At 67.2% G+C, this 55392-nt stretch carries 57 protein-coding genes and 1 pseudogene; 41 read left to right on the top strand and 17 right to left on the bottom strand.

Going from position 1 to position 55392, the window contains the following annotated elements; translation table 11 throughout:
* A partial coding sequence (locus tag BGO47_RS12755; protein WP_292712452.1) for a heavy metal translocating P-type ATPase occupies nt 1–1246 on the top strand: 1246 nt, incomplete at its 5' end.
* A gap of 109 nt (nt 1247–1355) precedes the next feature.
* The gene (locus BGO47_RS12750; protein ID WP_195691663.1) at nt 1356–2081 is read left to right on the top strand and encodes a VIT1/CCC1 transporter family protein; all 726 of its coding nucleotides are present in this window, start codon (nt 1356–1358) and stop codon (nt 2079–2081) included.
* A gap of 23 nt (nt 2082–2104) precedes the next feature.
* Here BGO47_RS12750 and chrA read toward each other — a convergent pair whose 3' ends face one another.
* The 3 genes from chrA to BGO47_RS12735 are packed head-to-tail and all read right to left on the bottom strand — an operon-like array spanning nt 2105 to nt 5430.
* Nucleotides 2105–3322: a chromate efflux transporter gene (gene chrA, locus BGO47_RS12745; RefSeq protein WP_195691662.1), complete on the bottom strand. Its 1218-nt coding sequence runs from the start codon at nt 3320–3322 to the stop codon at nt 2105–2107.
* Between the two features lie 33 nt (nt 3323–3355).
* The gene (locus BGO47_RS12740) at nt 3356–4738 is read right to left on the bottom strand and encodes an FAD-dependent oxidoreductase (RefSeq protein ID WP_195691661.1); all 1383 of its coding nucleotides are present in this window, start codon (nt 4736–4738) and stop codon (nt 3356–3358) included.
* Nucleotides 4735–5430, bottom strand: coding sequence for an aquaporin (locus BGO47_RS12735; protein WP_195691660.1), 696 nt, complete (start codon nt 5428–5430; stop codon nt 4735–4737). The genes BGO47_RS12740 and BGO47_RS12735 overlap by 4 nt, the downstream gene beginning before the upstream one ends.
* A 47-nt stretch (nt 5431–5477) precedes the next feature.
* Between BGO47_RS12735 and BGO47_RS12730 the strand changes: the two genes are divergently transcribed.
* Entirely contained in the window at nt 5478–6155 is a 678-nt protein-coding gene (locus BGO47_RS12730) for a helix-turn-helix domain-containing protein (RefSeq protein WP_195694251.1), read from the top strand.
* Nucleotides 6156–6160: 5 nt separating this feature from the next.
* On the top strand, nt 6161–6820 hold the full coding sequence (locus BGO47_RS12725; RefSeq protein WP_228178110.1) for an arsenate reductase ArsC: 660 nt from the start codon (nt 6161–6163) through the stop codon (nt 6818–6820).
* A gap of 323 nt (nt 6821–7143) precedes the next feature.
* On the opposite strand, the gene BGO47_RS12720 is transcribed toward BGO47_RS12725, so the two are convergent.
* Nucleotides 7144–8193 carry a zeta toxin family protein gene (locus tag BGO47_RS12720; RefSeq protein ID WP_195691658.1) on the bottom strand — a complete coding sequence of 350 codons (1050 nt, stop codon included), beginning with the start codon at nt 8191–8193 and terminating at the stop codon, nt 7144–7146.
* Entirely contained in the window at nt 8190–8507 is a 318-nt protein-coding gene (locus BGO47_RS12715; protein WP_195691657.1) for a hypothetical protein, read from the bottom strand. The genes BGO47_RS12720 and BGO47_RS12715 overlap by 4 nt, the downstream gene beginning before the upstream one ends.
* Before the next feature lie 800 nt (nt 8508–9307).
* Here BGO47_RS12715 and BGO47_RS12710 point away from each other — a divergent pair.
* Nucleotides 9308–10459 carry an AAA family ATPase gene (locus BGO47_RS12710; protein WP_292712450.1) on the top strand — a complete coding sequence of 384 codons (1152 nt, stop codon included), beginning with the start codon at nt 9308–9310 and terminating at the stop codon, nt 10457–10459.
* 21 nt (nt 10460–10480) lie between these two features.
* On the opposite strand, the gene BGO47_RS12705 is transcribed toward BGO47_RS12710, so the two are convergent.
* The 3 genes and pseudogenes from BGO47_RS12705 to BGO47_RS12695 all read right to left on the bottom strand — a co-directional run.
* On the bottom strand, nt 10481–11566 hold the full coding sequence (locus BGO47_RS12705; RefSeq protein ID WP_292712449.1) for a DUF4349 domain-containing protein: 1086 nt from the start codon (nt 11564–11566) through the stop codon (nt 10481–10483).
* Complete coding sequence (locus tag BGO47_RS12700; protein ID WP_292712447.1) at nt 11563–12120, bottom strand: sigma-70 family RNA polymerase sigma factor; 558 nt, start codon at nt 12118–12120, stop codon at nt 11563–11565. Before BGO47_RS12700 ends, BGO47_RS12705 begins: the two co-directional genes overlap by 4 nt.
* A 153-nt stretch (nt 12121–12273) precedes the next feature.
* A pseudogene (locus BGO47_RS12695) lies at nt 12274–12528 on the bottom strand (FtsX-like permease family protein); the annotation flags it as partial.
* A gap of 56 nt (nt 12529–12584) precedes the next feature.
* Here BGO47_RS12695 and BGO47_RS12690 point away from each other — a divergent pair.
* From BGO47_RS12690 to BGO47_RS12645, 10 genes are all read left to right on the top strand, one after another.
* Entirely contained in the window at nt 12585–13496 is a 912-nt protein-coding gene (locus BGO47_RS12690) for a histidine kinase (protein ID WP_292712445.1), read from the top strand.
* A complete protein-coding gene (locus BGO47_RS12685; RefSeq protein WP_292712443.1) occupies nt 13493–14005 on the top strand; it encodes a response regulator transcription factor in 513 nt (170 codons plus the stop codon). Before BGO47_RS12690 ends, BGO47_RS12685 begins: the two co-directional genes overlap by 4 nt.
* 90 nt (nt 14006–14095) lie before the next feature.
* Nucleotides 14096–15757, top strand: a complete 1662-nt coding sequence (locus tag BGO47_RS12680; RefSeq protein WP_292712456.1) for an MDR family MFS transporter — start codon at nt 14096–14098, stop codon at nt 15755–15757.
* Nucleotides 15758–16028: 271 nt separating this feature from the next.
* On the top strand, nt 16029–17132 hold the full coding sequence (locus tag BGO47_RS12675) for a TerC family protein (RefSeq protein ID WP_292712442.1): 1104 nt from the start codon (nt 16029–16031) through the stop codon (nt 17130–17132).
* A gap of 136 nt (nt 17133–17268) precedes the next feature.
* A complete protein-coding gene (gene leuC, locus BGO47_RS12670; RefSeq protein ID WP_292712440.1) occupies nt 17269–18750 on the top strand; it encodes a 3-isopropylmalate dehydratase large subunit in 1482 nt (493 codons plus the stop codon).
* Between the two features lies 1 nt (nt 18751).
* Nucleotides 18752–19348 (top strand): 3-isopropylmalate dehydratase small subunit, encoded by a 597-nt coding sequence (gene leuD, locus BGO47_RS12665; protein ID WP_292712438.1) that lies wholly within the window; start codon nt 18752–18754, stop codon nt 19346–19348.
* Nucleotides 19349–19417: 69 nt separating this feature from the next.
* On the top strand, nt 19418–20785 hold the full coding sequence (murA, locus tag BGO47_RS12660; RefSeq protein WP_292712436.1) for a UDP-N-acetylglucosamine 1-carboxyvinyltransferase: 1368 nt from the start codon (nt 19418–19420) through the stop codon (nt 20783–20785).
* Nucleotide 20786: 1 nt separating this feature from the next.
* Entirely contained in the window at nt 20787–21551 is a 765-nt protein-coding gene (locus BGO47_RS12655; RefSeq protein WP_292712434.1) for a lysophospholipid acyltransferase family protein, read from the top strand.
* On the top strand, nt 21541–22677 hold the full coding sequence (locus BGO47_RS12650) for an NAD(P)H-dependent glycerol-3-phosphate dehydrogenase (RefSeq protein WP_292712432.1): 1137 nt from the start codon (nt 21541–21543) through the stop codon (nt 22675–22677). Before BGO47_RS12655 ends, BGO47_RS12650 begins: the two co-directional genes overlap by 11 nt.
* Nucleotides 22577–23662, top strand: coding sequence for a D-alanine--D-alanine ligase family protein (locus BGO47_RS12645; RefSeq protein WP_292712430.1), 1086 nt, complete (start codon nt 22577–22579; stop codon nt 23660–23662). Before BGO47_RS12650 ends, BGO47_RS12645 begins: the two co-directional genes overlap by 101 nt.
* Nucleotides 23663–23690: 28 nt before the next feature.
* Here BGO47_RS12645 and BGO47_RS12640 read toward each other — a convergent pair whose 3' ends face one another.
* Nucleotides 23691–24191 carry a DUF3515 family protein gene (locus BGO47_RS12640; protein ID WP_292712428.1) on the bottom strand — a complete coding sequence of 167 codons (501 nt, stop codon included), beginning with the start codon at nt 24189–24191 and terminating at the stop codon, nt 23691–23693.
* Nucleotides 24192–24224: 33 nt separating this feature from the next.
* Between BGO47_RS12640 and thiL the strand changes: the two genes are divergently transcribed.
* Nucleotides 24225–25208, top strand: coding sequence for a thiamine-phosphate kinase (thiL, locus tag BGO47_RS12635; protein ID WP_292712426.1), 984 nt, complete (start codon nt 24225–24227; stop codon nt 25206–25208).
* Here the strand turns inward: thiL and rsmD are convergent.
* Nucleotides 25178–25783: a 16S rRNA (guanine(966)-N(2))-methyltransferase RsmD gene (gene rsmD, locus BGO47_RS12630; RefSeq protein ID WP_292712424.1), complete on the bottom strand. Its 606-nt coding sequence runs from the start codon at nt 25781–25783 to the stop codon at nt 25178–25180. The two genes, thiL and rsmD, sit on opposite strands and share 31 nt — an antisense overlap.
* An 85-nt stretch (nt 25784–25868) precedes the next feature.
* On the opposite strand from rsmD, the gene BGO47_RS12625 reads away from it, so the two are divergent.
* From BGO47_RS12625 to mutM, 6 genes are all read left to right on the top strand, one after another.
* A complete protein-coding gene (locus BGO47_RS12625) occupies nt 25869–28055 on the top strand; it encodes an ATP-dependent DNA helicase RecG (RefSeq protein WP_292712422.1) in 2187 nt (728 codons plus the stop codon).
* A gap of 25 nt (nt 28056–28080) precedes the next feature.
* Nucleotides 28081–28578, top strand: a complete 498-nt coding sequence (gene coaD, locus BGO47_RS12620) for a pantetheine-phosphate adenylyltransferase (protein ID WP_292712420.1) — start codon at nt 28081–28083, stop codon at nt 28576–28578.
* Between the two features lie 112 nt (nt 28579–28690).
* Nucleotides 28691–29182: a DUF177 domain-containing protein gene (locus BGO47_RS12615; protein ID WP_292712454.1), complete on the top strand. Its 492-nt coding sequence runs from the start codon at nt 28691–28693 to the stop codon at nt 29180–29182.
* Between the two features lie 33 nt (nt 29183–29215).
* Nucleotides 29216–29425, top strand: coding sequence for a 50S ribosomal protein L32 (gene rpmF, locus BGO47_RS12610; protein WP_195691641.1), 210 nt, complete (start codon nt 29216–29218; stop codon nt 29423–29425).
* A gap of 13 nt (nt 29426–29438) precedes the next feature.
* On the top strand, nt 29439–30125 hold the full coding sequence (gene rnc / locus BGO47_RS12605) for a ribonuclease III (RefSeq protein ID WP_292712417.1): 687 nt from the start codon (nt 29439–29441) through the stop codon (nt 30123–30125).
* Between the two features lie 44 nt (nt 30126–30169).
* Complete coding sequence (mutM, locus tag BGO47_RS12600; protein ID WP_292712415.1) at nt 30170–31093, top strand: bifunctional DNA-formamidopyrimidine glycosylase/DNA-(apurinic or apyrimidinic site) lyase; 924 nt, start codon at nt 30170–30172, stop codon at nt 31091–31093.
* On the opposite strand, the gene BGO47_RS12595 is transcribed toward mutM, so the two are convergent.
* Together BGO47_RS12595 and BGO47_RS12590 are read right to left on the bottom strand one after the other, a co-directional pair.
* Nucleotides 31083–32162 carry a GNAT family N-acetyltransferase gene (locus BGO47_RS12595; RefSeq protein ID WP_292712413.1) on the bottom strand — a complete coding sequence of 360 codons (1080 nt, stop codon included), beginning with the start codon at nt 32160–32162 and terminating at the stop codon, nt 31083–31085. The two genes, mutM and BGO47_RS12595, sit on opposite strands and share 11 nt — an antisense overlap.
* A gap of 14 nt (nt 32163–32176) precedes the next feature.
* Entirely contained in the window at nt 32177–32419 is a 243-nt protein-coding gene (locus BGO47_RS12590; protein WP_292712411.1) for a hypothetical protein, read from the bottom strand.
* Nucleotides 32420–32879: 460 nt separating this feature from the next.
* Between BGO47_RS12590 and smc the strand changes: the two genes are divergently transcribed.
* From smc to BGO47_RS12575, 3 genes are read left to right on the top strand one after another with little or no spacing between them, the layout of a single operon-like run.
* Nucleotides 32880–36386 carry a chromosome segregation protein SMC gene (gene smc / locus BGO47_RS12585; RefSeq protein ID WP_292712409.1) on the top strand — a complete coding sequence of 1169 codons (3507 nt, stop codon included), beginning with the start codon at nt 32880–32882 and terminating at the stop codon, nt 36384–36386.
* Nucleotides 36387–36401: 15 nt separating this feature from the next.
* A complete protein-coding gene (gene ftsY / locus BGO47_RS12580; protein ID WP_292712407.1) occupies nt 36402–37274 on the top strand; it encodes a signal recognition particle-docking protein FtsY in 873 nt (290 codons plus the stop codon).
* 56 nt (nt 37275–37330) lie between these two features.
* Nucleotides 37331–37831 carry a DUF2004 domain-containing protein gene (locus BGO47_RS12575; protein ID WP_292712405.1) on the top strand — a complete coding sequence of 167 codons (501 nt, stop codon included), beginning with the start codon at nt 37331–37333 and terminating at the stop codon, nt 37829–37831.
* A 16-nt stretch (nt 37832–37847) separates the two neighbouring features.
* On the opposite strand, the gene lipA is transcribed toward BGO47_RS12575, so the two are convergent.
* Nucleotides 37848–38894, bottom strand: a complete 1047-nt coding sequence (gene lipA / locus BGO47_RS12570; RefSeq protein WP_292712403.1) for a lipoyl synthase — start codon at nt 38892–38894, stop codon at nt 37848–37850.
* A complete protein-coding gene (gene lipB / locus BGO47_RS12565; protein WP_292712401.1) occupies nt 38891–39529 on the bottom strand; it encodes a lipoyl(octanoyl) transferase LipB in 639 nt (212 codons plus the stop codon). The genes lipA and lipB overlap by 4 nt, the downstream gene beginning before the upstream one ends.
* A gap of 78 nt (nt 39530–39607) precedes the next feature.
* Here lipB and BGO47_RS12560 point away from each other — a divergent pair, with 78 nt between their 5' ends.
* The 4 genes from BGO47_RS12560 (at nt 39608) to BGO47_RS12545 (ending at nt 44827) form a co-directional block, all read left to right on the top strand.
* Nucleotides 39608–40168 (top strand): TetR/AcrR family transcriptional regulator, encoded by a 561-nt coding sequence (locus BGO47_RS12560; protein WP_292712399.1) that lies wholly within the window; start codon nt 39608–39610, stop codon nt 40166–40168.
* A gap of 35 nt (nt 40169–40203) precedes the next feature.
* On the top strand, nt 40204–41772 hold the full coding sequence (ffh, locus tag BGO47_RS12555; protein WP_292712397.1) for a signal recognition particle protein: 1569 nt from the start codon (nt 40204–40206) through the stop codon (nt 41770–41772).
* A gap of 98 nt (nt 41773–41870) precedes the next feature.
* Nucleotides 41871–43055, top strand: a complete 1185-nt coding sequence (locus tag BGO47_RS12550) for a hypothetical protein (RefSeq protein ID WP_292712396.1) — start codon at nt 41871–41873, stop codon at nt 43053–43055.
* Complete coding sequence (locus BGO47_RS12545) at nt 43052–44827, top strand: glycosyltransferase (protein WP_292712394.1); 1776 nt, start codon at nt 43052–43054, stop codon at nt 44825–44827. Before BGO47_RS12550 ends, BGO47_RS12545 begins: the two co-directional genes overlap by 4 nt.
* A 10-nt stretch (nt 44828–44837) precedes the next feature.
* Here BGO47_RS12545 and BGO47_RS12540 read toward each other — a convergent pair whose 3' ends face one another.
* Complete coding sequence (locus BGO47_RS12540) at nt 44838–45290, bottom strand: methyltransferase (protein WP_292712392.1); 453 nt, start codon at nt 45288–45290, stop codon at nt 44838–44840.
* A 16-nt stretch (nt 45291–45306) separates the two neighbouring features.
* Nucleotides 45307–46467: a glutamate--cysteine ligase gene (locus tag BGO47_RS12535; protein WP_292712390.1), complete on the bottom strand. Its 1161-nt coding sequence runs from the start codon at nt 46465–46467 to the stop codon at nt 45307–45309.
* A 237-nt stretch (nt 46468–46704) separates the two neighbouring features.
* Here BGO47_RS12535 and rpsP point away from each other — a divergent pair, with 237 nt between their 5' ends.
* The 5 genes from rpsP to pyk all read left to right on the top strand — a co-directional run bounded on the left by rpsP (nt 46705) and on the right by pyk (nt 50260).
* Complete coding sequence (gene rpsP / locus BGO47_RS12530; RefSeq protein WP_292712388.1) at nt 46705–47136, top strand: 30S ribosomal protein S16; 432 nt, start codon at nt 46705–46707, stop codon at nt 47134–47136.
* Between the two features lie 4 nt (nt 47137–47140).
* Entirely contained in the window at nt 47141–47371 is a 231-nt protein-coding gene (locus BGO47_RS12525) for an RNA-binding protein (protein ID WP_228178146.1), read from the top strand.
* Between the two features lies 1 nt (nt 47372).
* A complete protein-coding gene (gene rimM / locus BGO47_RS12520) occupies nt 47373–48017 on the top strand; it encodes a ribosome maturation factor RimM (protein ID WP_292712384.1) in 645 nt (214 codons plus the stop codon).
* A 1-nt stretch (nt 48018) separates the two neighbouring features.
* Entirely contained in the window at nt 48019–48711 is a 693-nt protein-coding gene (gene trmD, locus BGO47_RS12515; RefSeq protein WP_292712383.1) for a tRNA (guanosine(37)-N1)-methyltransferase TrmD, read from the top strand.
* A 127-nt stretch (nt 48712–48838) separates the two neighbouring features.
* Entirely contained in the window at nt 48839–50260 is a 1422-nt protein-coding gene (pyk, locus tag BGO47_RS12510; RefSeq protein WP_292712381.1) for a pyruvate kinase, read from the top strand.
* Between the two features lie 20 nt (nt 50261–50280).
* Here the strand turns inward: pyk and map are convergent, their stop codons facing one another.
* Nucleotides 50281–51063 (bottom strand): type I methionyl aminopeptidase, encoded by a 783-nt coding sequence (gene map, locus BGO47_RS12505; RefSeq protein ID WP_292712379.1) that lies wholly within the window; start codon nt 51061–51063, stop codon nt 50281–50283.
* A gap of 113 nt (nt 51064–51176) precedes the next feature.
* On the opposite strand from map, the gene BGO47_RS12500 reads away from it, so the two are divergent.
* The 7 genes from BGO47_RS12500 (at nt 51177) to BGO47_RS12470 (ending at nt 55333) form a co-directional block, all read left to right on the top strand.
* Complete coding sequence (locus BGO47_RS12500) at nt 51177–51668, top strand: MFS transporter permease (RefSeq protein WP_292712377.1); 492 nt, start codon at nt 51177–51179, stop codon at nt 51666–51668.
* Between the two features lie 160 nt (nt 51669–51828).
* Nucleotides 51829–52176, top strand: a complete 348-nt coding sequence (rplS, locus tag BGO47_RS12495; protein ID WP_228178152.1) for a 50S ribosomal protein L19 — start codon at nt 51829–51831, stop codon at nt 52174–52176.
* Nucleotides 52177–52320: 144 nt separating this feature from the next.
* Nucleotides 52321–53088, top strand: coding sequence for a signal peptidase I (gene lepB, locus BGO47_RS12490; RefSeq protein ID WP_292712375.1), 768 nt, complete (start codon nt 52321–52323; stop codon nt 53086–53088).
* Nucleotides 53085–53753, top strand: a complete 669-nt coding sequence (locus BGO47_RS12485; protein ID WP_292712373.1) for a ribonuclease HII — start codon at nt 53085–53087, stop codon at nt 53751–53753. The genes lepB and BGO47_RS12485 overlap by 4 nt, the downstream gene beginning before the upstream one ends.
* Nucleotides 53754–53816: 63 nt before the next feature.
* Nucleotides 53817–54140, top strand: coding sequence for a DUF2469 family protein (locus BGO47_RS12480; RefSeq protein ID WP_195691615.1), 324 nt, complete (start codon nt 53817–53819; stop codon nt 54138–54140).
* A 93-nt stretch (nt 54141–54233) separates the two neighbouring features.
* Nucleotides 54234–54596 carry a YraN family protein gene (locus BGO47_RS12475; protein ID WP_292712370.1) on the top strand — a complete coding sequence of 121 codons (363 nt, stop codon included), beginning with the start codon at nt 54234–54236 and terminating at the stop codon, nt 54594–54596.
* On the top strand, nt 54593–55333 hold the full coding sequence (locus BGO47_RS12470) for a magnesium chelatase domain-containing protein (protein WP_292712368.1): 741 nt from the start codon (nt 54593–54595) through the stop codon (nt 55331–55333). The genes BGO47_RS12475 and BGO47_RS12470 overlap by 4 nt, the downstream gene beginning before the upstream one ends.
* Nucleotides 55334–55392: the final 59 nt, after the last annotated feature.

The following is a 55392-nucleotide window of genomic DNA, read 5'->3' as shown; positions in this document are numbered from 1 at the left end:
TGCCGCGGAGGACTCGCGTGCGCCCGTCGTGCGGCTCGCGGATCGGTTTGCGATCCCCTTCACGGCCGTCTCGCTCGCCCTGGCCGGCATAGCGTGGGCGGTATCGGGCGATCCGACGCGCTTCGCTGAGGTGCTGGTGCTAGCGACGCCGTGCCCGCTGCTGATCGCTGCACCGGTCGCGTTCCTCGGCGGGCTCTCGCGGGCCGCGAAGGCCGGCGTGATCATGAAGGGCGGAGGTGTCGTAGAACAGCTCGCCCGAGTGCAGTCCGCGGCCTTCGACAAGACCGGAACGCTGACGCAGGGCCAGCCGACCCTCGTTGACGTTCGCCCTGTCGGCGGCTTCGAGGCGGGCGAACTGCTGCAGCTCGCCGCGTCTGCTGAACAGTACTCGTCGCATGTGCTCGCAGACAGCATCCGCCGGGCCGCGGTCGAGCGCGGCATCGACCTTCTCGCGGCCGAGGAGGCCAGTGAGGTCGCCACGAATGGTGTGACCGCGGTGATCGGGGGGCGAACGGTCGTCGTGGGGAAGCCCTCCTACGTCGCGTCAGTGGCGGCCGACACGGTGCGCGCAGACCTGACGACGGGCGAGGCCGCGGCCTACGTCGCCATCGACGGCCGGTTCGCCGGCGTCCTCGTGCTCGCCGACGATCCCCGCCCGGAGTCCGTCGCGGTGGTGTCGTGGCTGCGCGCGAACGGTGTCGAACGGATCGTCATGCTCACGGGAGACACTCGTGCGACAGCCGAATCGATCGCGCGGCAGACCGGGATCGACGAGGTGCATGCCGAGCTCCTTCCGCCAGAGAAGGTTCATCTCGCGGCCGACCTGCATCCACGACCCGTGATGATGGTCGGCGACGGGGTGAACGACGCCCCGGTGCTGGCCGCCTCCGACATCGGCGTTGCGATGGGCGCGAAAGGCGCGACCGCGGCCGGCGATGCCGCTGACGTGGTGATCCTTGTCGACTCGCTCAGCAAGGTGGTCGACGCCGTGTCGATCGGGCGGCACACGCTTCGCGTCGCGCTGACGGCGATATGGCTCGGCATCGGTCTCAGCGTGGTCCTCATGGTCATCGCCATGACGGGCGCCATCCCCGCCGTCGCCGGCGCTCTCACGCAGGAGCTCGTGGACCTCGCCACGATCCTCTACGCGCTCCGCGCGCTGGGCGGCCCGCCGAGCGGACTCCCCGCTGCCGCACCGCCGCCGTCACGCCGATCCGACACGGAGTCCGACTCGCACCGCGTGTGACGCTCTGAAACCCGAGCACCACGACTGGAATCTGCGGGCGAAGAGCCGAGGTGCAGGGTTGCCTCTCCTTCCTGGCGGCAGGAGAACTACCGAACTACCGTGAGGAGCCGTGACGACGCAATCCCCTCCATACCGGCATTCCGGCGAGCCTCACGCAACGGGGCTCGCGCAGCGACTCAACTGGCTGCGCGCAGGAGTGCTGGGAGCGAACGACGGGATCGTGTCCACGGCGGCGGTCGTCGTCGGTGTCGCCGGAGCGACAGCGGAGGTCACGCCAGTGTTGCTGGCGGGGGCCGCGGCCCTGGTCGGCGGGGCTATCTCAATGGCGCTCGGCGAGTACGTCTCGGTGTCCAGCCAGCGGGACAGCGAGCGGGCTCTCATCCAGAAGGAGCGGCGCGAGCTGGAGGAGGATCCCGAGGTCGAGCTCGAGGAGCTGGTCGGGCTCTACGAGGAGCAGGGCCTCACCCCCGGAACCGCCCGCCTGGTGGCGACGGAGCTGACCGAGCGCGACGCGCTCAAGGCCCACCTGGCGCTCGAGCTGAACATCGACCAGGAGGACGTCGTCAGCCCCTGGCACGCCGCCTTCGCCTCGCTGATCGCGTTCACGATCGGCGCCGTGCTGCCGCTGCTGACGATCCTGCTGCTGCCGCACCCGGCGCGCATCGTGTGGACCTTCGTTGCCGTGCTCCTCGCCCTGGCGGTCACCGGATACGTCGCGGCCTGGATCGGCGGCTCTCATCGGTGGCGGGCCGTGGTGCGCCTGGTGATCGGCGGTGCGCTCGCCCTGGGAGCGACCTTCCTGGTCGGCTCCCTGTTCGGCACGGTCGTCGGCTGAGGCGGCGCGGACTCACCCCTTGCTCACAGTACGGCCCAGCCGATGAGGCCCGCGGCGATGACGACCGCCCACGCCGGCGCCTTCCACGAGGTCAGGGCGACGAACCCGGCGGCGGCGATCCCGAGGGCCGCGACCGATGTGACCCCTTCGGTGAACACCGGCGTGTAGAGCGCTGCGGCGAGGATCCCCACCACGCCGGCGTTCACGCCCATGAGCGCCCGCTGCGCGAGTGGAGCGCGACGCAGCCGGTCCCAGAACGGCAGCACCCCGACCACGAGCAGTGTCGCGGGGAGGAAGATCGCGACCAGCGCGATCGCGGCGCCGAGCAGCCCGGACGGCGGGCTGGTAGTCGCGGCGCCGAGGTAGGCGGCGAAGGTGAACAAGGGACCGGGGACCGCCTGCGCGGCACCGTAGCCGGCGAGGAACACGTCGTGGTCGACGAGGCCGGTCTGCACGGTCCCGGCCTCCAGCAGCGGCAGCACGACGTGACCGCCGCCGAACACGAGTGCCCCAGCCCGGTAGAACACGTCGAATAAGCGTACCGCCCCGTTCTCAGTGGCGGACACGAGCAGGGGGAGGCCCGCGAGCAGGATCACGAAAAAGGCCAGGCTCCCGATCGCGGCCCAGCGAGGCACCCGCACGACGAATGGCTCCGACTCCGATGCCGTGGCGGCCTGCGGGCGCAGCCACACCAGCCCGACGACTCCCGCGGCGGCGATCACGGCGACCTGTGCGAACGCGCTCGGGACGAGCAGGACGACGATCATGCCCGCCACGGCGATCGTGGCCCGCTTCGCGTCCGGGGTGAGGGTTCTCGCCATGCCCAGCACGGCGTGGGCGACGACCGCGACCGCGGCGGCCTTCACCCCGTGAATCCATCCGGCGCCGGACAGGTCACCGAGCGCCGTGACCCCGTAGGCGAACGCGACCAGCAGGATCGCCGACGGCAGGGTGAACGCCGCCCACGCCGCCAGCAGCCCGCCGAACCCTGCGCGCTGCAGCCCGATCGCCATGCCGACCTGACTGGATGCGGGGCCGGGCAGGAACTGGCACAGCGCCACCAGGTCCGCGTAGGCGCGGTCGCCCAGCCACTTGCGCCGCTCCACGAACGCCTCGCGGAAGTACCCCAGGTGCGCGACCGGGCCGCCGAAGGAGGTCAGTCCCAGGCGCAGGAACACGAGGAACACCTCTCCGACCGTGCCGGGGTGGCGGCGCCCGCCGGTCGAGGGGGAAAGGCTCATCGCGCTCAGTCTGCCCCAGTCACTTGACGCTCACTAGACCAGCACCCTGGCATTCGCGGCCGACCACGCCTGCGCCGCGAGCTGCACGGCATCCCACGGAGAGCCGAGCGGCGGGGTGTAGGAGAGGTCGAGGTCATCGAACTGCCCGATGGTCAACCCGGCATAGAGGGCGGTGGCGAAGGTGTCGACCCGCTTGGCGACCTCGGTGCCGCGCCGCCCGACGAGCTGCGCGCCGAGCAGACGCCCGTCGCCGGTGTCCCCGGTGATGCGGAAGTGGATCGGGTGGGCACCGGGGTAGTACCGCTTGTGGTCGTCCGCGGCCGCGGTGATCGTTGCTGCCGCGTAGCCGGCGGCGATCGCCTCGTGGTCGCGCAGGCCGGTTCGGGCGGCGACGAGGTCGAAGACCTTGACGACCTGGGTGCCGACCGACCCCGCGAAGGCTCGGTCGCCGCCGAGAGCATTCTCTCCTGCGATGCGGCCCTGCTTGTGCGAGGTCGTCCCCAGCGGCAGATAGGTCGCGCCGAGGAGGCGGTGATGCGTGATGATGCCGTCGCCGGCGGCCCAGACGTGCGGGAGCCCGGTGCGCATGTGCTCATCGACCACGACGGCGCGGCCCGCGCCGAGGCTCGCTCCGGCCTGCTCGAGCAGCTCGGTGTTCGGCCGCACCCCGACGACCACGAGCACGAGGTCCGCGGTCTGTGCGAAGGGCTGCCCGTCGCGGGTGCCGGTGACGGTGAGCCCGACCGGGGTCTTCTCGATCCCGGTCACGGTCGAGCCGGTGACGACCTCGACGCCATGCGTCGTGAGTTCGTCGCGGACGAGGGCGCCGAGCTCGGGGTCGAGGGTGGAGAGCACTTCGGGTCCGCGCTGGAGCTGGGTGACCTGCATCCCGCGGGTGATGAAGGCTTCGGCCATCTCCAGGCCGACGTAGCCGGCGCCGACGATGATCGCAGACTGCGGCTGCCGGGTAGTGAGGTCGTGGTCGAGGGCGAAAGTGTCACCCATCGAATGAATGACATGCACCCCGTCCTCCGGGGTCAGCGCATCGAGGCCGGCGATGCCGGCGTGGGACGGGAGCGCGCCGGTGCCGACGATCAGCTCGTCGTAGGCCAGATCCTCGAAGATGCCGTCCGGGGTGCGGACAGTGAGCCGCTGCCCGGCGACGTCGATGCCCGTGGCGAAAGTGTTGAGCCGCAGCCGCATCCCGGTGGCCTCCAAGTCAGCGCTCGTGCGGTGCGCGAGCGACTGCCACGGGGCGACCTCGCCAGTGAAGTAGTAGGGGATGCCGCAGATGGAGAAGTTCGGGTACTCGTCCGCCACCACCACCGTCACGTCGGTGGTCGGGTCGAGTTCGCGGGCACGGAGCGCGGCGGAGATACCGGCGTCGGAGCCGCCGATGGCGATCAGATGGGTCATGGCTGGGCCTTTCGATTCGGGAACAGCAGGAACACAAGCCCGACGCCGACGACCGCGCCGACGACCTGGGCGGCGAGGAACCACAGCGCGGAGGTCGGGGCGATGCCGGCGAAGGTGTCGGTGAAGATCCGGCCGATGGTCACGGCGGGGTTGGCGAACGAGGTGGACGAGGTGAACCAGTACGCGGCGCCGATGTAGGCACCGACCGCCGGGGCGACCAGCGCCGCGCGGCCGGTGCGAGCCAGGGCGAAGATCGTGAGGATCAGCCCGGCGGTGGCGACGACCTCGCCGAGCACCTGCCCCGGTGCCGCCCGGTCGGTCACCGACAGCGCGGCCGGCACGGCGAACATGAGGTTCGCCAGCAGCGCCCCACCGATGCCGCCGACGATCTGAGCGCCAGCGTAGACGGCGATCTCGCCGCCGCCGTGCCGTGCGCCGAGGGCGCGGTCGGCGAGGGTGACGACCGGGTTCAGGTGCGCGCCGGAGACGGGCTGGAAGATCAGGATGAGGACGGTCAGGCCGAGCGCGGTGGCGATCGAGTTCTCCAGGAGCTGCAAGCCCACATCGCCGGGCGAGAGACGCGAGGCGGCGATGCCGGAACCGACCACGACCGTCACCAGCAGGCCGGCGCCCAGCAGCTCAGCGGCAGCACGCCGCCACAGCGGGACGGCCTCGGTCGTGGTGGTGTTCATCGCTGCCCATCTTGACGAATCCGGTTCGCTCAGTCAAACTTGAGGTAATGAACATTGAGGAAACTTGCCTTGCGGGTCGGGTCGCGCGGTATGCGGCGCTGGCCGATCCTGTGCGGCTGCGGATCGTGGACCTGCTCACCCTGGGCGATGTCGCCCCGGTCGAGCTGCAAGGCGAGCTGGGTGTCTCATCGAGCCTGCTCGCCCATCACCTGAACCAGCTCGAACAGGCAGGGCTGATCGTGCGGACGCGGTCGGAGGCCGACCGGCGCCGCACCTACCTCCACCTCGCGCCCGGCGCGCTCGACGGCCTCACCCCTTCCCCGATGCTCGGGGTGCGGCGGGTGGTGTTCGTCTGCACCGGCAACTCGGCCCGATCCCAGCTCGCCGCTGCGCTCTGGCACGGCAGCAGCGATATCCCGGTGGCCTCGGCCGGCACGCACCCGGCCGCGCAGATCGAGCCGGGCGCGATCGCCGCCGCGGACCGACACGGCCTCACCCTGCGAGCCCGCGCCCCGCGCGCGCTGGACGACGTGCTCGGCGCGGACGATTTCGTGGTGACCGTGTGCGACACCGCGCACGAAGAACTCGGCGACGCCGGCTGCGTGCACTGGTCGGTGCCGGACCCGGTGCGCGACGGGACGGACGCCGCCTTCGACGCGGCGTTCGAGGACATCGCCGCCCGCATCCAGAGCCTCGCGCCCCGGCTGACCACGACGAAGGGATGACGACGATGCCAGACGAGCACGAGCGCCACGCGACGATCACCATCGACCAGGAAGCGGGCCTCGCCACCAGCGCCGAGCGCCTGACGCGGGAGTTCGAGGGCACCTTCGGGCGGGAGACGATCGACCGTTTCCTGCACGCCTCCTACACCGACCTCGCCGCCCGTGCGACGGTGCCGACCTATCTGCCGCTGCTGACCGAGAAGTTCGCCCGGCAGCGGCTGCGCGCGCTCGCCAAGGTCGACGGGATGCACCTGACGGGCACGCCGACCGTGCTGTTCCTGTGCGTCCACAACGCCGGCCGCTCGCAGATGGCCCTCGGCTTCTTCCAGCACCACGCCGGCGACCGGGCGATCGGCTGGTCCGGCGGCTCCGAGCCCGGCGAGCAGATCAACCCGGTCGCCGTTCAGGTCATGGCCGAACGGGGCATCGACATCGCCGGCGAGTTCCCCAAGCCCTGGACCGACGAGATCGTGCGGGCGGCGGACGCGGTGATCACGATGGGCTGCGGCGACGCCTGCCCGATCTTCCCCGGCAAGCGGTACGAGGAATGGACGCTACCCGATCCCGCGGGCTGGACCCCGGACGGGATGCGGCCGGTGCGCGACGAGATCGAGCGCCGCGTGCTGAACCTGCTGGCCGAACTCGGCGTCCCCTCCCGCGCCTGACAGTCGACTTCCACAAGCACCGGACCCGCTCCCTGCCAGTCGCGGGGTCGGGGCGGAGGCCGCAATGCCCGAACCGGCTTGTGACATCCGGCGCGATCGCGCAGACTCGGGTATCGGGTTTGGCGGCGTCTCGGCAGGCTCGTTCTCATGTGCTACCGACCGCGTAGGTCCGTGAATCCTGAGGGAGTTGTCCACGCGGCCACCCGGCGACTCGCCCGTGTTTTACGGGCCAGAACGTGCTTTCGTGATCCGGCGGGGACAGGGGTGTCGAACAGTTCTACTCCCACGTCGTCGTCGTGAGTGGGGGAACGATAGGCGTCTTCTCAGCGTCCGATGCTCGGTGGTTCGTTACCGGGCGCGTCACGCGACGGAGCTGGACGATAGGGCGGGAGTGAGCGCCGAAGGGTCTGCCCGATCCGTCCGACGATCCCCGGCGGCTCGGGCACGGCGACCTTCAGTGCGATCCGGCGGTGGGTCTGCTGCTCTTCCAGCGCCCGCACGTCGGCACTGGGGTCGGAGGCGGCCAGCTCGATCATGCGGGCGGCGTCGTCTTGCAGCCGCCGGTAGGCCGACGCGGTCCTCGGACTGAGGTAGCCGCGCCGGGCGTGAGCGGCGCCGAATACGGCGCCGTAGTCCGCGAGCCAGGCAACGGCCTCGACCGGGGTGAGCTCTCGGGTCTGCTCGCTGCGCAGCACCTCGGCCGCGTGGGGCTCGTGCTCCCATGCGCCGGATTCGGTGCGGCGGTTGTCGTAGAGGCGGCGGTCGCGGGTGTAGACCTGGATGCGGGCGACGGCGGGCAGGGCCTCCAGCGCGGCCACGACCTCGGGTGAGCCGGCCAGCGCCGTCTCGTGCGCCTCGGGCGGGGTCCAGCGGCCGACCTCGCCGCGCCGGGCGCGCAGGAACCGTTCTTCCGCGGCCAGGCGCGACACCGGGGCGGGCATGGCGACGGCGACGACCTCGACCCGGTAACCGGCCTCCGCGAACCGGGCCGCGGTGTCGATGACCATCGCTGGATCGCGGAAGGTGCCTTCCAGCAGCACCGGGTAGCCGTGCTCGATCGCATGGTCCAGGGCGAGGCGGATGAGCCCGCTGGAGGTTGGCGCGGTCGCGGCCGGCATCGCCAGCGGGTCGTTCACCGCGAGATCCCGGTAGCCGGGGTGGTAGGCGCGCAGGTCATCCCCGGTGATGGACACCAGCTCGGGGTGCTCCGCGAGGATCGCCGCCTGCGCCCTCGTCTTGCCCGCGGCGGGCTGGCCGCCGAGCAGTACCAGGAGCCGGTCGCCGGTCGGGACCGGCGGGAAGATCGCCTGCCGCGCGGTGGCGTCGAACACCTGCCGCAGCCGCGCCTCGTCGGAGGCGACGGGTTCGGTCACGCGATCCGGCGGCTCGCCTGGCCGGTCAGGGCGTCGATCTCATCGAGCCATGCCTGCTGCTGGGCGATCAGCCCGAGCCGGTCGTCGGGGTCCAGCGCCGTGCGCTGCTGGTTCACCAGGCGCACCCGCGCGGCCCAATACTCGCGCTCGCGCTCGTCGGTCGTGGCGAGCTGCCGTTCGATCAGGACGGAGGCCAGGGTGGTCGCGCCCTGGGCGGTCATGTCGTAGAGGGCCACATCGCTCACGCGGGGCTCGTCGTCGTACCAGGCGCGCAGGGACTCGGCCGGGATCGCGCTCGGAATCGTCACGCTCATGGGATCACCTCTGCTTCGTCGTTGCTCATTCTACCTCCCCGGTCCGCTCCCGCCCCGGACCCGCTCCCTGCTGTTCGCGGGTCGGGACGGAGGGTGCAACATCCGAGCGCAGCGACGTGGTGTTGCGGCATCCGCCACGACCCCGCAAGCTGGTAGAGCGGGTCAGGCGCGGGAACGTGAGTTCGCTACTCGGCACACTCGGCAGGCGCGCAGAGGCACCAGGATTACCCGCCTCTGGAGGGGCGCAAACGTGGCAACATTTTGGCAACGAACGCTGACGACAGGACTTTCCGCGACGCACTCGACGCACGCGGAACCCCAGTAAACACAGGGCAGAACCGGGTCGGGCACGCAGTTCCGGGGGAGCCTATTCCCCTCTCACGGCGGTAACGCGGGTTCGAATCCCGCTGGGGTCACCAACACACGAAAGCCCGGTCTCGTACCGGGCTTTCGTGTGTTCGGGATGCCTGTTGTTGTCTCGCAACTTATCCGGGTTGGGCCCACGCCGCCGGAGGCTCCGCGAGGCGCGCAGCGGCTCGCGGAGTGGCGGCGGGGAGAATCCCGCTGGGGTCACCAACGCACGAAAGCCCGGTCTCGTACCGGGCTTTCGTGCGTTCGGACCGCCGACCCGCGCGGCGGAGACGCTGCGGGGTAGCCCACGAATGTAGGCGAAATCGCAGGCGTAGGACGTTTGAGCGCTCAAGCGTCCTACGCCCAGGATTCCTCCTACCTCGGGTAGGTCAGGCGAAGCATCCGGGTGCTGCCGAAAGGTGTCCGAGCACCGACGTAGGCTGGCGGCTGTGCTGACCACACTGGCGATCGACGGCTACCGCTCCATCCGGAGTCTGGTCCTGCCGCTCTCGCCGCTGACAGTTGTGACCGGCGCGAACGGGAGCGGAAAGTCGAGCCTGTATCGGTCGTTGCGACTTCTGGGAGCTGCGGCCAGGGAAGGCGCCATCCGTGCCCTTGCCGCTGAAGGTGGCTTTCCCGGAACGTTATGGGCGGGACCCGAGTCCGGCGCGCCGACGAGCGGTCCCGTGCAGGGCACGGTGCGGAAAGGACCGATCGCGCTGCGGCTGGGTTACGGGTCGGATGCCGCGGGTTTCGGTTACGCGATGGATCTTGGCATCCCGATCCCGGCCCCGACGATGTTCGGCGCAGACCCCGAGATCAAGGCAGAGGCCGTCTGGGGTGGGCCTGTTCTTCGTAACGGCTCCCTCATCTGCGAGCGACGCGGCGCGATCTACCGCATCCGTACCGACGCCGGTTGGCACATGGTGCAGCGACCACTCGCTCCGTGGGAGAGCATGTTGGCGGAGTTCGGCGACATCGAGGCCGCACCCGAAGTCTTGGGGCTTCGCTCCGGCCTACGCGACTGGCGTTTCTATGACGCGGTCCGTACCGACGCGGATGCTCCCGCTCGGCGGCCCGCTATCGGGACACGCACCCCGATCCTGGCATCCGACGGGAGCGACCTCGCCTCCGCGCTGCAGACCATCCGGGAGCAGGGGGATGCCGATGCGCTCGACGCAGCGATTGAGCTCGCACTTCCCGGCAGTCGCCTGTCGATCACTGACCACGCGGGGCGTTTCGAGCTCTCGCTGCGACAGCCGGGGATGCTGCGGCCCCTGTCTGCGCCCGAGCTGTCGGACGGGACGCTGCGCTACCTCGTGTGGGTCGCAGCACTCATGAGCACGAGGCCCGCGAGCCTCATCGCCGTCAACGAACCGGAGACCAGCCTGCATCCCAGCATCCTCGAGCCACTTGCGGCGATGCTCGTGGATGCGGCAGCCCGTTCCCAGATCATCGTGGTCTCCCACTCGAAGCCGCTCGTTGACGCGCTGGCCAACTCTGGCGCGACGGTACACACGCTCGAGAAGTCAGGCGGTGAGACGCAGGTTCAGGGTCAGGGCTCGCTTGACGCGCCTGCGTGGGTCTGGCCCACGCGCTGAGTGCTGGCGACCGTCCCGAGCTCACTCCTCAGCGGAGGGGCGGCGCCGCCGGCGCACGAGCACGATGATCCCCCAGACCGCTCCGCCGATGACAGCGACCACCGCAATCCAGGGGATGAGGAAGCCGAGCGCGACGACGATGCCGTTGAGCGTTGCGACCAGGCCGTTCCAGCCGGCGACGAGGCCATCCCAGAAGCCGGCGGGGTTTGCGTCGACCGCCTCGTGGCGCACGGTGAGCGACACGTTCAGCGACGACATCGCGACCTGATCCTCGAGCGATTCGAGCTGCTGCTGGTAGGACTCGAGGGTTGCCTGCCGCTCGGCGAGAGCCGACTCGGCGGCGATCAGGTCCGAAACCGACCCTGCCTGCCCCATCAGCTCGAGCAGGCGGTCGACGGATGCCTGCGCGGCATCCACACGTGCCTGCAGGTCGACCACCTGGTCGGTGACATCGAATCGGTCGATCGAGGATGCGGTCACCTCGCCCACCTGCTCCAGGTCGGCCATCGCGTCGGCAAGCTCATCGGCGGGAATACGCACGGTGATCCACCCGTTCGTGACGGCGACGGTCGGGTCGGCCAGATCGACGGGCATCCCCGTGTAACCGGACCCGATGCTCATCGATTCGACGTACCCGCCGCGCCCGTCGGCGGCGGTCGCGATCTGGTCAGCCGCGGCACGAACGTCGTCGACCACGACGGTGGCGGACGACGAGGCGATGATCGAACGACCGGACTCGCCGATGGCGGAATCCATTGCCTTCCCACCGCCCGAGCCGTCGACGACCGCTCCGTCAGTGAGTGCGATCTCACTTCCCGACATGCCGCCGTCCACGGGCATATCTGCGGGCATGAGGCCCGCCGCTCCGCTCTCATTCGTGCTCAGCCCGCTGAGAACGGTCGGCGCGATGATGGCGGCGACGGCCACGACCGCAGCCGCGGCCGCACCCGCCATCCACACTCGGCCACGAGCCACAGAGCGCCGAACGGATGCCGCGCGCTCACTTTCGATGGTCGTGAAGACCCCATCTTCGATAACAGCGACGCGCTCGTCATCCAGGAGAGGGAGTCGGTCCGCGGTGGAACTCTGGGGATTGTCGGTGTTCATGTGCTCTCCTTGGCAACGGTCCGCAAACGCGTGCGGATGCGGGAGAGACGGTTGCGAACAGCTCCGTGCGGGATGCCGAGCTGCTCGGCCGCGGCACTGTAGGCGTAACCTTCCGCCGCACACAGCCGCAGGATCTCGCGGTCAGTGTCGGAGAGGGTCGCGATCTCGGCAGCGATCAGGCGAAGGTATTCCTCGTCGATCATCTGCTGCTCGACATTCACCGTCGCCGGGATGGTGTCATCTGCCACCGCTCCCGCCTGTTCGCGGTCCCTTCGCTGCGCGCGCATCCGGTTCGCCGACTGGAATCGGCAGATGGTTGCCAGCCACGGCAGCAGCGAGTCCGACGCGAGGTCGAGCTCCGGGAGCTTCCGCCAGGCGACGACGAAGGTCTCCTGCACGACATCCTCGGCATCCGAGGGATCGCCCAGGAGCCGGTGCGCGATCCAATACACGGGCCGAACGTAGGCGCGATACAGCTGTCGGAACGCCTGTTCGCTGCCGCCTGCGGCTCGGGCGACGAGTTCGGCGTCTCCCGTGGTCACTGAATCGGTCATCGGTTCCCCTGTATCGCACCGCGAGTCGGCGCGCCTCATTGTCTCTCACACCGTCAGTGTCGGCATCCGGCGATTCGTCTCACGGGTCTTCGAGATGGGGAAACGACAGGAGGGGCACCCGATCGATGACCGGATGCCCCTCCTGCGCGGTGATTACTCGTACCGCAGCGAATCCACAGGGTCGGCCCGGGCCGCACGGGCGGCCGGAAGCGTTCCGGAGAGGAAGGCGATCGCCATGACGAGGATGATGATCGTTGCGATCGACGCAGGATCGAAGGCGATCAGCGTCAGTCCCGGCAGATCGGCGAGCAGCGATGTCGATAGCGCGCCGCTGACTCCTGTTCCGACGATCATCGCGATGACGGCACCGATCGCGCTGCCGAGGAATCCGAGGAAGGCAGCTTCGAGGCTGAAGAGCGTGAACGGCTGCGGCGCTCGCTGGCACGCTCTCGCCGGGAATCGCGGTGGCTCTGGCTGCCGCCGTGTTCCATGTCGCCGCGCGAGTCAGTAGGCGTCGGGGCTTTACGGTGGGGGCGTGCGCGACAGCCGCTATCGTCCTGCTGGCGTTTCTCGGCTCGGTGGGGAGCATCGTCGATCCCCGCATCTTGCAGTTCGGACTCATCGTCGCGCTCGGCACAGCTGCGGGTGATGGCGCGCGATCTCGACGCGCGTACATCGCGGCGATCCAGGAGCGAGCCGAGCGGGCTGAACGAACGCGGGAAGCCGAAGCCAGCCGTCGGGTGAGCGAGGAGCGTCTGCGGATCGCCCGCGATCTGCACGACGCTGTCGCGCACCAGATCGCGGTGATCAGTCTCAACGCAGGTGTGGCCTCCTCGGCGGTTGATATGCGCCCCGACAAGGCGAAGGAATCTCTGGCCACGATTCGCGCTGCGGCGCGCACCGTTCTTGCCGAGATCGGCGACCTCATGACGATGCTGCGGGCCGACGGCGCGGCTGATTCGACATCCCGACCCCAGGGCGGACTCGACCACCTCGACGAGCTCGTGCACCAGTTCACGGCATCCGGCCTCGAGGTACACACGCGCATCGAGGGCGACCCGGCCCGCGTCTCGGGTGCGGTGAGCCACGTGGCCTATCGCGTGATTCAGGAGGCGCTGACCAACGCGCACAAGCACGGGACCGAGCACCGCGCGCACGTGCTCGTGCACGTCGGTAAGGATGCCGTCGTCGTCACCGTGTCCAACCCGATGGATACCGGCACCGCGCGTGGGCGCGACGCTGCAGGTTCGGGCCTCGGTCTTGTCGGACTCCGGGAACGCGTGGCATCGGTGCGCGGTACCGTCAGCGCGGGCCCAGCAACCGCCGGCTGGAAGGTCGAGGCGCGATTGCCGCTGAGCCGGGAGGATACGCAATGACAGCTGTCGTGGTCGTGGACGACCAATCCCTGATTCGCCAGGCGGTGGTCGACATCTTGGACACCCACGACGACATCACGGTCGTCGGTCAAGCCTCCAACGGGCTCGAGGCCGTCAGACTCGCCAGCACGCTGCATCCGGATGTCATTGTGATGGATATCCGGATGCCTGAGCTCGACGGGATCGCGGCGACCGCCCAGATCTGTTCGGACCCCACACTCGCGCAGACCAAGGTTCTCGTCCTGACGACCTTCGAGGAGGACGAGAACCTCATCTCGGCGCTTCGCGCCGGTGCGAGCGCCTTCGTGGGAAAGGGCGCAGAGCCCGAGGACATTGTGCGGGCGGTGCGCTCGGTTCACGTGGGCGACGCGCTGCTCTCCCCGGCGGCGACGCGGGCGCTCACTGCCAAGACCCATGTGAACCGCATCATGACGAAGGTACAGGCTCACGATCGCGCTCAGCTCGTCATCCTCGCCTACGAGTCCGGGCTGTTGACGCCGGGGGAGTGACTTCGCGTACCGCGATCGCGGTACGCGAAGATGCCGCGGCTGCGGGACGCGCCACAGCGGCATTCGGCGAATGATCGTTGTGTGACGGAAATGACTGTGGCTCTCGACGATTCGGTCGTCGAGGAGGCTTCCGCGGCTACCGACAAGCGCCGCGTTTTGCTCGTGTTCGCTGGCCTGCTCGTGGCCATGCTGCTGTCGTCGCTGGACCAGACCATCTTCTCGACGGCGTTGCCCACGATCGTCGGCGAACTCGACGGTGTGAACCACATGCTGTGGGTGACGACCGGGTACCTGGTGGCCGCGACGATCATGATGCCGATCTATGGCAAGCTCGGCGACCTCATCGGCCGGAAGGGCCTGTTCATCGGCGCTCTGTCGGTGTTCGTTCTCGGATCGATTGTCGGCGGTGCCGCACAGGACATGACCTGGCTCATCATCGGTCGCACCGTGCAGGGGATCGGCGGCGGTGGGCTCATGATCCTCTCGCAGGCGATCATCGCCGACGTGGTGCCCGTCCGCGAGCGCTCGAAGTACATGGGCGTCATGGGCGCTGTCTTCGGTATCTCCTCTATCGCCGGGCCGCTGCTGGGCGGATGGTTCACCGAGAGTGTCGGGTGGCGGTGGGCGTTTTGGATCAACGTCCCGCTGGGTCTGATCGCGATTGCGCTCGCAGCGGTATTCCTGAAGCTCCCGCGGCATTCTGTGAGGGTCAGATTCGATGTGTGGGGCACGCTCACGATGGCTGTCGCGGTGACCTCGATCATTCTGGTCGCCTCGTGGGGCGGCACCGAGTACGACTGGAACTCGCCGACCATCCTGTGGCTGATCGCTACCGCCGTCATCTTCGCGGCACTGTTCGTGCTGGCCGAATACAAGGCTGCCGAGCCGATCATCCCGCTTTCGCTGTTCCGCTCCCGTAACTTCGTGCTCGCGACCTCGGCCGGGCTGTTCATCGGTGTTGCCATGTTCGGAACACTCGCCTACCTGCCGACCTATCTGCAGATGGTGACCGGCGTCAACGCCACGGTCTCGGGCTTCATGATGCTGCCGATGATCGCGGGCCTCATGGCGAGCGCGATTACAACCGGCTTCCTTGCCTCCAAGACCGGGCGCTACAAGTGGATGCCGATCGCGAGCATGATCGTGATTGCGGTCGGGCTCTGGCTTCTGTCCACGCTGACCGTCGACACGCCGCTATGGGTGCTGATGTCGTACCTGTTCGTCATCGGTGCGGGAATCGGTCTGTCGATGCAGATCCTCATCCTCGTGGTGCAGAACTCCTTCCCCGACTCCCAAGTGGGAACAGCGACAGCCTCGAACAACTTCTTCCGCGAGATCGGCGCGTCGCTGGGCGGCGCCGTCGTGGGCGCAATCTTCACCTCGCGCCTGACCGAACTGCTCACGGAGCGGATGACCGCAGGTACGGGAACGGGAGATGCGAACTCCTTTACGCCTGCAGCAGTCAATGCGCTGCCCGATCAGGTCCGCGAGGTCATCGTCGGTGCGTACAACGACGCTCTCACCCCGGTGTTCGCGATGTTGATCCCGATGGTCCTAGCGGGTCTTGTCATCGTGGCCTTCATCAAGGAGGTTCCGCTGCGCTCGACCCTCGAGACAGGCACCCAAGAACCTGAGGGCGCAGATTCCGCGCTCCAAGAGGTACCGCCGGCCGCGGCCGACGGAGCCAGCGGGACGGAAGGGCTGCTCCCCGCCGCCTCCCCGAGAGGGAGCGCGTCCGGCGTCCCAGACTGACGGTCAGCGCCCGCCAGCGGGACCGTCAGCGCAGTGGTGCGGCATCCATTCGGATGCTGCACCACTGTCGTTTCGACCGTGCAGCTTCGCCGCCGCGGTTTTGTGCGCGCCTATTGGATCGCTGGGGCACCGCTATCCTGGGGGAGCGAGAGGGAGTATCCCGATCTTGCGCGTTCGTCATCACGGGCCGGCGGCCCCGGGCGCGCACCGCCACGCGGCGGGGGAGAGACTTTCGGTGCACGCACCTGCCCGCTTGCTGTGAAAGGCCCTCGTGGATCTGACCCTCCCGCTCTGGTTCGAGATCGGATCTCTCGTCGTTCTGACGCTGATCTTGCTCGCTGACCTCCTCATCATCCTCAAGCGCCCCCACATTCCGTCGACGCGTGAATCGACGCTCTGGGTGGTCTTCTACGTGACCCTCGCTTTGATCTTCGCGGGGGTGATGTGGCTGATAGCCGGTGGTGAGTACGCCGGACAGTTCGTCGCCGGGTGGCTCACCGAGTACAGCCTGTCGATCGACAACCTGTTCGTCTTCGTCCTGATCATGAGCCAGTTCGCGGTGCCCCGCCGGTATCAGCAGGAAGTGCTGATGGTGGGCATCATCATCGCCCTTATCCTGCGGGGCCTGTTCATCCTCGCCGGTGCCGCGATCATCGAGAACTTCAGTTGGGTCTTCTACATCTTCGGCGCGTTCCTCGTGTGGACCGCGTACCGGCAGGCCTTCCCTGGCGCGGATCATGACGAAGACGTGAAGAAAGAGAACTTCATCGTTCGGCTGGTGCGACGCACTGTCGACATCAGCGACCACTACGACGGCGCGAAGATCCGCACCGTGGTCGATGGCAAGAAGATGTTCACGCCGATGATCATCGTGTTCGTCGCGATCGGCGTGACCGACCTCATCTTCGCGATCGATTCGATCCCCGCGATCTTCGGCATCACCCAGAGCGCCTTCATCGTGTTCACCGCGAACATCTTCGCTCTCATGGGGCTGCGCCAGCTCTACTTCTTGCTCGGCGATCTGCTTGACCGCCTCCGTTACCTGCATTACGGCATCGCGTTCATCCTTGCCTTCATCGGCGTGAAGCTGTTCCTTCACGCGATGCACGTGAACGAGCTCCCGTTCATTAACGGGGGAGAGCCGATCGACTGGGCGCCTGAGATCTCGACGCTCATGTCACTCGGCGTCATCGTGATTTCGATGGTTGTGGCCACTGTCGCGAGCCTCGTGGCATCCTCGCGGGAGCGTCGCGTTGCAGGTCAGGCAGAACCCGCTGGGGCGGCGGATGCGGCATCCGTCGTCGCGCAGGAGAAGGGCACACCCTCGACGGTGGACGCTCCGGCACCGACCGAGAGCCCCGACGAGCGCGCCTGACACCGGTGGTAGTCTGAGCGAATGCGGATCGCTCGCCTCCTTCTTAGCGGCCGCGACGGGTCCTAGTTCTCAGGCCATCCCCGTCGCGGAGTTTCGTCGCGGGCTTGAACCACACTTTCCTGGAACGAAAGAGTTCATGAGCGAATCCATTGACGTCGGCATTCCCGATCACCCCCGTACCTTGGCTGAAAAGGTATGGGACGACCACCTAGTCGTGAAGGGGGAGAACGGCCAGCCCGACCTGATCTACATCGATCTGCACCTGGTGCACGAGGTCACGAGCCCGCAGGCCTTCGATGGTCTGCGAGCCGAGGGGCGCCCGGTGCGCCGTCTTGATCTCACGATCGCGACCGAAGACCACAACACGCCGACGCTCGACATCGACAAGCCGATCGCGGATCTCACCAGCCGCACCCAGATCGAAACCCTGCGTCGTAACGCCGAAGAGTTCGGGGTGCGTCTGCATTCGCTCGGCGACAAGGAACAGGGCATCGTTCACGTCGTCGGCCCGCAGCTCGGCCTCACGATGCCCGGCATCACTGTCGTCTGCGGGGACTCCCACACCTCGACCCATGGCGCTTTCGGTGCCATGGCCTTCGGCATCGGCACGAGCGAGGTCGAGCACGTGCTCGCGACCCAGACGTTGCCGCTCAAGCCCTTCAAGACGATGGCGATTACGGTCGAGGGTGAGCTCAAGCCCGGCGTGACGGCCAAGGACATCATCCTGGCCGTGATCGCGAAGATCGGCACCAACGGAGGCCAGGGCTACGTCCTGGAGTTCCGCGGCTCCGCCATCCGGTCGCTCTCGATGGAGGGTCGGATGACGATCTGCAACATGTCGATCGAGGCCGGCGCCCGCGCAGGAATGGTCGCGCCCGACGAGACCACTTTCGCGTACCTCGAAGGACGCCCTCACGCCCCGAAGGGCCAGGACTGGGAGGATGCCGTCGCCTATTGGCGCACGCTCCCGAGCGACGAGGGGGCCGTCTACGACGCCGAGGTCTTCATCGACGCGAACGAGCTCGAGCCGTTCGTCACGTGGGGGACCAACCCTGGTCAGGGTGTGTCACTCAGTGACAGCGTCCCCTCGCCCGAGTCGTTCAGCGACCCGAACGAGCGTGCCGCCGCGGAGCGCGCCATCGAGTACATGGACCTGGTTCCCGGGACGCCTCTGAAGGAGGTTCCGGTGGATGCCGTGTTCATGGGCTCGTGCACCAACAGCCGCATCGAAGACCTGCGCGCGTTCGCGTCGATCATCAAGGGGCGCACGAAGGCCGAGAACGTGAGGGTCATGGTCGTTCCTGGGTCTGCCCGGGTCCGGCTGGAGGCAGAGGCCGAGGGCTTGGACAAGGTCTTCACCGAGTTCGGCGCAGAGTGGCGGTTCGCCGGGTGCTCGATGTGCCTGGGCATGAACCCCGACCAGCTGGCTCCCGGTGAGCGGTGCGCGTCGACCTCCAACCGGAACTTCGAAGGACGCCAGGGCAAGGGCGGCCGCACCCACCTGGTGTCACCGCTCGTCGCGGCGGCGACCGCAGTGCGAGGGACGCTGTCGAGCCCGAGCGATCTCGACCCGCTCGACACCAGCGATTCGGTCGTCACAAGCGGAGCGGAGGCCTGACATGGACAAGTTCGTCACCCACACCGGTGTCGTGGCCCCGCTGAAGCGCTCGGCCGTCGACACAGACCAGATCATCCCCGCCGTCTACCTCAAGCGCGTCACGAAGACCGGCTTCGAGGATGCGCTGTTCGCCAACTGGCGTCAGGACCCCGAGTTCATCCTGAACCAGCCGACCTTCGCAACCGCCTCGATCCTCGTCGCCGGCCCCGACTTCGGCACCGGATCCAGCCGCGAGCACGCCGTCTGGGCATTGCGTGACTATGGCTTCCGCGTGGTGCTCAGCCCCAAGTTCGCGGATATCTTCCGCGGCAACTCGGGCAAGCAGGGCTTGCTCACCGGCGTCATCAGCGAGAGCGATCTCGAGGCGATCTGGGACGTGATCGATGCCGACCCGGGTGTGCAGATGACCGTGGATCTCGAGGCGCGCACCGCGACGGTCGGCGACCTTCAGGTCGCTTTCGACATCGACGATTACACTAGATGGCGGCTCCTGGAGGGGCTCGACGATATCGGGCTCACACTGCGAAACGAAGAAGCGATCACCCAGTTCGAGTCGCGCCGCGCATCCTGGCGGCCGCGAACCCTCCCCGTTCCGTAGCCGACTACCGAGGCATCAGCAGACCCGATCGGTCTCGCGGTGCCGAGATATAAGTGAGGTCCATCCCGGATGAAGATGCTTCTGAGCGATGAAGCCGCGCAGGCGGCAGGTACCGAACCGGCCGGCGAGGTGCTGCTGGTGCGCGGCGGACGCCCGCTGCGCGGACGGGTGACTGTCACGGGTGCGAAGAATCTCGCGACCAAGGCGATGGTGGCATCCCTGCTCGGCGATTCGCCGAGCACCCTGCGTGATGTGCCGCAGATCAGCGATGTGCGGGTGGTCCGTTCCCTGCTCGAAGTCCACGGGGTGAAGGTCACGGACGGAGCTGAGCCGGGCTCGCTCGTGCTCGATCCGACGGATGCCGTCTCGGCCCACATGGAAGAGATCGACGCTCACGCCGGTGCTTCCCGGATTCCGATCCTGTTCTGCGGCCCGCTGCTGCACCTGCTCGGCGAGGCGTTCATCCCCGACCTCGGCGGATGCCGCATCGGCGACCGTCCGATCAACTTCCACCTGGATGCACTCCGCCAGTTCGGCGCCGTCGTCGAGAAGTTGCCGACCGGCATCCGTCTCTCGGCGCCGGAGGGGCTGCACGGCGCGAACATCGAGCTGCCGTACCCGAGTGTCGGCGCGACCGAACAGGTGTTGTTGACTGCCGTTCGCGCTGCTGGAGTGACCGAGCTTCGGGGTGCGGCAATCGAGCCCGAGATCATGGATCTCATCGCCGTGCTGCAGAAGATGGGCGCGATCATCTCCTACGAGCCCAACCGCGTCATCCTCATCGAGGGTGTCGATGCGCTCACGGGATACGACCACCGCTGCATCTTCGACCGCAACGAAGCAGCGTCCTGGGCGTCCGCAGCACTCGCGACCGACGGTGACATCTTCGTCGAGGGCGCGAAGCAGCAGGAGATGCTGACCTTCTTGAACATCTACCGCAAGGCTGGTGGCTGGTTCGATGTGCGCGAGGACGGCATCCAGTTCCGCCGCGGTGGGCCGCTCAAGCCGGTCATCGTCGAGACGGACGTGCACCCCGGGTTCATGACCGACTGGCAGCAGCCACTCATCGTCGCGCTCACGCAGGCCGAGGGCGAGTCCGTCGTGCACGAAACCGTGTATGAGAACCGGTTCGGGTTCACTGACGCCTTGAACAAGATGGGCGCCAGCATCGTCGTGCACCGCGATGGCCTGGACGCGCCGTACCGTCGCGTTCCACGCCGAGCTCTGGAGCAGGCTGCTGTCGTGACCGGCCCCACGCCGCTCCACGGCGCCGACGTCGTCGTACCTGACCTTCGCGGCGGATACAGCCACCTGATCGCAGCCCTTGCTGCCGACGGCGAGTCAACCGTCCGCGGCGTCGGGATCCTGAGCCGCGGGTACGAGAAGCTCTTCACCAAGCTTTCGGCACTCGGCGCAGATTTCGATATCGTCGGCTGATATGGGCGACCCCAAACCGCGAGCCTCCTCGGAGAAGACGCGGCCCAGTGTCTTCTGGCCGCTGGCAGCGATCGTGGTGCCGTTGCTGGGAATCGTGGCGCGGGTGGACATCGACGACGGCCACAAGCTGCCCCGCGAGGGAGCCTTCGTCCTCGCGCCGAACCACATGAGTGAATTCGACCCGATCATCGTCGCGCGAGCGGTGTGGGGGATGGGACGGGCGCCGCGCTTCATGGCGAAGGAGAGTCTGTTCCGAATTCCTGTCCTCGGTGCGGTCCTTCGTGCCACGGGCATGATCCCGGTTGCGCGGGCGTCGTCCGCAGGCTCTGCCAAGCAGACCATGGCTCAGGCGGAGCATCTCGTGGAAGAGGGTCGCGGGGTGATCGTTTACCCCGAGGGCAGCCTCACCCGCGACCCCGACCTGTGGCCCATGCGGGGCAAGACCGGTGCCGTGCGCTTGGCCCTCGAGGGCGGCATCCCGCTGATCCCTGTCGCCCACTGGGGGGTGCAGCGCATCCTGCCGCGCTACGGCAAGCTGAGCCTGTGGCCGCTGCGCAAGCGCGTGCGCGTTCTCGTGGGAGACCCGCTGGATCTCTCGGCTTTCGTGGGACGCACCCGCGAGGCATCCGCCCTTGTCGCAGCGACCGACCTCTTGATGGCCGAGATTGCTCGCCTTGAGGGCGTGTTGCGCGAACAGGCTCCGCCCGCCGAGCGATGGGATCCGGCATCCCACGGGCAGAAGGAGACCGGGCGCCTTGAGTCGTAAAGCGGATGCCGCGCGTCCCCGGGTGACCGTGGTCGGTGCTGGAAGCTGGGGGACCACGTTCGGCAAGATCCTTGCCGACGGAGGCGCCCAGGTCACGATGTGGGCTCGGCGGCCCGAGCTTGCCGCCGAGATCACGGAGGCCAAGCGCAACAGCCACTACCTCCCGGGCATCAATCTTCCTCGCTCTATGACAGCGACATCCCGGCTGGAAGAGGCGCTCGCGGGAGCAGAGCAGATCTACCTGTCAGTGCCGAGCCAAGCGCTGCGTCAGAATCTCAAGACGATCCGTCCCCTCATCGCCGACGCCGGCGTTCCCGTCGTATCGCTCATGAAGGGTGTCGAGCGCAAGAGCGGCCTGCGGATGAGTCAGGTGATCGAGCAGGAGCTGCGATGCGACCCTGACCTCATCGCTGTCGCATCCGGCCCCAACCTGGCCCTGGAGATCGCGAAAGAACAGCCGACAGCGGCGGTCATCGCATCCAGCAGCCAGGAGACAGCGGATGCCGTGGCCCGGCGCGCCCGCAACTCGTACTTCCGGACGTTCGTGAACACGGATGTCGTGGGAACGGAGTTCGGCGGCGTGCTCAAGAACTTGATCGCGGTGGCGATCGGCATCGTCGACGGCGTCGGGTACGGCGAGAACACGAAGGCTTCGATCATCACGCGCGGCCTTGTCGAGATGACGGACTTCGCCGTCGCTCAGGGCGCGCACCCCGCGACCCTCCAGGGGCTCGCGGGGCTCGGTGATCTGATCGCCACCTGCCAGTCCCCGCTCAGCCGGAACAACACAGCCGGCCGACTTCTCGGTCAGGGCTACAGCTTCCAGGACGTGGTGAAGCAGATGGAGCAGACCGCCGAAGGTCTTGCCTCCGTTGCCCCCGTCCTGGCACTTGCCGCGGAGTCGGGCATCCACATGCCCATCGTCGAGCAGGTGAAGATGGTTCTGGACGGCACGATGAACCCGAAGGACATCGCGCCGCACCTCACAACGGACGACGACGAACCCCAGGGCGAGAGGACGCAGAATGGCACAGGCGACGGTGGCGGTGCTGTTTGGCGGTCGCTCCAGCGAGCACTCGATCAGCTCCGTCACGGCGGGAGGGGTGCTGCGGGCACTCGATCGTGAGCGCTTCCGGGTCATCCCGGTCGGCATCACCCGCGACGGCGTCTTCGTCCTCGAAGAGGACGACCCCGACAAGTTCGCCCTCGATGCCGCGCACCTTCCCGAGGTGAGCGACAACGGCACCCGCGTGCTCTGGCCCGAAGGCGGTGCCGACCGCGTGCTGCGCGTGCGCCGCGCAGACGGCACTGTTGACACGCTCGGCTCGCTCGACGTGGTCCTGCCGATCCTTCACGGAGTCCACGGCGAGGACGGCACAGTCCAGGGCTTTCTCGACACCCTCGGCATCCCGTATGCGGGAGGCGGCGTGTTGGATTCGGCGCTGTGCATGGACAAGCACTTCATGAAGATCGTGCTGCAGGCATCCGGTGTGACAGTCGCGCCGTGGGTCACGATCACGCGCGACTCCTGGGCTTCGGATCCGGATGCCGCGCGGCAGGCTGCCCGCACGCTCGGCGTGCCGAACTTCGTCAAGCCGTCGCGGGCAGGCTCCAGCGTCGGTGTCTCCAAAGTCCACGACTGGGACGAATTCGACGCCGCCGTCGAGCTTGCGCTCGCCGAGGATGACAAGGCGCTCGTTGAGACCGCGATCGTCGGACGCGAGATCGAGGTAGCCGTGCTCGAGACGCCGGGCGCGCCAGCGCGCGCGTCGCTGCCGGGCGAGATCGTGTTGACCACACGCGAGTTCTACGACTTCGAAGGCAAGTATCTCGGCGGTGACGGAGCCGAGGTCGTGTGTCCTGCCGTGCTCACGGATGACGAGATCGCTGCCTTGCAGGCAGCGGCGATCCGCGCCTTCGATGCCGTCGGCGGGCGGGGACTCGCGCGCGTCGACTTCTTCCTTACTCCGGCGGGGATCTACGTCAACGAGTTGAACACCATGCCCGGCTTCACGCCGATCTCGATGTTCCCGAAGTGTTGGATCGCGTCGGGGATGACGTACGCCGAGTTGATCAGCGATCTTCTCGACACCGCTCTGGCGCGCCGGTGACAGCCCCGCGACGATAGTCGTGCCGCGCTCACCCGTCTGTGGGTGAGGGACTGCTGACCTGGTCAGTGCACTCGAGACCGTTCACGGGGAGTGTGTCGACGATGATGTTCCCGAGCGTGTCGAGGACCTCGGCACTTGAGACCGTGTCGCTGTCAAGGTAGACCTCGACGGCAGGATCGGTGCCGAACGATGTGATCCGGTAATACGGAGCGTCGGTGTCGTCGACGATCCAGTCGACACCACTCAGGGTCGAGCACGGGAGGGTAGTCGGGCCGGGAACCGTGACGCCGCAAGATACAAGAATGTTGCTCCTGCCGCCCTCGCCCCAGGCGCCGGTGGACTGTGCATCCGTCCACCGGCGCTCAAAACCATCGAGGGTCTGAGGGAACCGGACTGTCACATCAGCACAGTGCGGGTTGTTCGCATCGGGCGCCGGCTGCATCGACACCGTCGTGCTGCAGGCGGCGAGCGCGAGGAGGCTCGTCGTGCACAGGACCGCCGCGGCGGAGGCGCGGCGGGCGAGTGGCATTGGTCCAATCTACCGCCGCGGTAGCGTGGAGCGATGCAGGATCCCTGGGTCGGTGAGCTCTCGGAGGGCGAGATTCTCTCTGCCATCCTGCGTGAGCTGGGTCCGTCTGCGGCGGAGGTGGGGCCGGGGGATGACGCAGCCGTGCTAGCGGCACCCGATGGGCGTGTCGTCGCGACGGTTGACACGCTCGTGCACGGTCCGGACTTTCGCCTCGCCTGGTCGAGCGGCTTCGACCTCGGGTGGAAGGCCGCGGCGGTCAATCTCGCCGATATCGCGGCGATGGGCGCGCGCCCGACATCGCTTCTGGTCGCCCTCGCGATGCCCGATGCCACTCGCCTGTCTTTCGTCGTCGACCTCGCCCGCGGGCTTCGCGCCGGGTGTGACGAGCTCGCACCGGGTTGCGTCGTGGAGGGCGGTGATCTGACGGTGTCCGACGTGCTCACCGTCGCCGTGACCGCGCTCGGCACCCTCGAGGGTCGCCCTGCGGTGCGTCGATCGGGCGCGCGGGTCGGAGACATCGTCGCCGCTTCCGGGAATCTCGGAGATGCAGCTCGCGGCTTGCGCCTCCTCTTCGACCGCTTCCGGGATGCCGCCGGCAACCCGATCGCAGTAGACCGGGCGGGTCTCACGGCCGAGGAGGCGCGGGAGCTCGACGCGCAGCTTCGGCCTTCACCGCATATCGCCGACGGGGTGAGGGGTGCGATTGCGGGTGCGTCGGCCATGATGGATCTGTCGGACGGCCTCGTCCTTGACGCCGGGCGCATGGCGGCGGCATCCGGTGTCACCCTTGACCTGCACCGGGATGCGCTCGGCCCGCACCCCGACGACGCCCTCTCCGGCGGCGAGGACCACGGCCTCCTGGCGACCTTCCCAACGACGGATGCCGTGCCCGACGGCTTCCGGATCATCGGGGTGGTCCGTGAGCGCGGAGAGGCCCCGGTCCTGGTCGACGGTGCCGGCTATGAGGGTAACGGCGGGTGGGATCCCTATCGCGACTGGGACGCGTCGCTCGGCTGATCGTCCGCGTCAGCGACGCTTGCCACGCACCGGAGCCACCAGACTGCCGTGTCACCGTACCGGCGTTGGCGTTCGAGCATGAGTCCGGTAGGAAGCACAGGCTCGGGGGAACGCGCGGCACGCTCGGTCACGACGATTGCGTCCGGAGCGAGCGAAGGGACGAGCAGCCGGAGCACCTGGGCGAGGTCCTCCTCGCCCAGGTCGTACGGCGGGTCGATGAAGACCAGCGCGTACGGTTCGCGCGCGGCAGCGAGGTAGGCATCCGCTGAGGTTCGATGCACGCGGTATGCGCCGCCGGCAGCGTGCCGCACGCGCTGAGCGTTGCGTTCGATGACGCTCGCCGCCCGAGGAGATTTCTCGACGAGGTCGACGGATGTCGCGCCCCGACTGAGTGCCTCAAGCCCCAGCGCCCCCGACCCGGCATAGAGGTCGAGCACCCGGGCGCCGGCGATGGCGTCGGCGGCGTCGAGCGAACCGAAGATCGACTCGCGGACCCGGTCGCTGGTCGGTCGCGTGCCGCTTCCCGGAACCTCGAGGGTCAGGGAGCCGGCGGCGCCGGCGATGATCCGTGTCACGCGTCCACTGTACAAACCGGCACAGCGCCGCGGCGGGCGCAGCCTCGGCATCCGCGCGTCGGATGCTCTGCCTAAACTCAGGAGCATGGTCGCCCTTACGCTGTCGTCGCGCCTGGATGGCGCGCTTGGCGGCAAGACGGCCAAGGCTCTCGAGCGTGCGTTCGCGATGCGAACGGTGGGTGACCTGCTCGAGCATTACCCCCGTCGCTACGCGCGACGGGGGGAACTCACCCCCATTGCGTCCCTGCCCATCGGTGAACCTGTCACGATCGTCGCGGAGGTCCGCCGGGCCTCCGAGCGGCGGATGCAGAACCGCCGGGGATCTCTGCTCGAGGTCGTGATCAGTGACGGCAACGGGGAACTCACCCTGACCTTCTTCAACCAGTCGTGGCGGATGAAAGAGCTGACACCCGGCAGGCGTGGGGTGTTTGCAGGCAAAGTTGGGGAGTACCGCAGGTCGCTGCAGCTCGCCCACCCCGACTATGAGCTGTTCGACGATGAGGACCGCGCGAGGGCCACGGCCGAAGCCACGGCGAACCTTCCCGTCCCGATCTACCCGGCTACGGCGTCACTGGCGAGCTGGCAGATCGCGAAGTTCGTGGGGATGGTTCTCGACGGGCTCGACGATCTGCCTGAGCCTCTTCCCGAAGATCTGCGGCGGGCTCACGGTCTGCTGTCGTATCGCATGGCTTTCGATCGCATTCACCGGCCCGACTTCCCGGATCAGGTCGAGCCCGCTCGGCAGACCCTGCGCTGGCATGAGGCGCTCGTGCTTCAGACCGCGCTCTTGCAGCAACGCCAGTTCGTCCGGGCGATGTCGGCGACGCCGCGAGAGCCAGGCTCGCTGCTCGAACGATTCGACGCAGCGCTACCGTTCTCTCGCACGCCCGATCAGCTGTCGGTCGGCGATGAGATCTCCCGCGACCTGGTGGGCGAGTGGCCCATGAATCGGCTCGTTCAGGGCGAGGTGGGGTCGGGTAAGACGCTCGTAGCGTTGCGCGCAATGCTGCAAGTAGCCCAGAGCGGCGGACAGTCCGCTCTCATCGCTCCGACCGAGGTTCTCGCTTCACAGCACCTGCGCTCGATCGCGCGGATGCTTGGCCCCGACCTGGCGGTCGAGCTGATGCCGACGCTGCTGACCGGTCAGTTGACGGCGGCCGAGCGGCGTCGGGCGGCGCTGCGCGTCGCATCCGGGCAGTCCCGCATTGTCGTTGGCACGCACGCGCTCCTGAGCGACGCGACCACCTTCGCTGACCTCGGACTGGTCGTTGTTGACGAGCAGCACCGGTTCGGTGTCGACCAGCGTGAGGCGCTGCGAGCGAAAGGGACGACGCCGCACGCGCTCGTGCTCACCGCGACGCCGATTCCCCGGACCGTTGCGATGACGGTCTTCGGTGATCTCGACGTCTCCACGATCCGCTCGATGCCCGCGGGTCGTGCCGGTATCGAGTCATTCGTTGCGCCGATAGCCGACCGCCCCGCGTGGTTCGCGCGCGTGTGGGAGCGCGTGGCCGAAGAGGTAGCCCAGGGTCGTCAGGCCTTCGTGGTGTGCCCGTCAATCGATGCCGCTGCAGCGGGCAAGCCAGCAGCAGACGAGGTAGCCGATGTTCCGGCGGGCGACGCTGCCGAAGCGACGGCAGAGGAATCGTCGCGCAAGACGCGCTGGGGCGTTGTCCAGGTCGCTGAACTGTTGTCGCGGCATCCGGCGTTCGAGAAACTCACGGTCGAGATCCTCCATGGCAAGATGCCCGCGGAACAGAAGGATGCTGTCATGCAGGCCTTCGCCGCGGGGAGCATCGACGTTCTCATCGCAACGACCGTCGTCGAGGTGGGCGTGGATGTTCCCAACGCGTCGACGATGGTGATTCTCGAGGCCGACCGCTTCGGGGTTTCCCAGTTGCACCAGCTGCGCGGCCGGGTCGGCCGGGGCTCTGTGCCCGGACTGTGTCTGCTCGTCACCGAGAGCGAGCAGGGAACGTCAGGGCGTGCGCGCGTGGAGGCTGTGGCGGCGACCCTCGATGGGTTCGCCCTCGCCGAAGTCGATCTCGAACTGCGCGGCGAGGGGGACGTGCTGGGCGCAGCGCAGTCCGGCGCGAGGTCGTCGCTGCGCCTCCTGCGCGTCGTGACGGATGCCGACCTCATCGCCCGCGCCCGGGCGGCTGCTGAAGACATCCTCGCGGCCGATCCGGCGTTGCTGTCTCACCGTCCGCTTTCGGACGAGATCGAACGGCGGGTTGGTCAGCAGGAGCGTGCGGCTCTCGCCAAGAACTGATGCTGACCCCCGATAGGGTGGAGGCATGAACAGTCGGATCGCCGTGGTTCCGGGTTCCTTCGATCCGCCGACGCGGGGTCACCTCGACGTCATCCGCCGTGCGGCGCGACTCTACGACCAGTTGCACGTTGTTGTCGTTCACAACCCGGGCAAAGAGGCGATGCTGCCGCTTGCGCAGCGGCTGTCACTGCTGGAGCAATCCATCGCCGAGGCCGACATCGAGGGCAGCGTTGTCGTTGCCTCCTGGAGTGTGGGGCTGCTCGTGGACTACGCGCGCGATGTCAATGCCGGAGTTCTCGTGAAGGGCATTCGCTCGCAGGCTGATGTCGTCTACGAAGTGCCCATGGCCGTCGTGAACCGCGATCTCGCGGACGTGGAGACCGTCTTCTTGCTGCCCGATCCGTCGCACGCGATGGTGTCGAGCTCGCTTGTGCGACAGGTAGCAGCCCTCGGCGGTGACGTCTCGGCGTACGTACCGCCCGCGGTCGCTCGATTCCTGCACACCGGCGGCCACGACCTCTGAGCCGTCATCGAGCCCGTTCCCTCTCACGCGGGTAGCATGGTCCCCCGTGAGTAGGCAGCACTCCGGACCGTTCGTGGTCCCCGTCCGTGACATCACGCACCGTCCCGGCGAGATGCGAGAGTTCTCCCTCGAGATCCCGGCGCCGCAGAAGTGGGGCGAAGGGTTGGTCTCGGTCGCGGAGGGCGAACCGATCGTTCTTGATGTCCGGGTGGAGAGCGTGCACGAGGGGATCCTCGCCACCGGCGAGGTCGACACCGAGTACACCGGCGTGTGCGGACGGTGCCTCAATGAGGTCGCCGAAGGCGTCCGCGTCGCGTTCCAGGAGCTTTTCGCGTATCCTGGGCAGGAAGAAACTGACTTCGAGGTTCAAGACGACCACGTGGATCTTGAAACTCTGGTCAGGGATGCGGTAGTCCTGTCGCTTCCATTTCAGCCGGTGTGTCAGCCGGATTGCCCCGGCCTTGATCCGGTCACGGGTGAGCGACTGACCGAGAGCACCGGTTCGCCCGCGAGCGAACCCATCGATTCCCGGTGGGCGGCGCTCCAGCGCTACACCACCCAGGACGACACCACAGACCACGGCGACCACGACGCACGCGCGTGAGTGGCTGCCGAGAAGAAAGAGAAGAGCTGAACAATGGCTGGTAACCCCCCGAAGCGCAAGGTCTCGCGTTCGAACACCCGCTCGCGCCGTGCGCAGTGGAAGGCCGATGCGCCCACCCTCGTCAAGACCGTCGAGAACGGCAAGACCGTCTACAGCCGTCCGCACCAGGCGAAGGTCGTCACCGACTCGCAGGGCACCGAGCTGTTCCTCGAATACAAGGGCCGCAAGGTCGCCGACGTCTGAGCGTCGCAGCGACGTGACGACTCGCGAGTCCGCTGAACTCGCGCAGAAGCTCGGGGTCGACATCGACCCCGAGCTTCTCGCGCTGGCACTGACCCACCGGTCCTGGGCCTACGAGAACGGCGGAGTGCCCCACAACGAACGGCTCGAGTTCCTCGGCGACTCCGTGCTCGGCCAGGCCGTGACCGTGCGGCTGTTCCGCGCGCATCCCGAACTCGACGAGGGTTCGCTCGCCAAGCGGCGCGCAGCCGTGGTGTCGACTGTTGCGCTGGCAGAGGTTGCCCGCGGCATTGATCTCGGCGCGTACGTCAAGCTCGGGAGAGGCGAGGAGCAGACCGGAGGCCGGGAGAAGGACTCGATCTTGGCCGACACCATGGAAGCCGTCTTCGGGGCCACCTATCTGTCGGCGGGCCCGGATGTGGCATCCGACCTCGTTCTTCGCCTGATCGAGCCGCTGCTGTCCGATCCAGACCGCTACGGAGCCGCCGTCGATCCCAAGACGGCGCTGCAGGAGCTTGCTGCCCGTCGTAGCGTTGCCCCGCCGGCGTATGAGGTCTCATCGACGGGGCCCGATCATGACCGCCGCTTCACCGCGATCGTGGTCGTCGGTGATCACCGCGCTGAGGGCGTCGGGACCAGCAAGAAGCACGCCGAGATGGCTGCTGCCCTCCGGGCCTGGCGCGACCTCACCGCGCGCACGTGATCTCGCTCCCCGAACGCGATGCCTGAGCACGATGCCCGAGAACGATGCCTGAACTTCCTGAGGTCGAGGTCGTCCGCGCCGGTCTCGCGCCGGCGGTTACGGATGCCGTCATCGAGTCAGCCACCGTCATCGATGGTCGCGCGCTGACGCGGCATCCGCCGGGAGCGTTGGACTTCGAGGCTCGGCTCCTCGGCCGCACCCTGGGGGGCCCGGCAAGACGGGGCAAGTTCCTGTGGATCCCGCTAGCCCCCGGCGCTCCGGGCGCGGTGCCCACCGAAGCTCTGGTCGCGCACCTCGGTATGAGCGGGCAGATGCTGCTGCGGCCTTCCGGGGCGCCTCCAGAGCGGCACGAGCGCGTGCGGCTCGACATCCGGCATCCGGAGCATGGCGATCTCGCGGTGGTGTTCGCTGATCAACGCACGTTCGGTTCGCTCGCGATCGATCCTCTTCAGGACACTGCCGACGCACGTGCGGGCGGATACGGCACTGACGACGCACTCGTCCCGGCTCAGGTCGCGCACATCGCGCGGGATCCTCTGGATCCGGGATTCGACCTTCGGGCCTTTCGCCGCACCCTGGAGCACAAGGCGTCGGCGATCAAGCGCGTGCTGCTTGACCAAACCGTGGTCTCGGGCATCGGAAACATCTACGCCGACGAGTCGTTGTGGGCAGCGCGAATCCACCCCGACACGCGGGCTTCGGACCTGAGTACTCGCGCCGTCTACCGCCTGATCGCCGAAGTGCGGGCCGTGCTGGAGAAAGCTCTCGCGGAGGGCGGCACGAGTTTCGACGCACAGTACGTCAACGTGAACGGGCAGGCCGGCTACTTCGCGCACTCCCTGAACGCGTACGGTCGCACCGGCCAGCCGTGCGCACGGTGCGGTGCCCCGATCGTGAAGGTATCGTTCACGAACCGCTCAAGCCATTTCTGCCCGCACTGCCAACGACCGCCCCGGCTCACAGCGTAAGCGTCTTCTTCCACGCGCCGATGTAGGCGACCGGGCGGAACCCGATCTCTTCGTTCACGGCCAGCATCGGCCGGTTCTCTTCGGCGTTGTAGGTGAGAATCCGCTGCGTGTGCGGCGCGAGATCACGCCACAGAAGAAGCGCAGCGGTCTTGATCAGCATGCCGAGTCGGTGACCGCGGTGCTCGCGAAGCACGAGCGTGTCCTCCTGGTGCGTCACGGGGTGACCGGGGCTCGACGCCAGCTCGGTGAAGGCCACGAGTCGGCCGGACCCGCGATCGCGTGCCGCGACGATGAGCACGTCGCGGCCCCCGTCGATCCAGTGAGTGTCGTGTTCGACAATCCTGGCAGCGTCCCAGCTCTCCTCCGCCATCTCCATTCCCGCGCTCGGTGCGTCCACACTCATCCGCGACTTCATCCGGGCGTAGTCGGTCACGAACTCCGGAGGAGTCGGTGGGTGCCACGAGACGATGTCGTATCCGGCTGCGGCCGCCGATGCCTGCTCATGGAGCTCGCCCACCAACTCGACGCTGGTGGCCGAAATGTCGAGGATGCTCTTGCGTTCGACCTGCTCCAGTGCGTAGCCGTGGCGGAGCGCAAATCGGGCAGCGTGATCGAGGGGAATCCGCCCGAAGCCGGTCGGCGGTGTCACCTGCTGACCGTCTGCCGTTGGATGCTCGATCCACGACTGAATGATGCGGCGGCCGTTCGCTGCGGCGGCTGCCTCCAGGATGCCGAGCGCCGTGCTTCCGATGCCGCGGCTCCACGCGTGGCGGCGGAGTTCGATCTGCGCGTAGGCGACGGTGGCATCGCCATCGTTCGGAAGATCAAGCCCTGCGCGTCCCACGAGCTCGTCGCCGCTCCAGACGCCCCAGATGAGCCGCTGCTCGAACGGGGACGGCTGGTAATGGGGGAGGAGGACGGCGGGTTCGAGTTCCTCGTCGCGATTGCCGCTGATCTCGTCGTAGACGATGTTGCGGACCCTCACCATCTCGAGAAAGTCCGCGGCCTCGGGGGCGTTGAGACTGCTCGGGATGGTGAGGGGCCGGATATCGGCTGTTGCGGTGGTCACGGCGGATCCTTCGATCAGCGGGCGTTCAGGTGCCAAGCAGCCAGGCGCAGGGCGTGAGCCGCACGCTCTTCGCGTGCCCGCTCCTGTTCGTAGCGGAGGCGTGCGACCTCGCGCTGTTCCCGGGAAGCCGCACGACGAAGGTGCTGCGTGAGAACCCAGACGGCGATCCGCAGACTTGCGCGCTCGGCAACCGTCAGATGTCGACGGACCTGGGGGTGGGTGGTGAGAGCCTCGACGGGCTCGAGTGTGGTGTACATGAGAGACCTTTGGTCAGCTGCGGATGCCGGTGTTCTTCCGGCATGCAGCGGGGAGGCATCCGTGGTCTGACGTAACGGTCAGCGCAGATGCGGAGAAGTGAACGGACGGTGGGTCCGTGTGACCGGAACCGATGAGGTCCGGTGGCTCAACCAGCGCGCTTTAGGCGGCGGTGGGAGCGGCGAGCAATCCCGGGGAGGTCAGTCCCATGGGCACGCGCAACGGGGTGTGTCCAAACACTGCAGTGCGAATCATCATGGCTGTCCTCCTCTCGTGACGTGTCGCGATCTGAGACGCTAGCGGGTCGAACCCGTCTTCGTCAAGCAAGCTCCCAGAATTCGTGGTCATCCGGGCGTGTCGCCCGTCCTGGGCCTGGCTCCCTCGGGGAAGCGTCGCAGCAGGGTACCGTAGGTCGACGGTCGGACGTGGGGTCGATACGCCACAGGTCGGGAAGGAACGCGCATGCACCTGAAGAGCGTCACGCTCAAGGGGTTCAAGTCGTTCGCCCAGCCGACCACGTTCGCTTTCGAACCGGGGGTCACCGCAATTGTCGGCCCCAACGGTTCTGGCAAGTCCAACGTCGTCGATGCGCTGGCCTGGGTCATGGGGGAGCAGGGCGCCAAGACCCTGCGCGGCGGAAAGATGGAAGACGTCATCTTCGCCGGTACCTCGACGCGCGGGCCGCTGGGTCGCGCCGAGGTGCAGCTTACGATCGACAACAGCGACGGTGTCTTGCCGATCGAGTACTCCGAGGTCACGATCAGTCGAACGCTGTTCCGCAACGGAGCGAGCGAGTACGCGATCAACGGCGAAGGATGCCGCCTGCTCGACGTGCAAGAGCTCCTGAGTGATTCGGGCCTGGGCCGTGAAATGCACGTCATCGTGGGGCAAGGCCGCCTCGACACGGTCCTGCAGGCTTCACCCGAGGATCGGCGCGGCTTCATCGAAGAAGCCGCCGGCATCCTCAAGCATCGGCGCCGGAAAGAGAAGACGCTTCGCAAGCTCGAGGCGATGGAAGCCAACCTCACACGCCTGAGCGATCTTGCCGGTGAGCTTCGCCGACAGCTCAAGCCTCTGGGGCGTCAGGCCGAGATTGCCCGGGAAGCTGCCACGATCGCCGCCGTTGTGCGTGACGCGAAGGCTCGCCTGATCGCCGATGAACTCGTCGGTCTGCGCGCGGAACTGGCTGACCACATGCGCGCCGAGCACGAGCGCCATGCCGAACGCCTCGTGCTGCAGGACCGCTCGGACCAGCTGCGGATCCGGATCGCGCAGCTCGAGTCGGAACAGCGGTCCGAGGCTGTCGACGGTGCGCGGCGAGTGCTGTTCTCGCTCGAGCGCGTGCAGGAGCGCCTGCGCGGACTGTATTCGCTCGCCGGGCAGCGGCTGACGCTGCTCGGAGAATCGGCCGACGACGACAGTGCGGCAGTTCGTACCGTCACGAGCGCGATGATCGATGACGCGCGGGCTGAGATCGACGAGGTGTCTGCAGGGCTCCTGGAAGCCGAGGATGCGGCATCCGATGCTGCCCGGGATGTCATGCGGGCTCGCGCCGAACTGGATGCGCTGGACGTCGACATCGCTGAGCAGAGCGCGTTGGTTTCGCAGCATGAGATGAAGCTCACCGCGCTGCGGGGATCCGCGGACGCGGCAGAATCTGCACTCGCGGCCATCGACGACGCCCTGGCGCGCCAGCAGCGCGCGCTGGACGCGGCGACGGCCCGCCGTGAGTCCGCAGCAGCCGAACTTGCCGGGGTCGATCCCGAGCTTGTTCCCGAGGGCAGCACAGCGCAGTACGCCGCTGAATACGACGAGGCTGGCCGCCGGGCGACGGATGCCGAGACCCGGGTCTCGGAGTTGCGTGACCGCCTTCACGGCACCGAGCGCGAGATCGAAGCGCTCACAGCCCAGACCACCGCGCTGACGCGTGCGCTGGGCGTCAAGAACGCCTCTGCCGACCTGATCGCCGAGGGCGCACCCGGAGTTCGGAGCCTCGTCGGCGACGCCATCCAGATCACGCCCGGCTACGAGGCTGCCATTGCCGCGGTGCTCGGTCCCCGTGCCGAGGGTGTGCTGGTGGACAGTCTCGAGGATGGCTTCGCGCTCGCCGAGCGCGTGCGTGATGCCGATCGTGGAGTGGTCGATTTCGTCATCGGTGAGGTCGCCGGGACAGGCGACGATCTGTCAGGTCTCGATCCGCTGCGCCCCGCCGCGGATGTCGTCACGGGTCCCGCCGGCGTGCTGGCGCTTCTGGCGCGCGTCCTCATCGCGGATGACCTCGACGCGGTTCGCAGGAGCGCGTCGTCGGTCGTTGCCGACCCTCGCACGATCACCGTTGTCACCCGAGCCGGAGAGGTGTTCACCGGCTCCTCGCTGCGCGCCGGTGCCGGAGCCTCACGATCGCGCCTCGAGCTTCTGGCCGAACGGGATGCCGCTGCCGAGCGTCGCGATGAACTCGTCGTGGTGGCCGACTCCCTACGCGAAGCGCTCGCCGATGCGCGGGCCGCGTCCGAAGAAGCCAAACGGTACACCAGTGCTGCGCTGACACGGTTGCGCGAGCACGATGCGGCAGTGGCCGCGCACGCGGAGCACGTCAACCGCGCCACAGTGCAGCTGGAGGCTGCCAGCGCGGAGTGCGAGCGACTGGAGGCAGGGCTCGCGCAGGCGCAGACCGCGCGGGACGACGCAGCCGCTGCCGCCGCATCGGCGCAGACACAATTGCAGCACGCGCTTGAGGCGCCACGCCCCATCCTGGACGCCTCTGCGCGCGACGGGCTACTCGAGGCGCTCGAGGGAGCACGAGAGCACGAGATGCGGGCGCGACTGGAGGTCGAAACGCTCCGCGAGCGTGTTCGTGCCGGGCAGGCACGTGTGCAGCAGCTCGAGCGCCAGCGTGAACGTGAGGCCGCGGCCGCAGCCGAAGCAGCTCGTCGTGCGGTCATCCGTCGACGCCAACGCCAGGTGGCCGCCGACGTCGCCGCAACCCTGCCTGCCGTGCTCGACTCGGTCGACCGGTCGGTCTCGGCGGCGCGTCTCGAACTCGCCGAGGCAGAGTCTGCGCGCTCAGCCGTGACGTCGGAGTTGTCGGCAGTCCGCGCCGACGAGGCGGCGGTGAGGGAGCGACTGGCGGGACTGACCGAGAGCGTTCATGGGCTCGAGCTGCAGATGCACGAGAAGCGCCTGCACGTCACGAGCATTCTCGACCGGGCACGATCGGAACTGAGTCTTGAGGAAGACATTCTGATTTCCGAATATGGTCCCGATCAGCCGATTCCCGCCGATGAGGGCGAGGAGTCGGTGGCTTTCGACCGCGCGAGTCAGCGCAAGCGACTCCAGGATGCTGAGCGCAAACTCGCCCAATTGGGTCGGGTGAATCCGCTTGCGCTCGAGGAGTTCGCTGCGCTTGAGCAGCGGCATACGTTCCTCACCGAGCAGCTCGCCGACCTCACGAGCACGCGCAAAGACCTCGTGACGATCATCGACGACCTCGACGAGCGGATGCAGACGATCTTCCTCGCGGCATTCGAGGACACACGCATCGCTTTCGACGAGGTCTTCCCCGTCCTGTTCCCCGGGGGGTCTGGAAGCCTGAGCTTGACCGATCCCGACAACCCGTTGACCACGGGAATCGAGGTTGCGGTGCGACCGGTCGGGAAGAAGATCGAACGGCTCTCGCTGCTGTCCGGTGGCGAGCGATCGCTGGCTGCGGTGGCGCTGCTGACGGCGATCTTCAAGGCGAGGCCGAGCCCGTTCTACATCCTCGACGAGGTGGAGGCTGCCCTCGATGACGCGAACCTCGGTCGCCTCCTCGGTGTGTTCGAGCAGCTGCGGGGCAGCAGCCAGCTGATCGTCATCACCCACCAGAAGCGAACGATGGAGATCGCCGATGCGCTGTATGGCGTCTCGATGCGACAGGATGGTGTGTCCGCGGTCGTCGGGCAGCGGATCGCCGATCGCGCAGCCAGCTGACCCTAGGCTGGAGATATGGCCGAATCATCCTGGTCGCTCGGACGAGCGCTTCGCGGCATGTTCGTCAAGCCCACGATCGATGAGACGACGTGGGAGGACCTCGAGACGGCGCTTCTGACTGCCGACTTCGGTCCCGACATCACCGAGCGCATCGTGGATGAGCTTCGCGAGAAGGTCGACCGGTACCGCACCACCGATCCGCGTGACCTGCAGCGGATGCTCAAAGAAACGCTCGAGGAGCACTTCGCGAAGTTCGACACCACGCTCAAGCTCACCGAGCGCCCCGCCGTGGTGCTCGTGGTCGGGGTCAACGGCGTGGGAAAGACCACGACGATCGGCAAGTTTGCGAATTTCTTGCGCCGCTACCAGCGCAGCGTTGTGGTGGGCGCCGCCGACACCTTCCGTGCGGCAGCCGTCGACCAGCTCGCGACGTGGGCTGAGCGCGGAGGCGCGCACATCGTCCGCCCGCAGCACGAGGGGCAAGACCCGGCATCCGTGGCGTATCAGACGATCGAGTACGCGAAGAACACCGGCACCGAGATCGTCCTTGTCGACACAGCAGGGCGCCTGCACACCAAGGGTGGCCTGATGGATGAGCTCGGCAAGATCCGCCGGGTAATCGAGAAGCAGGCGCCGATCAGCGAGGTCCTCCTCGTCCTCGATGCGACAACGGGCCAGAACGGCGTCGTGCAGGCCGAGGCGTTCCTGGAGCACGCCGGCGTCACCGGTCTCGTTCTCACGAAGCTCGACGGCTCAGCAAAGGGCGGCTTCGTGCTCGCCGTGCAGGAGCGCACCGGGATTCCCGTCAAACTCCTCGGGCAGGGCGAAGGAATCGGCGATCTCACCGGGTTCACCCCGCACGTCTTCGCTGCTGCGCTCGTCGATTGACGCCGCGCCGGGCGCTAGGACTATCGGTCTGCCCCTGAGGCTGGTTTCATGGGGATATGGCGATCGAGCACGACTTCTTCGGCCTGCTGGAATCTGGCCCCGACGGTTCGATTTTCTGGTCTGAGAACGTGGAGTTCGCAGATCAGTCGGTCACCGTCGATCTGACTGCGCCCGACCAAGACGACGTCTCGCCGGCCGCGCTCGACGTTGCCGCAAGTCTCATCTCTTCTCTCGAGACGATCGATCGGATCGCTCGCGAGGCGATGGTGTCGCAGCTGAGCGAGCGCACGAGCGAGGTGACCGAGTACATCCTGCAGCAGCAGGAAATACTGGGCGAGGAGTTGGAGTCGTTCCTTGTCGACGTTTCGGGAGACACCCACATCGACGTCATCCGTGCCCTGCAACTGATGAGCATGACGATCCTCGCCGATGAGCACGGCGGATCCGATCCCTTTGCCGTGCTCGAGTACGCACTCGATCCGGACGCCACGGACGACGTGCTCCTCGTGAACATCGCCTCGGACGGCACCGTTCTCTCGGTCACGAGCGCGGACTGACTCGCGACCGCCCGATTCACACGGCTTGAGCGAAGCTCAGGCCCTCCCGCGCGATGTCATCGGCGAGATGGGAGAGGTTCTCGGGGATCTGCCGTCCCTTCGAGAGCATCGACTGTGCCCACAGTCTGCCGGCCCGGTAGGACGAACGCACGAGCGGCCCCGCCAGTACCCCGAGGAATCCGATCCGCTCAGCTTCCTCCTTGAAGGCCACGAACTCGTCGGGCTTGACCCAGCGCGCGACCGGAAGATGGCGCGGGGACGGTCGCAGGTACTGCGTGATCGTGATGATGTCGGTTCCCGCTTCGTGGAGATCGTGAAGGGCCTGCACGACCTCTTCGGGCTCCTCACCCATCCCGAGGATCAGGTTCGACTTGGTGATCAGCCCCGCCACCCGAGCCTGTGTGAGCACGTCGAGCGAGCGCTCGTAGCGGAACGCTGGGCGGATGCGCTTGAAGATCCGCGGCACCGTCTCGACGTTGTGAGCGAAGACCTCCGGGCGCGCCGCGAACACCTCGTCGAGAAGGGTGGGCTCGCCGTTGAAGTCGGTCGCGAGCAGTTCGACACCGGTACCGGGGTTCACGGCGTGAATCTGCCGCACGGTCTCGGCGTTGAGCCAGGCGCCTCCATCGGGAAGATCGTCGCGGGCGACGCACGTGACCGTTGCGTAGCGCAGCTGCATGCGCTGCACGCTCTCGGCAACCCGTCGCGGTTCGTCGGTGTCGTAGGCCGCGGGCTTGCCCGTGTCGATCTGGCAGAAGTCGCAGCGGCGCGTGCACTGGGATCCACCGATGAGGAAGGTCGCCTCGCGGTCTTCCCAGCACTCATAGATGTTCGGGCAGCCAGCCTCTTGGCACACCGTGTGAAGACCCTCGTCTTTCACCAGATGCTGCAGCTGGGTGTACTCCGGGCCCATCTTGGCTTTCGTGCGAATCCACTCGGGCTTGCGCTCGATGGGCGTCTGCGCGTTGCGGATCTCGAGTCGCAGGAGTTTTCTGCCCTCCGGGGCGGTCTGCGCTCCGCTGAGGGCTCCATCGCCGGTCGATCCTGTCCCGCACGCACTCATGCCGCAACCTCCGCATACTCTCGCTCGAACTGTTCGACGACGGTGGCCAGAATGTCTGCCGGGGCCACCGACGCGCCGGTAACCTCGCTCACGGTCGTGACGCCGGCATCCGTGATCCCGCAGGGGATGATCCCGCGGAAACCTGCGAGCGTGTTGTCGCAGTTGATCGCGAAGCCGTGCATCGTCACGCCCTTCTCCACCCGCACCCCGATGGCCGCGACCTTGTCTACGGACAGGGGTCTGCGAACCCAGACACCACTGCGGCCCTCGACCTGGTACCCCTCGACGCCGTGCTGAGAGAGGACGGAGATGAGCAGCCGCTCCAGACGCCTCACGTGAGCGACGACATCGATCGGATCGGCAAGTCGCAGGATCGGATAACCGACGAGCTGCCCTGGGCCGTGCCAGGTGATCTTGCCGCCGCGGTCTACGTCGATCACCGGCGTCCCATCGGTGGGTCGTTCGTGCGCCTGCGTACGCTTGCCCGCCGTGTAGACCGGGTCGTGTTCGAGCAGGATGAGCGTGTCGGGGCGAGAACCTGCGACGACCTCGCGATGGATGCGGCGTTGCATCTCCCAGCCGTCCAGATATGGCACCGTCGCGGGAGACAGACCCGCCACCACGACATCGATCACGAAAGCCTCCGGCGTGTTATTGGACTCCGTCTAACAATACGCCGGATCCTGGCAACACCGAGCGTGTACCCTTCCTCCATGTCGGGAGGACGACCACACGCGGTATCGCGGGAGTTGATCGCTGAAGCGGCGTGCGAACTATTTCTCGAACAGGGATACGAGCGCACGACTGTCGCACACATCGCTCGCCGGGTTGGAGTGAGCCGTTCGAGCTTCTTCAACTACTTCGAGTCGAAGTCCGAAGTCTTCTGGTCGGGCCTGGACGAGAGGATCGGGTTCTTGGACGCGTTCCTCGCCGCTGCGTGCCCGTCATCGCAGCCGGCCGCGGTCGTGGCGGATGCCGTGCGTGAGGCCTTCTCGCGGTTCACCCCCGATGCACTGGCGCTCGCGCTCGTGAACTCGGACGCCATGGGGATCGTTCCCGAGCTCACGCAGGAGATGGCGACGCGCCAGTGGCGCATTGCCGCTGCGATCAGTCCCTACCTGCGCCGCACGGGGGAGGAGGCGCTCGCAGCCGAAGTACATGCAGCTGCCTATGCGGGGGCTGTCATCGCTGCGCTGCGCGCCTGGGCGCTCGCCGGTGCGGGGCGTGAGCGGCTCGACGATCTGCTCGGTCGCGCTCTGGGCGTACTTCGCTGATCCCGCAGGGCACCCTCACGTAGAATCGGACGATCATGGCAACCTTTGGCACGCTCTCGGATCGCCTTACCGAAACCTTCCGCAACCTCCGTACCAAGGGCAAGCTCACGCCCGCGGATGTCGACGGGACCGTCCGTGAGATCCGGCGCGCGCTGCTCGATGCCGACGTCGCACTGCCTGTGGTGAAGGAGTTCACCGCGAAGGTGCGCGAACGCGCGCTCGGTGACGAGGTCAATCGCGCCCTCAACCCTGCCCAGCAGGTTGTGCAGATTGTCAACGAGGAGCTCATCGGCATCCTCGGTGGACAGCAGCGGCGACTGCAGTTCGCCAAGACGGCCCCGACTGTCATCATGCTGGCGGGCCTGCAGGGATCGGGAAAGACGACGTTCGCGGGAAAGCTCGCGAGGATGCTCGAGAAGGATGGGCACACGCCGCTTCTTGTCGCGTGTGACCTCCAGCGCCCGAACGCCGTGAACCAGCTCCAGGTCGTCGCCGAGCGGGCCGGAGCCGCGATCTACGCACCCGAGCCGGGCAACGGCGTCGGAAACCCCGTCAAAGTCGCCAAAGACGGCGTCGAGTACGCGAAGCAGAAGCAGCACGACATCGTGATCATCGACACCGCCGGCCGGCTCGGTGTGGATGCCGAACTCATGAAGCAGGCTGCCGACATCCGGAAGGCGACTGACCCCGACGAGGTGCTCTTCGTCATCGACGCACTGACCGGTCAGGACGCCGTGAACACGGCGAAGGCGTTCCAGGAGGGCGTCGACTTCACGGGGGTCGTGCTTTCGAAGCTCGACGGTGACTCGCGCGGCGGTGCGGCACTGTCCGTTGCATCCGTCACCGGCCGTCCCATCATCTTCGCGTCCACTGGCGAAGGGCTTGATGACGTCGAGCCGTTCCACCCCGACCGGATGGCAAGCCGCATTCTGGACCTCGGCGACATCCTCACCCTCATCGAACAGGCTCAGAGCGCCTTCGACGAGGCCGAGGCGGCCAAGATGGCCGAGAAGCTCGCGACGGAGCAGTTCACGCTCGAAGACTTCCTTGAGCAGATGCAGCAGCTCAAGAAGATGGGCTCGATGAAGAAGATGCTCGGGATGCTCCCGGGCATGGGGCAGATGAAGCAGCAGCTCGACGACTTCGACGAGCGCGAGATCGACCGCACCGAGGCCATCATCCGGTCGATGACCCCGGGGGAGCGGCGCAACCCGAAGATTCTGAACGGATCGCGGCGCCTGCGTATCGCGCGCGGCTCGGGGATGACAGTCACCGATGTCAATCAGCTGGTGCAGCGGTTCGACCAGGCGGCGAAGATGATGAAGACCGTCGCGCGCGGCGGTGTTCCCAACATCCCCGGTATGGGTCCGGTCCCCGGGGGCGGTCGGCCCGGTGCATCGGCTAAGCGCGGCAAGCAATCCAAGGCACAGAAGGCGCGTCAGGGTTCTCGCTCGGGTAATCCCGCAAAGCGTGCCGCCGAGAACGCCGGGCTCACGACGCAGAATGCAACGCCGACCGGCTCGGGCTTCGGACTGGGCGGCGGATCGCAGGCGCCGAGCGAGGCTGATCTTGCCGAGCTCCAGAAGATGCTCGGCAAGAACTGACGCCCGCGCTGACATCGCGGCGTTGACGCCTCGCCACGGGCCGGCGCTTTCGCTACAATCCGCACGTCATCTGTCTTCATCGGCGAGCGGAACCGAGAATGTCCGTGCTCAGCGGCCAGCACCTGTTCGATCGCGATGTGCCGCGCTTCCTGGAGAGTCCCGCAGGTGTCCTGCCGCCCTATCCTCGGCGCACGTGGCTGCGCTGGACAATGCGCGGCATCCTCGCTCTCCCTCTGGTCATCGTCGTCGTGCGCTACGCGCTGCTGGCTCCCGAGCCGTGGCACGACACTGCCAATCAGTCGCTCCTAGCCCGTGTCCGCGACGGCGCAGGTGCAGCGGATTTCGGGCAGCTCCTCACGACCTTCTCGCCGCCGCTGGGCACACTGCCGGCCGTGGTCCTTCCCTCGGAGTTGCTCCTCGCCCTCGCCGGGGCACTGCTCGGAGGCTTCTTCCTTCAGGGCCTTGATCAGGCGATGTTCCGCCGCGGGCTGCACGGCATCATTCGCCTCGTCGTGCTGGTCTCTCTGCTGATCTCGCCGGTCTTCGTGCTGCTCTCTGCAACCGACATCACGATGTTCGGCGCTGTCGTCCTCTTCGGCTTCGGGCTCATCGACATCGTGCGTTTTGAGAATCTCGCCAACACCCAGGCGGGGTTTCGTGCGGGGCTGCTGCTCGGGGCAGCGGCGATGACCGATGTGCGGGCCATTCCTCTCGTCCTCACCGTCGCGATCGTGGGAACTCTGCTCATCCATTCCCGCCCACAGGCGCGCGCTGCCAACGCGGTAATCGTCGCGTTTCCGACTGTTGCCGTCACCGTCGCGCTTGCCCTTGCCGGCGTGATCATCGGCTCCGGCCCGCTGACCTTCCTCCGTACCGACACGACAAGTGCCGCCCGCGCGATCGAGGCGCTGGTCTCGGATCCGCTCAGCGAGCCGCTCGTGCTGTACCTGGCTCCCGTGCTCGTCGTCGCGATCACCGCCGGCGTCTTCGGCTTCGCGCGCTCGGGAGTCATGATGCTGCTGATCGCGGTGGGTGCTCTGGCCGGCGTTCTGGTGGGTTCGCCGCTGATCGCTGCTGCAGCACTCGCCTATCTGCTCGTGCATATTTCGGTCGCCATCCTGCCGACCGAGTCGCCGGCGCAGCACGCGGCGATCGTCGTGATGTGTTCGGTTCTCGTCGGCATCGTCGGGTGGGTTGTCGCCTCGCGACTTCCCGAAGCCCAGGAGTGGTCGGTCGTCTTCACCGGGTTCGGTATCACTTCGCCCAGCGGGGGCAACGGATGACAGACATCGATGTGAGCCTCCTGGATGTCGGGTTTCGCGCGGTCTACGCCCGCGAGGGATGGATTCCGCTCGCGGCCGGCGAGGACGGCACGATTCTGGTCGGCGCGTCCCGCGAGCTGAACCCCACGCAGGAGGAAGCGATCTCAGACGATCTCGGGGCGCCGATCGAAGTCGTGCCGGTAAGTCAGCAGTTCATCGTCGACGCCGTGATCGAGGTGTTCGCGGCAGAGTTCGCTGCCGAGGCGGCAGATGGGCTCGCCAACGCGAATCCGGTGCGTTCGGCGCGCACCGTACTCTCGCGCGGCCAGGTGATCGGTTTCGCGATTGTGGCCAGCGTCGCGGTGCTCGGTGCAGTCCTGCTGACCGGAGTGACACTTGTCGTGATCCTCGCCGCCATCAATCTCTTCTTCCTGGCGAGCGTCCTCTTCAAGTTCGTCGTCGCCTTCCGGGGATCCCGCTACGACCTGGTGAACAAGGTGTCGCGGTTCGAGCTGGCGATGCTCGAGGAGGACGAGCTGCCGTTCTACACCGTGTTGGTGCCGGTCTTTCGCGAAGAGAAGGTCGTCGCCCAGCTCATGACGAATCTCGGGCGTCTGGACTATCCGCGTGACCGCCTCGAGGTGCTGATCCTCGTCGAAGAGGGCGATGACGCGACCCGGGCGGCGATCGCCCGCTCAGCAGTCCCGGAGCACTTCATCGTCGTGCCCATACCTGCCGGAGTGCCACAGACCAAGCCACGCGCGTGCAACGTCGGCCTCGAGCTGGCGCGTGGCGAGTTCCTCGTGATCTTCGATGCCGAAGATGCGCCTGAACCCGACCAGCTGAAGAAGGCGGTCATCGTGTTCTCGCGCACCGACGAATCGACGGCCGTCGTTCAGGCGTCGCTCAACTACTTCAACGCCCGCGAGAACGCCCTCACCCGCCTGTTCACCCTCGAGTACGGGGCATGGTTCGACTACATGCTCATGGGCCTCGAAGACTCGGACCTCCCCATCCCGCTCGGGGGGACATCGAACCACTTCCGGATGACGGCGCTGCGGCGCCTCGGAGGATGGGACCCCTACAACGTCACCGAGGACGCCGACCTCGGCATCCGCGCCAGTGCGCTCGGCTACCGCGTTGGTGTCGTCGATGCCACGACGATGGAGGAGGCGACCTCGCGCATTCCGCAGTTCATCAAACAACGCAGCCGGTGGATCAAGGGATATATGCAGACGGCCCTGGTCCACTCGCGGCAGCCCATAGCGCTGATCCGCCGGATCGGCCTCCGCCGGTTCGCTGCGTTCGCGCTCCTGATCGCCGGCACACCCTTCACGTTCCTGAGCGTGATCCCGTTCGCGATCCTGCTCGTGCTCGCCCTTGCGTTGCCGTTCTACGTCGTTCCGGTCGAGGTTCCGCCGATCGTGATCGTATTGAGCGCCCTGAACTTCCTGCTCGGCTACTCCCTGCTGATCTACATGAACATGATGGGGCCGTACAAGCGGGGGCTTTTCGGACTCGTGCCGTGGGCTCTCCTGAAGCCCCTGTTCTGGATCCTGCACTCGATTGCCGCGTACAAGGCTCTGTGGCAGCTGGTCACCAGGCCGCACTACTGGGAGAAGACCGAGCACGGCACGTCCCGGTTCGCTGCGCCACACGCCGGCCCCGCGGGGCATCCCGATCCGGTGCCGCCCGAGGAGCCATCCGCCGACGAAGAGTCGGAGGTCGAACTCACCCCGGAGGAGCGGGAGGAGCGCAGCGCCGGTGAGCGTCAACGCCGGATGTCGTGGTGATCGCGCGGGCTCACCGGATGCCGCGGCCCCAGAGAATCAGGGGAGTGCGCCTCGCGTACTGCCGATAGTCATCGCCGAACGCCTCGAGGAGGAACCTCTGCTCGACGTGCGCCTTCGTGACAAGGACCGCGGCAAGCAACGCCCACACAAGGAGGAGCTCGACGCGGCCCCGCCACGCGACCCAGCCCAGGGAGCCGACAAGGATGCCGAGGTAGACGGGATTGCGCGTGAACCGGAAGACGCCGTCGGTACGGAGAGAGGCATCGTCTTTCGGCGCTACCCAAGGCACGATGTCGCGCCCGAGAGCGGCGATCCCCGCGATGGCCAGAGCAACTCCGACGACACCGACCGCCACGGCAGCGACGGTGAGCCACGGAGCGCCCCAGAGCGGTTCGCCCGGCAGGAGGAGAAGAGCGAGCAGCACGAACTGCGCGAAAACGAGCCAGTCGGAGCGATGACGCACAGTCACAGTCTGCTGCCTAACGCAGGGCGTTCAGATGGTCGCGCAGGGTCGGCCCGTCACGGAACTCCGTCACAAGGTGTCGCACTACCGCTCGCAGGTCGCCACCGTTCTCGTCCGCGACCCGCAGTTGCCGCTCGTAGCTCGCTCCGCTGGCGAGGATCTGCTCGACTCCGGCGAATTCTTTGGCGCACTTGAGCTCGACGGAGATCTCGGCGAGATCGTCGAGGACCTCGCGCAGATGCTGGCGAACGGGCGCAAGTGTTCCCTGACGGTCGACGATGATCTCGGCATCCAGGCCGTACCTGGCAGCGCGCCACTTGTTCTCCCTGATGAACCAGGGCTGGATCCCGGGCAGGTCCTCCCCGTCGTCCAGTCGCCGCGAGAAGTGCTCCACCAACACCTGGACGAGGGCGGCGACCGCTGCAAGCTCGGGCAGGGTCGACATCCCGTCGCAGGCGCGCACCTCGATCGTTCCCCAGCGCGGTGCGGGTCGGATGTCCCACCGGACCTCGGTCGCGTCGGCCATGACGCCGGTGCTCACCATGTCACCCAGGTACGCCTCGAAGCTCTCCCAGTCATCGAGCAGCCACGGCAGGCCCGCGGTGGGGAGCTGCTGGAAGACGAGCGCCCGGTTCGAGGCATAGCCGGTTCGGTCTCCTGCCCAGAAGGGACTCGACGCCGATAGCGCCTGAAGGTGGGGGAGATAGGTCGACAGGGCACGGATGAGTGGCATGACCTTGTTGACGTCCTCGACACCCACATGGATATGGATGCCCCAGATCATCATGTTCCGACCCCACCACTGGGTTCGCTCGATGAGTGCCTGGTATCGCGTCTTGTTGGTGACCTCCTGGTCATACCATTGCGCGAACGGATGGGAGCCGGCGCACAGCAGGTCGAGGTCTCGCGGCTCGGTCGCTGTCCGCAGGGCGCGGATGCCGTCCACCATGTCTTCGGCTGCTTCGGCCACGGTCGACCCGATCCCGCTGGTCACCTCCACCGTGTTGGTGAGCAGTTCGCTTGTGAGCGAAAAACGCTCGAGCTCAATCGTGGGCGCGAGTTCATCGAGGACCTCGGGAGCCCGGCCGGCAAGGTCACCCGTGCTGCGGTCGGCGAGCATGAGCTCCCACTCCAGGCCGACGGAGGAGCGAGCGGATGTCGCAAAGCCGAGCGTCATGGCGTCAGTTTGGCATGCACCGACACTCTCTGACCCGATTGCGACACGGTGCGACGAGTACCCCTCGAGGGCACCTGCGCGTCGTCGGTTCTCGGCATCCGGTCGGATCTGGCAGAATAGAGGGTCGGACCGCGCTCGACCCTCTATCCAGCGCATCCGCCCCCTTTGAGCTTCCGCCGGGTGTGCACCCCACGCTCCAGGCGATCAGTTCGTTCGAATCCACCACACAGGAGAATCGTGGCTGTCAAGATCCGCCTCAAGCGGCTCGGTAAGATCCGTGCCCCGTACTACCGCATCGTCGTCGCAGACTCGCGCACCAAGCGCGACGGACGCGTCATCGAAGAGATCGGCAAGTACCACCCGACCGAGGAGCCCTCGTTCATCGAGGTCGACTCTGCTCGTGCCCAGTACTGGCTGAGCGTCGGCGCCCAGCCGACCGAGCAGGTGCGCGCCATCCTCAAGATCACCGGCGACTGGGGGACCTTCAAGGGTGACAAGAACGCTGTCTCCACGTTGAAGACCGCCGAGGCAAAGCCTGTCTTCGAGGTCGAGACCTCCAAGCAGTCGGTCGTCAAGCCCAAGGCTGAGAAGAAGGCTGAGGAGGCCCCCGCGGCCGACGCCGACGCTGCACCCGAGGCCGCTGAGTCGGCCGAGACCGCAGAAGCCTGAGTCCGTGCTCGCCGCCGCGCTCGAACACGTCGTCAAGGGGATCGTCGACAACCCGGATGACGTGCGTATCCTTTCGTCGGAGTCCTCACGCGGTGAGGTGCTCGAGGTGCACGTGCACCCCGACGACCGAGGACGCGTCATCGGTCGCGGCGGTCGCACGGCCAAAGCAATCCGCACCCTGATCTCGGCACTGGCCGACGGGCGCCGCGTGCGGGTTGACGTCGCGGACGACTGAGGTGGTCGATTCGGACGGGCGCCCCGCGCCGCCCCCTTCGGCAGGAACTCAGCTGCGGGTCGGACGCCTCGTGAAGGCGCACGGCCTGAAGGGTGCGCTGAAGCTTGAGCTGTACACCGACAATCCGGACGGCCGGTTCGTCCCGGGAGCGACGTTCACCCTCCAGGTTCCCGACACCTCGCCCTGGCACGGCAAGCCGTTGACCGTTCGGGAGTTCCGCTGGATGAACTCCCACCCGGTCGCCTTCTTCGAGGGGGTCGACGATCGGACAGCCGCCGAAAGCCTCGTGCGTGCCATCCTCTGGGTCGATGAGGCAGCTGACGCGGCATCCGAGGAAGAGGATGCCTGGTTCGATCATCAACTCGTCGGCCTGGACGTTCGCCGTGATGGCGCCTCGGTCGGCCGCGTGATCCGGGTCGAGCACCTGCCGGCGCAGGACCTGTTGATCGTCCGCGCCGACGCTGATCGCGAGGTGCTCGTGCCTTTCGTCAAGGCGATCGTGCCGGTGGTCGATCCCGCCGCGGGTTACGTCGTCGTCACGCCACCGGCGGGCCTGTTCGAAGACCTCGTCGACGAGGATCCCGAACCGGCGGCATCCTCCGACGGTTCGCCCGAAGACGCGGCTGCCGACACCGACGGGAACTGACGTGCGGATCGACGTCGTCACGATCTTCCCCGCGTTCTTCGACGTCCTCGAGGTATCGCTGATCGGCAAGGCCCGCGAACGGGGACTGCTGGACGTGCGCGTTCACGATTTGCGTCAGTGGACGCATGACCGTCACCGCACTGTCGATGACACGCCCTACGGTGGCGGCGCCGGCATGGTCATGAAGCCGGAGCCGTGGGGCGAGGCGCTGGACGAGCTCGCTCCCGTCGACGCCGAGGCCCGGCCGACCATCATCTTCCCGTCGCCGGCGGGAGAACTCTTCCGCCAGTCCACCGCCCGCGAGCTCGCTCTCCACGAGCACCTCGTCTTCGGCTGCGGCCGGTATGAGGGGATCGACGAGCGGGTCTTCGAGGATGCCGCCGCGCGCGGCTCTGTTCGTCTCATCAGCCTCGGCGACTACGTCCTCAACGGCGGCGAGGTGGCCGCTATGGCGATGATCGAAGCCATCGGACGCCTTGTTCCCGGGATGGTGGGCAACCCGGCGAGCATCGTCGAGGAGTCTCACGAAGACGGGCTTCTGGAGTACCCGTCCTACACGAAGCCCGCCGTCTGGCGGGATCGCGCGGTGCCCGACATCCTGCTCAGCGGAAACCACGGAGCTATCGCCCAGTGGCGTGCGCAGCAGCAGCTCGAGCGAACTCGTGCGCGCCGCCCCGATCTGCTGCCGGAATGAGGATGCACCGCTGAGGTGACCCCGCCTGGACAGATCGCTGGTCACCGACTTGTCACATGCGAGAAACCCGCCGGCGTGCTCTGCGCGACAGACTGAGGGTCCGTCACCCGCCGAAGGGATCATTGCCATGCGCCGCGCCAAGATCGTCGCCACCCTGGGACCTGCGACATCGTCATACGACCAGATCGAGGCCCTCGTTCGCGCGGGGATGGATGTCGCTCGGCTCAACATGAGCCACGGCGAGTGGGACGTTCACGAGCAGTCGTACGCCAACGTGCGTCGAGCCGCCGACTCCACGGGGCGACCGGTCGGCATCCTCGCGGATCTGCAGGGTCCGAAGATCCGGCTCGGACGTTTTACAGACGGCCCGCACCAGCTCGAGCCCGGCGACATCTTCACGATCACCACCGAGGACGTCGAGGGTACGCGAGAGATCTGTGGAACGACGTTCCCGCAGCTTGCCTCCGACGTCGTCGCCGGTGACACGCTGCTCATCGATGACGGCAAGGTTCGACTGCGCGTGCTCGATACCGACGGCATCCGGGTGCGCACCGAGGTGGTGGTCGGGGGAGCGGTCTCGAACAACAAAGGCATCAATCTTCCCGGGGTGGCAGTCAGTGCCCCAGCACTCAGCGCGAAGGACGAAGCCGATCTGCGCTGGGCGCTCACCCTCGGCGTCGACATGATCGCGCTCTCGTTCGTGCGCTCGCCCAAGGACGCGCAGCGGGCCCGGATCATCATGGCCGAGGAGGATCGCCGCGTCCCGATCATCGCCAAGATCGAGAAGCCGGAGGCTGTCGAACACCTACAGGAGATCATCGACGCGTTCGACGGCGTCATGATCGCGCGTGGCGATCTCGGCGTCGAGCTGCCGCTGGAGACCGTGCCGATCGTGCAGAAGCGGGCGATCGAACTGGCACGACGCTGGGCGAAGCCGGTGATCGTCGCGACCCAGATGCTCGAGTCGATGATCGAGAATCCCGTGCCGACCCGCGCTGAGACCTCGGACGTCGCCAATGCCGTTCTCGACGGTGCTGACGCGGTCATGCTCTCTGGCGAGACGAGCGTCGGCTCGCATCCCGTCACGGTGGTCGAGACGATGGCTCGAATCGTCAGATCAACCGAGGAGACCGGACTCGAACGCGTGCCTCAGCTCGGGACGAAGCCACGGACGCAGGGCGGGGCGCTGACCCTCGCTGCCGCCACGATCGCCGACTTTGTCGATGCGAAGTTCGTGTGTGTGTTCAGTCAGTCGGGCGACTCGGCCCGCCGGATGGCGCGGCTGCGCCACCGCGTGCCGATCCTCGCGTTCACCGATTTGCCGGGTACCCGATCACGCCTCGCGCTCAGCTGGGGCGTGGAGCCGTTCCTCGTGCCCCGGGCCACCTCGACCGACGGGCTCATCGAGCTTCTCGACCGGGTGCTCATCGAGGCCGGTCGAGCTGCGCCCGGCGACGTCGTGATCATGACCGCAGGCGCGCCCCCGGGAACGCCGGGGTCGACCAACAACGTGCGCGTGCATCGTGTCGGCGCCTCGGACGGGTCCTGAGCGCGACGCGAGCAGCAGGTTCAGCTGACCCCGAGGAAGCTCCGGTCGGTGAGGATGACGGGGCCGTCCTCGGTGATGGCGATCGTGTGCTCGGAGTGAGCCCCGCGCGAGCCGTCAGCGCTGCGGAGCGTCCAGCCGTCGGCATCCGTTCGCAGCTGGTCCGTCGACTGCAGGAACCAGGGTTCGAGCGCCAGCACGAGCCCCGCCCGCAGGGGGTAGCCCCGGCCGGGCTTGCCGTCGTTGGGCACGTGCGGGTCCCCGTGCATCTCGCGACCGACACCATGACCGCCGAAGTCCGTGTTGATCGAGAGGCCCTCGCCGTGCGCGACAGCCGCGACCGCGGCCGAGATGTCACCGATGCGGTTACCGACGACCGCTGCGCCGATCGCGGCATCCAACGCGCGCTCGGTCGTATCGATCAGCGCGAGGTCCTCGGCACGCGGGGTTCCCACCACGAAAGACACTGCCGAGTCGGCGACCCAGCCGTCGACGGAGACGGCGAAATCGAGGGTCACGAGGTCACCGTCTCGGATGGCGTAGTCGAAGGGGAGCCCGTGGAGCACGGCGTCATTGATCGACGTGCAGATGACCTTGCCGAACGGGCTCGCACCGAAGGAGGGGTGGTAGTCGATGTAGCACGACTCGGCGCCGACTTTGCGGATCATCTCGTGCGCTCGGCGGTCGATGTCGAGCAGGTTCGTTCCGACGCGCGTCTGATCGCGCAGGGTCGCGAGCACTTCGGCGACGAAGCGACCAGCCGGTCTCATCGCCTCAATCTCGGCAGGGGTGCGCAGCTCGATCATCAGTTTCCTCTCGACCGATCCATTCTGTCCGATCCACTATCGATCGGCTGTGAGGATGCCTCGCATCGCGCGCCTCGGCCACCGGTGGCATGGGCCGGGCGTAGCATCGAAGCATGTGGCTGCGACGCGCGTACTACGGCTGGATGATCCCCGCCGCGTTCGTGCTGCCGCTCTGGCTCTTCGTCGGCTGGATCGCTTTCAACGCCGGCGCGTGGGCGCTGCTCTGGGTTCTGCTCATGGCCATTCCCTCGGTGCTCATCGGCCAGCTGGTGCTCACGCTCTTGGTCCGCGCGCGGCCGACGGCTCGGGCTGCGCGAGCAGTGTCGTGGTGGGATGTCGCGGGCTTCACGGTGTGGCACGCCCTGACGATCGCGTTGGGCTTTTTCGTCGCCGCGTGGTGGTTCCCCGTCTTCTTGCTGACGGTCGCTGTCGGCCTGTCGCTGTTCTGGCTCATGCTGTGGCAGCTGTGGCGTGAAGCGCGTCCAGGCCTTTCAACGCTCCGCAGTGCGTCCGGAGTGTCGTACATCCCGCCGTCGCCGTCGACTCCGCCGCGCCGTGAGGCGCCCGAGGTGATCATCATCACGGAGCAGCAGCCGCGTCCCTGACGGTTTTGTTCGCGGCCGCTGTCGTGGCAGAATAGCTGTTTGTGCCTTGACGGATTCTGCCTCAGGGGAATCCGCCGCCGGTCATGACCGCGGTTCGGCACGCCTCATCCTTTTCTATCCACCCGCGACCGACCTGTGGCGGCCGCAGAGAGTAGCGATCATGCAGACCCTCGATATCGTCGACGCAGCTTCCCTGCGCAGCGACATCCCCGCGTTCGGCCCCGGCGACACCGTCAAGGTGCACGTGAACATCGTCGAAGGAAGCCGTTCGCGCGTGCAGGTCTTCCAGGGCGTCGTGCTGGGTCGCTCCGGCGACGGCGTGCGCGAGACCTTCACCGTCCGCAAGATCAGCTTCCAGGTGGGCGTCGAGCGTACCTTCCCGGTGCACAGCCCGATCATCGACAAGATCGAGCTCGTCACCCGCGGTGACGTGCGTCGCGCAAAGCTCTATTACCTGCGCGAGCTGCGCGGCAAGAAGGCCAAGATCAAGGAGAAGCGCGACAACTGAGTCTGCGCCTCTCCACGTGTGCCCCGGTGCTTCGGTCCCGGGGCACACGTGTCTTCCCTGGGTGTTGCACGACACTCTGGGAGCCCATCGTGTGACACCCTTATCTGAGCGTCCGGTATCACGTCGGACGGATTGGATCGCTTCATGACTTCCGACGCTGAGGCACCCGCGGAACCCGAAACACGGGCACAGCGGCGTCGACAGGGCGGCAGGCGCGGCGGTTGGGTTTTCCTGCGGGACGTGCTCGTCATCATCCTGATCGCCGTCGTCGTTTCGGCGCTGGTGAAGACGTTCCTGGTTCGCTCGTTCTACATCCCGTCGGGGTCCATGGAGGACACGCTTCAGATCGACGACCGCATCCTTGTCGACGAGCTGACACCGCGATGGAACGGGTACCAGCGCGGTGACATCGTGGTGTTCCAGGATCCGGGTGGGTGGCTTCCCCCGAGTGTGCGACCGGCCCAGTCTCCCTTCGTCGAGGGCATCGACTGGCTCCTCACTCTCGTCGGCCTCTCGGTCTCGGATTCCGAGGACCATCTCATCAAACGGGTCATCGGGGTTCCGGGCGACCACGTCGTGTGCTGCAACGCTCTCGGTCAGATCACGATCAACGGCGTTCCGATCGACGAGTCGGCCTACGTCAAGCTCGATCCGGGCCAAACCGCGCCGAACCCCGTGCCGTTCGATGTCATCGTTCCCGACGGGAGCCTGTGGGTTCTCGGTGACAACCGAGACCACTCGAGGGACTCGCGATTCAACCAGGACCAGCCGGGCGCCGGGTTCGTGCCGATCGAGAACGTCGTCGGTCGGGCATTCGTGACCACGTGGCCGATACCCCGCTGGGGACTACTGGACCCGCATAGCGAGGTGTTCGCCGGCGTTCCCGCGGGCGAAGGAACCGACGAGCAGTGACCACGTCGTCGCGAACGGTCCCGCGCCTCACCCTGGAGCGGCAGTTGTTGCGCGAGTACGACCTCGTCATCTCGTGCGACGAGGTCGGTCGCGGTGCGCTCGCTGGCCCGGTCGCCGTGGGAGCCACCGTTACGGATGCCGCGCTCTCGCGCCGTCGGGTTCCCGAGGGTCTGCGTGATTCGAAGCTAGTCCCCGAGGCGCGCCGCGCGGAGCTGGCTCGGCGCGCTGCGGGCTGGGTCGTCGACAGCGCTGTGGGGTGGGCCAGCTCGGCCGAGATCGACGAGATCGGCATCCTTCCCGCGCTGGGGCTCGCGGCCCGGCGCGCGCTGGCGGAGCTCACCGCCCACGGCGTGGACATGTCGCGCGCGATCGTCATTCTTGACGGGAACCACGACTACATTTCGCGGGCTGCCGGGCCCCGCGTGACAGTCCGCCCCGTGATCAAGGCCGACCGTGACTGCGCCGGCGCGGCCGCGGCATCCGTCATCGCCAAGGTCGCGCGAGACGAACTGATGGTGGGCCTCCACGGCGATCTGCCCGCCTATCAGTGGGTCCGGAACAAGGGCTACGCGAGTTCCGAGCACCGTGCCGCGATTCTCGAACACGGGGTGAGCGACCACCATCGGGTGTCTTGGGCCTTCGCCGGCGCTCCGACGCTCTTCTGAGCCTCGTCTGTCGGCGACTGCCGTGGTCGCTTGCCGCATGCCGGGAACTAGGATGAAAGCACCATGGATGACGAGGTCTTCGAGGACTACGACCGCGAACTGGAACTGGCGCTGTATCGCGAGTACCGGGATGTCGTACACCAGTTCCAGTACGTGATCGAGACGGAGCGACGCTTCTACCTCGCCAATGACGTGAATGTCGTTCGCCGGGACACGGAGCACGACTTCTACTTCGAGATCACGATGAACGACGTCTGGGTGTGGGACATCTACCGCGCCGATCGCTTCGTGAAGTCCGTGCGCGTGCTCACCTTCAAGGACGTCAACGTCGAGGAGCTCCAGCGCGGCGACTTCCAGCTGCCCGACGAGCTCACGCTCGACAGCTGAGCGTCGTTCCTCCCCAGGGCGCTGGCGCCCGAGCTTTTTCGCTTTTCCCCGTGATCTTCGGGTTGCCGATCGGTGTGCGGCGACGCTGGAGGAATGGCACGCAAAGACGAACTCGGCAGAGCGGGTGAAGACGCCGCTGAGGCTTACTTTCGGGCTCGCGGCTTCGAGATCCTCGACCGCAACTGGCGCTGCCGCGCGGGTGAAATCGACCTGGTGGTCGCCGATGCTGCAACTGTCGCGATCGTCGAGGTCAAGACGCGACGGTCTGCCGCCTTCGGGCATCCGTTCGAGGCGATCGACGCGCGTAAGCTCCATCGGCTGCACCAGCTGGCGCGAGAGTGGCGCGCCGCCCGCCGGGATGTGGTCGGCGGCCGCCCCGTGCGTGTCGACGGGCTCGCGATCACCGGCGACCCCACAGCGCCGCTGCAGATCGAGCACCTGCGAGACCTCGCATGAGCCTGGCCCGAACCTGGGCAATCTCGCTGGTGGGAATCGAAGGGGTCGCCGTCGAAGTCGAAGCCGATCTTTCCGATCAGCTTCCCGACTTTCGCATCATCGGACTTGCCGACCGGGCGCTCGGAGAGTCATCTCAGCGCGTACGGAACGCCTGCGCCAATAGCGATGTGCCGCTTCCGAGCAGGCGCCTGACGGTCAACCTCTCGCCCGCGAACCTCCCGAAACACGGCTCAGGGTTCGATCTTGCGATCGCTGTCGCTGCCCTGGGTACACAGCTGCCGCTGTCTGCTGATGCGCTCATACGCACTGCGCATATCGGCGAACTCGGTCTCGATGGCAGATTGCGTCCCGTTCCCGGCATCCTTCCCGCCGTCATGGCTGCAGCTCGCGCAGGCCTCACAACCGTTGTCGTGCCGCGAGCGAATGAAGATGAGGCGGCGCTCGTTCCTGGAGTCACGGTGGTAGGTGCGACGAGTCTCGGCGATGTGCTCTCACGCCACGGGATCGATGCGCGGCTCCCCGAGGCGGACCCCGTCGACTCGTTTGCTGGCAGCGATGCAGCGGGGGAGACGCTGGATCTGTCCGACGTGGTCGGCCAGGATGACGCCGTCGCCGCTCTCCTTGTCGCGGCTGCCGGTGGCCACCATCTGCTCATGACCGGTCCACCGGGGGCTGGAAAAACGATGCTCGCGGGCTTGTCAAGTCTTCTGTGTAAGCGGGTTGGTGTTGGTGGTTAGAGGTAGGGGGTGATGCGGTCGGGGTAGGCGAGTGCGAGTTGTTCGAGGGCTTGTTTCCA

The sequence above is a fragment of the Microbacterium sp. 67-17 genome (genome assembly GCF_001898325.1).
GTDB lineage: Bacteria > Actinomycetota > Actinomycetes > Actinomycetales > Microbacteriaceae > Microbacterium > Microbacterium schleiferi.
This window is presented reverse-complemented; position numbering and strand designations above follow the sequence as displayed.

Excerpts from the sequence above, each read along its gene's own strand:
- chrA (WP_195691662.1), bottom strand. The coding sequence starts at position 3,322 with ATGAGCCTTTCCCCCTCGACCGGCGGGCGCCGCCACCCCGGCACGGTC.
- BGO47_RS12740 (WP_195691661.1), bottom strand. The coding sequence starts at position 4,738 with ATGACCCATCTGATCGCCATCGGCGGCTCCGACGCCGGTATCTCCGCC.
- BGO47_RS12735 (WP_195691660.1), bottom strand. The coding sequence starts at position 5,430 with ATGAACACCACCACGACCGAGGCCGTCCCGCTGTGGCGGCGTGCTGCC.
- BGO47_RS12730 (WP_195694251.1), top strand. The coding sequence starts at position 5,478 with ATGAACATTGAGGAAACTTGCCTTGCGGGTCGGGTCGCGCGGTATGCG.
- BGO47_RS12725 (WP_228178110.1), top strand. The coding sequence starts at position 6,161 with ATGCCAGACGAGCACGAGCGCCACGCGACGATCACCATCGACCAGGAA.
- BGO47_RS12715 (WP_195691657.1), bottom strand. The coding sequence starts at position 8,507 with ATGAGCGTGACGATTCCGAGCGCGATCCCGGCCGAGTCCCTGCGCGCC.
- BGO47_RS12705 (WP_292712449.1), bottom strand. The coding sequence starts at position 11,566 with ATGAACACCGACAATCCCCAGAGTTCCACCGCGGACCGACTCCCTCTC.
- BGO47_RS12700 (WP_292712447.1), bottom strand. The coding sequence starts at position 12,120 with ATGACCGATTCAGTGACCACGGGAGACGCCGAACTCGTCGCCCGAGCC.
- BGO47_RS12685 (WP_292712443.1), top strand. The coding sequence starts at position 13,493 with ATGACAGCTGTCGTGGTCGTGGACGACCAATCCCTGATTCGCCAGGCG.
- BGO47_RS12680 (WP_292712456.1), top strand. The coding sequence starts at position 14,096 with ATGACTGTGGCTCTCGACGATTCGGTCGTCGAGGAGGCTTCCGCGGCT.
- leuC (WP_292712440.1), top strand. The coding sequence starts at position 17,269 with ATGAGCGAATCCATTGACGTCGGCATTCCCGATCACCCCCGTACCTTG.
- leuD (WP_292712438.1), top strand. The coding sequence starts at position 18,752 with ATGGACAAGTTCGTCACCCACACCGGTGTCGTGGCCCCGCTGAAGCGC.
- murA (WP_292712436.1), top strand. The coding sequence starts at position 19,418 with ATGAAGATGCTTCTGAGCGATGAAGCCGCGCAGGCGGCAGGTACCGAA.
- BGO47_RS12655 (WP_292712434.1), top strand. The coding sequence starts at position 20,787 with ATGGGCGACCCCAAACCGCGAGCCTCCTCGGAGAAGACGCGGCCCAGT.
- BGO47_RS12645 (WP_292712430.1), top strand. The coding sequence starts at position 22,577 with ATGGCACAGGCGACGGTGGCGGTGCTGTTTGGCGGTCGCTCCAGCGAG.
- BGO47_RS12640 (WP_292712428.1), bottom strand. The coding sequence starts at position 24,191 with ATGCCACTCGCCCGCCGCGCCTCCGCCGCGGCGGTCCTGTGCACGACG.
- thiL (WP_292712426.1), top strand. The coding sequence starts at position 24,225 with ATGCAGGATCCCTGGGTCGGTGAGCTCTCGGAGGGCGAGATTCTCTCT.
- BGO47_RS12625 (WP_292712422.1), top strand. The coding sequence starts at position 25,869 with ATGGTCGCCCTTACGCTGTCGTCGCGCCTGGATGGCGCGCTTGGCGGC.
- coaD (WP_292712420.1), top strand. The coding sequence starts at position 28,081 with ATGAACAGTCGGATCGCCGTGGTTCCGGGTTCCTTCGATCCGCCGACG.
- BGO47_RS12615 (WP_292712454.1), top strand. The coding sequence starts at position 28,691 with ATGCGAGAGTTCTCCCTCGAGATCCCGGCGCCGCAGAAGTGGGGCGAA.
- rpmF (WP_195691641.1), top strand. The coding sequence starts at position 29,216 with ATGGCTGGTAACCCCCCGAAGCGCAAGGTCTCGCGTTCGAACACCCGC.
- mutM (WP_292712415.1), top strand. The coding sequence starts at position 30,170 with ATGCCTGAACTTCCTGAGGTCGAGGTCGTCCGCGCCGGTCTCGCGCCG.
- BGO47_RS12590 (WP_292712411.1), bottom strand. The coding sequence starts at position 32,419 with ATGTACACCACACTCGAGCCCGTCGAGGCTCTCACCACCCACCCCCAG.
- smc (WP_292712409.1), top strand. The coding sequence starts at position 32,880 with ATGCACCTGAAGAGCGTCACGCTCAAGGGGTTCAAGTCGTTCGCCCAG.
- ftsY (WP_292712407.1), top strand. The coding sequence starts at position 36,402 with ATGGCCGAATCATCCTGGTCGCTCGGACGAGCGCTTCGCGGCATGTTC.
- BGO47_RS12575 (WP_292712405.1), top strand. The coding sequence starts at position 37,331 with ATGGCGATCGAGCACGACTTCTTCGGCCTGCTGGAATCTGGCCCCGAC.
- lipA (WP_292712403.1), bottom strand. The coding sequence starts at position 38,894 with ATGAGTGCGTGCGGGACAGGATCGACCGGCGATGGAGCCCTCAGCGGA.
- BGO47_RS12560 (WP_292712399.1), top strand. The coding sequence starts at position 39,608 with ATGTCGGGAGGACGACCACACGCGGTATCGCGGGAGTTGATCGCTGAA.
- ffh (WP_292712397.1), top strand. The coding sequence starts at position 40,204 with ATGGCAACCTTTGGCACGCTCTCGGATCGCCTTACCGAAACCTTCCGC.
- BGO47_RS12550 (WP_292712396.1), top strand. The coding sequence starts at position 41,871 with ATGTCCGTGCTCAGCGGCCAGCACCTGTTCGATCGCGATGTGCCGCGC.
- BGO47_RS12545 (WP_292712394.1), top strand. The coding sequence starts at position 43,052 with ATGACAGACATCGATGTGAGCCTCCTGGATGTCGGGTTTCGCGCGGTC.
- BGO47_RS12535 (WP_292712390.1), bottom strand. The coding sequence starts at position 46,467 with ATGACGCTCGGCTTTGCGACATCCGCTCGCTCCTCCGTCGGCCTGGAG.
- pyk (WP_292712381.1), top strand. The coding sequence starts at position 48,839 with ATGCGCCGCGCCAAGATCGTCGCCACCCTGGGACCTGCGACATCGTCA.
- map (WP_292712379.1), bottom strand. The coding sequence starts at position 51,063 with ATGATCGAGCTGCGCACCCCTGCCGAGATTGAGGCGATGAGACCGGCT.
- BGO47_RS12500 (WP_292712377.1), top strand. The coding sequence starts at position 51,177 with ATGTGGCTGCGACGCGCGTACTACGGCTGGATGATCCCCGCCGCGTTC.
- rplS (WP_228178152.1), top strand. The coding sequence starts at position 51,829 with ATGCAGACCCTCGATATCGTCGACGCAGCTTCCCTGCGCAGCGACATC.
- lepB (WP_292712375.1), top strand. The coding sequence starts at position 52,321 with ATGACTTCCGACGCTGAGGCACCCGCGGAACCCGAAACACGGGCACAG.
- BGO47_RS12480 (WP_195691615.1), top strand. The coding sequence starts at position 53,817 with ATGGATGACGAGGTCTTCGAGGACTACGACCGCGAACTGGAACTGGCG.
- BGO47_RS12475 (WP_292712370.1), top strand. The coding sequence starts at position 54,234 with ATGGCACGCAAAGACGAACTCGGCAGAGCGGGTGAAGACGCCGCTGAG.
- BGO47_RS12470 (WP_292712368.1), top strand. The coding sequence starts at position 54,593 with ATGAGCCTGGCCCGAACCTGGGCAATCTCGCTGGTGGGAATCGAAGGG.